The organism is Marinobacter bryozoorum (genome assembly GCF_023156245.1).
Classification (GTDB): Bacteria; Pseudomonadota; Gammaproteobacteria; order Pseudomonadales; family Oleiphilaceae; genus Marinobacter; species Marinobacter bryozoorum.
On record NZ_JAKZAH010000012.1, the window covers coordinates 32,467 to 90,137 of the forward strand.

Sequence of the window (57,671 nt, forward strand, 5' to 3'; positions counted from 1 at the left end):
GCATAGAAATGTGCACGTACGGTTCGGTGGGGGGGCAACGGCTAACCTCTTTGTGAGGCGCACGTGCCCTACCCAACGTGCGCCGTTTTGCTAAGTAAATCAAGCACTTACGGCATTCGTGCTACAAGTATAGGCTGTTGGTAGGCCTATTGCAAACCTGACTTATCCTCGCTCAGCAATGAGCTTGAACCTCGAAAGAGGGAGGGGAGTGCAGCATGTCAGGAAAAGGCGGGTGGCGGTGAAAGAGTCTAACTTGCGCCCGTCATTGCAAGTCCCATACGGTTAAGCCTGATTGGTTGAACCATAGTCCTTTGTGGGTTTCGGGATATCAATGACCTATGACTCTTGAGAGGTCATTTCACGTGTAGTCGGGGAGATCTTTAGAACACCCGGCTAACCAACCGCGTGACACGCGCTCGGTGAGAGTGTTAAGAGGACGTAAGTGGAACCTAAGTGGGACGCACCTTGACTACTTAGAAATGCGGGATTGCCTAAACAGGTCTCAACTATGGACCTGCACGGCAACGGAGACTTCGTAGTACCCAATGTTGACCTGTAATGGGTCTAGCAGTCAGTAACCAATCTGACCTGAAAGCTGGATATAAGTTTCTAGCAATAGCAATGAAAGTCCAACCGTAAGGGGGAAGGAAGTCAGACAAGAAAATGCCAATAGAGCGAGGTTCGATAGTCAGTGCTATCACAAAGAACACTCAATGCACTAAGTGGTATAGGCAACGCGAGTAAAAGTGGAGCCAAGGTAAGGAAGCTGCACAAGATCATGTGTAGCAACAGGGACCTGTGGACTCAAGCGTATGCGAACATTTACGCCAATAAAGGGGCTTTGACCCGAGGGGTAAATGGAAACACGCTGGATGGATTCGGGGAAGATCGGGTGACTCACCTAATCTACTTGATCCAGACCGGAGTTTACAAACCAAGTCCTTGCCGCAGAGTGGAGATACCGAAAGACCCGAGGAACCCAAAAGGCAAAACCAGACCTCTGGGGGTACCAAATGGTGAGGACAAACTCGTCCAAGAAGTAATGCGGATGTTGTTGGAGGAGATCTATGAACCGGTCTTCTCAGATTGGAGCTTTGGCTTTCGGCCAAACCGATCGTGTCATACCGCCCTCAATGAGATAAGGGATAGCTGGAAGGGGACCAAATGGGTCTGTGACGTAGACATCAAAGGGTATTTCGGCAATATCGACCATGATCGCTTGCTGCATTTTATGAGCAAACGTGTTGATGACCGAAAGTTTCTGAACCTGGTTCGGAGATTTCTAAAGGCCGGATACATGGAAGATTGGCGATACTACGGCACGCACAGCGGGACACCTCAAGGAGGGATTATCTCTCCAATTCTGGCCAACATTTACCTGCACGAACTCGATGAGTTCATGGTGAGTAAGGTCAAGGAGTTCAGCACGGGCAGCCGGAGAAGGCCCAACCCTGAATACCGAAAACTTCTGTGCAATCGGAGTAATCGGATAAAATGGCTCAAAGAGCGAAACGACATACCTGAAGAGAAGGCTGCTATATGGCGGCGTGAGATTCAGGAATGGGGGGAGAGACTCGGCAACATGAGCAGTGTGCTGATGGACGACCCCGGCTTCAAGCGTTTGAGGTATGTCAGATATGCGGACGACTTTTTGATTGGTGTCATTGGCACTAAGCAGGAGGCGAAAGCAATCATGGCAGACGTCACCCGCTTCGTGGAAACGGAGCTGAGACTGGAAATCTCGCAAGAGAAATCTGGTATCGTGGACCCAAAACAAGGACTTACCTTTCTAGGCTATTCCGTCGTCTGTCGGCGGGAAAGCAAGAGGGTGAAGTGCGTAGTCAGTCATAAGGCTGATGGAAGCAAGGTGCATGGAACTAAACGTACCATTACCGAGCACGTACATCTTGGGGTTCCTCGGGAAAAAGCGCAGAAGTTCGTGGAGCTTAAGGGCTACGGTCTCTATGACTCAGGAAAGGCGTTGGCCAAGAAGTCGCTCCTATTCCACAGCGACACCGAGATTGTTGGTCAGTACAACGCAGAGCTGAGAGGCTTTGCGAACTACTACAATCTCGCGCCGCAATTCTACCTGAATAAGGTGGAGTGGATATGGCAGAACAGTCTCTTCAAAACGCTTGCTGCAAAGCACAAGACGAGCAGGACCAAAATCGCCAGTCAACTCAAAAGAGGGGACGGCTCCTTTGTTCTCAAGGAGTGGCGAGGGGATAAAGTCTTCGAAACAACGGTGTTTAAGCTGAAAAACCGGGCTGCACCTCGGCCAGGTCAGGTGGATATCCTCCCCAACCCCTATAAATACTCGGGGCGAACGGAGCTACTTGACCGGTTGAATGCTAGTGTCTGTGAATACTGCACCCAACCCTCGGGTCGTCTGGAAGTGCACCATGTGCGCAAACTGAAGGACATCGCGAAGGGTACGGAGCCATGGAAAAGGCTCATGATGGCAAGACGCAGAAAGACCTTGGTCTTATGCTTTGACTGCCACCGTGATTTGCACAGGGGGACACTACCCGACCTACGCGCTTTCCGGAAAAAGCTTGTTGGAGAGCCGTATGCATAGAAATGTGCACGTACGGTTCGGTGGGGGGGCAACGGCTAACCTCTTTGTGAGGCGCACGTGCCCTACCCAACATCTGGCGACTTCTGCGCCGTTTAAATGACGGAATCAGGTATGCGTACATAAAGCCTCCATATCTGGGGGCTTTTTTGTAACCGAAACGCAAAAGCCTGTGAAATAATGCAGTAAGTCATATTTTTACAAGGGTTTCTTTAACTAGAATGTTTCCACGATCGAGACGATTCCTGACAATGACCAAGCAGGTTTGACGTGCCACTGGCTGACCGACTCCGAACATTTTTCAGCAATTCCGGAAAAAGGCAGCGGGTTTCCCTGGAAATCCGCCCCGACGGTATTGCCTGGAGCCTGGCGGGCAAGGCTCCGGCCATGGGGTTCGCCGAATGCACACCTGCCCGTCGCCAGTCAGTGCTCGAAAGCCTGGTTTCTGAGAACCATCTCGGCGGTGCTGACGCCACCATTGTGTTACCGATGGACCAGTACCAGGTATTCCAGCTGGAGCGCCCGGAGGGAGTAGACGATGCCGAGCTGGCCGACGCCCTGAAATGGAAACTCAAGGACTTCCTGGATTTCAGCCCCTCGGAGGCGGTCAGCGATGTATTTCCCTTCCCTGCCGATGCAGCCCGGGGGCGCGGAGACCTGGTCAACGTGGTTGCCGTGCGCCGCACCGTCATCAGCGAACTGGTAACCCTGGCCGATGACGCCGGGCTGAAACTGCAACAGATTGATATCGCCGAACTGGCCCTGCGCAACTTCCTGGGCCGCCTGGATGACACCGGTCGCGGAGCGACCCTGGTGCAGCTGAAAGAGCACTACGGCCACATGGTTATCGGTAAGGGGGGTACGCTCTACCTTTCCCGCCGGCTGGACGTGACCGCCCGCGAGCTGCGGGAAGCGAGCAGCCAGGAATCTGCCGTGCAGTCCCTGGCCCTGGAAATGCAGCGGTCGCTGGATTACTACGAGAGCCAGCTGGGCCAGGTGCCACCCCCGGTGATCAACCTGGTGGCCCGGGACAGCCTGTTGCCGCTGACCTCCATGCTGGGGTCCTGGCTGGCGGCTGGCACCCGCACCGTCGACTGGGACCAGTTCGGCCTGGACGCCGAGCCTGACAGCCGTTGCCTGGTGGCCTGGAGCTCCGCCCTGGGCCTGCCGGAGGTCACCGAATGATCCAGCAGGTCAACCTCTACAAGGCCGAGTTCCGGCCACAGCGACAGTGGCTGACGGCCGTCAACGGGCTGGTCGCTGCCCTGGTGGTGCTGGCCCTGGTGCTCGCCACCGGTGGCTGGTTCCGGTACCAGGCTGCCGGGCTGGAACAGTCCGTGGCCGGTGAGCGGGCAACCAATGACCGCCTGCGTCAGTCCATTGAAGCCCTGGCCGAGGACATACAGTCACGCCGCCCGGACCCGGAGCTGGAGAGTGCCATTACCCGTGTCACCGATACCCTGACCCGGCGGCAGCGGTTGCTTGGTCGGGTAGAGCGCCTGGCGAACAACCCGTCAGGCGGCTTCTCTGTGCCCATGACAGCCCTGGCCCGGCAAATACCCGACGGGCTCTGGCTGACCGGCCTGAACCTGCAGCGGGACAACGTGACCCTGATGGGCCGCACCAGCTCCGGTAACCTGGTGCCGGTATACCTGGAGCGCCTGGGGGAGGAGCCGGCGTTTACGGGGCAGGCCTTCAGTGGCTTCACGCTGGGTCGTTCCGATGACCACCCCTGGATTGAATTCCGGGTCGCCACCACCCGTGACGGGGAGGGCGAGCAATGAGCCGCTGGCAGCAATGGTACGATGAACGCCCGGTCAGGGAACGTGGCCTGATCCTGGTGACGCTGCTGGTGCTGATCCTGCTCGCCGGTTTCGAATTCTGGATTGCGCCGGAAATGGACCGGGCCGCGCGGGCCAGTACCGAGCTCCGGGACACCCGTGCCGAGCGCGATACCCTGCTGGCACAGCAGGCCGAACTCCAGCAGCAGCTCCGGGAAGACCCGTCGGCAGAACTGCAGCGCACACTGGAGGCAAGGCAGCGTCGCCTGGAACGTATAGACCAACAAATAGCCGACACCACCGGGCAGCTGATTCCACCCCGTGACATGGTGGTCATGCTCCAGGACATGCTCGCCACCGAGCAGTCGCTGACCCTTGAGAGTGTTGAGCTGCTGGCGCCACAGCCAATTTATGGCGAAGCCGCGCCCGCCGACGATGACCAGGAAGCGACCCGTGAGCCGCTGCTGTATGCCCATGAGGTGGACATCACGGTCGGTGGCGGTTACCTCGACGTGCTGGCCTACCTTGAACGGCTCGAAGCGCTGGATGAGCGGCTCGGCTGGGTGATGGTGGACTATGATGCGGGTCAATGGCCCGATGGCACCGCCCGCATCCGGGTTCGCACCCTGAGCCTTGAGCCGGCCTGGCTGGGAGTCTGATATGGCACGTTGGCTGATAGCGTTGGTAATTATGGTGGCCGGGCAGCAGGCCATGGCCCTGGAAGACCCGACCCGACCCCAGGGGCAACAGAGCGCCCCGGTGGAGGCAGCTCAGCAGCGCGCCTTCGGGCTGGGCTCCATAGTTTATGGCCCCGGGCGGCGGGTCGCGATTATTGACGGTGTGCCAAGGAGAGAAGGCGAAACATTCGACGGGGTGCGCCTGCGGCGTATCCACCCAGGCCGGATTGAACTGGTGGTGAACGGACAGGTGCAGCAAGTGCACCTGGCAGCGCCGCCGGCCATCCGGACCTCCCGATAAGCGGTGAACGAGTGGTTATGACACTGACAAGAAACTTTACCCTGGCGTTGCTGGCCCTGAGCCTGGCCGCCTGCGCAAACAACCCGCTTATGCGAACGGGGCAGGCGACGTCCACCGACTCGGCACAGGCCATCGACGAGGCCATGGCGGAAGCCGGGGAGCAGGGAAAGGCCACGCAGCCCGAAGCCCGCTCGCCAACCCTGCCGGCGGATGTTACGGCAGCGCTGCTGCCGCCCCTTGAGCAGGAACCGGACTCTGACGAGCGCTTTGACCTGAATGCACGGGATGTGGATGCCCGGGCCTTCTTCGAGGCCCTGGTGGAGGGCACCGCCTACAACGTCGTGGTGCATCCCGGGGTTGACGCCACCATCAGTTTCCGGCTTAACGACGTCACCGTGCCCGAGGTTATGGAGATCGCCCGGGACGTCTACGGCCTGTCCATCCAGCGGCGCGGCCGCCTTTACCAGGTCGACACCGACCGGGTACAGACCCGGCTGTTCCCGATCAATTACCTGCATTTCAAACGCAGCGGTGGCTCTGAAACCCGGGTAAGCTCCGGCCAGGTCAGCAGCAGCCGGAGCAACGACCGCAGCAGCCAGGGCAGCACTGGCAGTGACGATGACGGCAGCACCCGGAACGTCATTGGCACACGCATTTCCACCAGCACAGAGTCGGATTTCTGGCGCGACCTGCAGCAGGCCCTGGCCATGATGGTGGGCAATGAAGGTGGGCACCAGGTGATTACCAACCCCGGCGCCGGCCTGGTCATGGTCAAGGCCAATGGGGAAACCCTGCGCCAGGTGCAGGATTACCTTGAACGCACAGAACTGATCATCCAGCGCCAGGTCGTGCTGGAAGCCAAGATCCTGGAAGTTGCCCTCAATGAAGGTTACCAGCAGGGCATTAACTGGTCGGACCTGCAGACCAACTCCGGGGGCGACCCGGTACTGCTGCAGCAGCTGGTGGGCCAGACCATACGCAGCGGCGATATCGGCGGGCTGTTCTCGGCCACCATCACCGAGGGCGATTTCACCGCGGTCATCGAACTGCTGGGGCAGCAGGGCAACGTGCAAATCCTGTCCAGCCCGCGGGTGTCCACCATCAATAACCAGAAAGCGGTGATCAAGGTGGGGACCGACGAGTTCTTCGTGACCGATATTGATTTCGACGACAACAACACCGCCACCACGGCAACCGATCGCACCTCCACCTCCGTGGAACTGACCCCGTTCTTCTCGGGTATCTCCCTGGATGTCACCCCGCAGATTGCCGAAAACGGCGCGGTGACCCTGCACGTCCACCCGTCCGTCAGCGAAGTCAATGACCAGGAGAAGGTGATCACGGTAGGTGAGCGTGACGTGACCCTGCCCCTGGCCCGCAGCACCGTCCGCGAGACCGACAGTGTTATCCGGGCCGACAGCGGGCAGATCGTGGTGATCGGTGGCCTGATGCAGAACACCAGCGAAGACAACAACGCCAATGTGCCGTTTTTCAGTGAGCTTCCCTGGGTTGGCGAGCTCTTCAAGCAACGCAACTTCCAGGCCCGCAAGAGCGAGCTGGTCATCCTGCTGCGCCCGGTGGTTGTCGGTGCAGAAACCATGAATGCTGACATAGCTGCCAGCCGCGAACGCATGCAGGTACTGCGTGAGCTGCTGCAGTCCCCGGAGTCTGTCACGCCCGAGCCGGAGGGCGGCCCCCGCTGATATGTACGAAGCCCACTTCGGACTGCAGGAAGCACCGTTTGCATTGACGCCCAACACCCGCTACTTCCTGCGGGCCCCCAGCCATGGGGATGCCCTGGAGTTGCTGGTCATCGCCCTGCGTGAACGGGAAGGCTTTATCAAGATCACCGGCGAGGTAGGCACCGGCAAGACCCTGCTGTGCCGGCTGCTGCTGAATGAGCTGGAAGGTGCGGCCCATACTGCCTACCTGCCGAATCCGCACCTGCCGCCGGAGGCGCTGTATGAAGCCGTGGCAGAAGAGCTGGGCGTCGAAGTGCCCCCCGGGGCCAATACCCACCAGGTACTCAAGGCCCTGAACCAGAAGCTGATCGCCCTGGCCATGGACAAGACCCCGGCCATCCTGGTGATCGACGAAGCCCAGGCCATGCCCGAGGCCACCATCGAGGCCCTGCGCCTGCTGACCAACCTGGAAACCGAGAGCACCCGGCTGCTCCAGGTAGTGCTGTTTGGCCAGCCGGAGCTGGACCAGTTACTGAGTCGCGACAGTCTGCGCCAGCTCAAACAGCGCATTACCTTCCACTACCAGCTGGCCCCGCTGGACCGGGACTCGGTCGCCCATTACCTGCGCCATCGCCTGTCGCTGGCCGGCTACAACGGCGCCGACCTGTTTCGCCCCGGTGCCCTGAAGATCATTACCCGGGCCTCTGGTGGTATTCCCCGACTGGTTAATGTATTGGCCCACAAGTCGCTTTTGGCGGCCTGGGGCCAGGGTGACCGGCAAGTGGAACGGCGACATGCCCTCAGTGCCGTCAATGACACCGAGAGCGTCCGCTCCCCCGGCCTGCTGGCGAGGTGGTTATGAGCCTGCTCAACGATGCGCTCAAGGCCGCCGAGCAACGCCAGGGCAAGCCGGCGCCGACCGCCTATGTGGGCGGTGGCACGGCCACCCGGTCCACCCGGCGAGGCCCCGCCGTACTGTTGTTTGTACTGTGCCTGCTACTGATCCTTGCTACCGTAGCCTGGTTCTGGCCCTGGCCCATGGTGTCCGATGGTAACGAGCCAGCTGCGGTTGTTGGTGAACCGGCCCCGGTGCCAGCCCAGCGGGAAGTTGCAGAGCCTCAGCCGGAGGCACCGCAGCCTTTGGCCGCGGACAGCGAGCCCGCGCGGCCCTCGGCCCAGGACAATCCGGTAGTCGCCAGTGGCAATGCCACGAACCCAGCCGCAACCATGGCCGAACCCGATGTGGTTTCTGCCCCCGATACGATAGCACCACCACAGCAAGAGAAAACGATCGCGACCGCGCCTGCCGAGCCCCGCTCGCCAGAAAGCAGGCAACCAGAAGCAGAAGAAAAACCAGCAGAAGCGCCAGCAGCCGAAGCATCGCCAGCGCAGCCGGTCGCAGCCAGCGACATCAAGCAGGGGCGCCAGAGCCCGGAGCAAAGAGACCGGCAGCTGGCAAAGCGCATCAAGGCCCAACTGGCCCGGGGCGACACCATCGCCGCCGAGCAAACCCTGCGGGAAATCACCGCAAGCCAGGCTGCGCCGGCCAGCCGCTACACCTTCGCCAGGAGCATCCTCGCCCGTGGTGAGGTGGACCAGGCGCTGAACTGGGTACCGGCCGACCTGGCCGCCCGCCATCCGGAGCTACGCCTGGTCCGTGCCCGTGCACAGCTCGCCGGTGGCGACCTGGACCAGGCGGTTACCACACTGCAGCAGCAGGTTCCGCCGGTAGCGGACCAGGTGGAATACCGGGTCACCCTGGCAACGCTGTTACAACAGCAGGGGCACAGCGACCAGGCGGCCAACCACTGGGCAGAGCTGATCGCCTGGGACAGTGGTCGCGCCCCCTGGTGGGTCGGGCTGGCCATCGCGCTAGAAGGCCGGGGCGACACCACCGGAGCCGCCCGCGCCTATCAACAGGCAGCGGCACTGCCAGGGCTGGCGCCGTCGCTGGCGGACTACGTGCGGCAACGTCTACAGTCACTGGGAGCGGGGTAAGCCATGGCCGAACCGAAACGCAAAATCCGCATCGGTGACCTGCTGGTCCAGAACGAAGTCATCACCGAGCAACAGCTGCAAACCGCCCTTAAGGAACAGAAAAACACCGGGCGCAAGCTGGGTCGTACCCTCATAGACCTGGGTTATGTCGACGAAGACAGCCTGCTGGATATCCTGTCCCGGCAGCTGGACGTACCCTTCGTCCAGCTGCGCAATTACCAGTTCGACCAAAACCTGGTCAAAAAGCTGCCGGAGGCCATGGCCCGGCGCTTCCGCTCCATCGTGCTGGCGGAACAGCAGGGCGAACTGCTGGTGGGCATGGCCGACCCGCTGGACATCTTCGCCTACGACGAACTGGTGCGGGTACTCAAGCAGCCCGTCAAGCAGGCGGTAGTGCGGGAAAGTGAACTGCTCAGCACCCTCGACCTGGTCTACCGGCGCACCGAGGAAATCGCCTCCCTGGCGGAAGAGCTGGAAGACGAACTGGGCGACGACGCCTTTGACCTGGCCGACCTGTCCGCCGAGTCCGAGAGCGAAGAGGCCCCGGTGGTCAAGCTGCTCAAGACCCTGTTCGAAGACGCGGTACAGGCCCGCAGCTCTGATATCCATATCGAGCCGGATGAGACCGTGGTACGCATTCGCCAGCGGGTGGACGGTGTGCTGCAGGAACAGGTGATGAAAGAGAAGCGGGTCAACGCCGCCCTGGTCCTGCGCCTGAAGCTGATGGCCGGCCTCAATATTTCCGAGAAGCGCCTGCCCCAGGACGGCCGCTTCAACGTGCGGGTGAAGGGCCGCAGCATCGACGTGCGGGTATCCACCATGCCGGTGCAGTATGGCGAGTCCGTGGTCATGCGACTGCTGGACCAGTCCGGCGGCACGCTGGACCTGGAGTCCACCGGCATGCCGGATAACCTGCTGCAGAACTTCCGCCGCATGATCCACAAGCCCCACGGCATGATCCTGGTTACAGGCCCCACGGGTAGCGGCAAGACCACCACCCTGTATGGCGCACTCACCGAGCTCAACCGCCCGGAAGTGAAGATCATCACCGCCGAGGATCCGGTGGAATACCGCCTGCCCCGGATTACCCAGGTGCAGGTGAACCCCCGCATCGGGCTGCAGTTTGCCAACGTATTGCGGGCCGCCCTGCGCCAGGACCCGGATATCATCCTGGTGGGTGAGATGCGGGACCATGAAACCGTGGAAATCGGCCTGCGCGCCGCCATGACCGGCCACCTTGTGCTGTCCACCCTGCACACCAACGACTCCATCTCCAGCGCCATGCGCCTGATTGATATGGGCGCCGAACCCTTCCTGGTGGCCAGCTCCCTGATTGGCATCGTCGCCCAGCGGCTGGTGCGCAAGGTGTGTGACAACTGCCGGCAGTCCTACGAACCCACCCAGCAGGAGCGGGTCTGGCTGAAAAGCTTCGACCTGGATCCCCTGGACCTGGAAGCAGGCTTTGTCCACGGCAAGGGCTGCTACCAGTGCAGCAACACCGGCTACAAGGGTCGTATCGGCGTCTACGAGATGCTGGAAATGGACGAGCCCATGCTCGACGCCCTGCGCCGCCGTGACGTCTCCGGCTTTACTCGCGCGGCCCGGCAAAGCAGCCTGTACCGGCCCCTGGGAGCCTGTGCCATGGACTACGCCCTGCGCGGTATCACCAGCCTGGCGGAAGTCGCCCGGGTGGCGGCCACCTCCGAAGCCGATATGTCCCTGGACGCCACTGACCTGGAGCAGGCCGCTGACGACGCCGTCGCAGAAGCCGCCGCCGGAGCGGAGGACAACTGATGCAGTTCAGTTACCGGGGCAAGGACAGCAAGGGCATATTGCAGCGGGGCAGCCTGGCCGCCACCAACGCGGATGCCGCTGCCAGCGAACTGCTGCGACAGGGCATCACGCCACTGGCCATTGAAGAGCAGCAGCAAACTGTCTCCCTCAGTGACCGCTTTGAGCGAATCCCCCTGTTCCGCCGCAAGGTCACCCTGGACGAGAAAATCGTCTTCTGCCGGCAGATGTACGCCCTGACCAAGGCAGGCATCCCCCTGATCCGCACCATGCGAGGTCTGGCAGAAACCACCCGCTCGAAGGAGCTGGGCGAAGTACTGGAAGACGTCACCGACCGGCTGGAGTCCGGGGCCAACATGGCCACCGCCTTCCAGGCCCATCCCGGGGTATTTTCCGACCTGTTCGTGGCCATGATCCACGTCGGGGAGAACACCGGTATGCTGGACGACGCCTTCAAGCGCCTGTCCGAGATCCTGGAACTGGAGCGGGACACCAAGCGCCGGCTCAAGCAGGCCATGCGTTACCCCATGTTCGTGGTCGTCGCCCTGTTTGCCGCACTGATGGTGGTGAACTTCCTGGTCATACCGAAATTCTCCGCGGTTTTCGACAAGCTCGGCGCAGACCTTCCGTTCCTGACCCAGGTGCTGGTGGGTACCTCGAACTTCCTGATCAATTACTGGTACGTGATGTTGTTTGCCGTGGCTATCACGATCGTATTGCTGCGCCAGTGGGTACAAACCGACCAGGGCCGCCTGACCTGGGACCGCTACAAACTGAAAATCCCCATCATCGGACCGCTGCTGGAGCTGATTACCCTGAGCCGCTTTTCCAGGAACTTCGCCAGTATGCTGTCCGCCGGCATGCCGGTTACCCACGCTTTATCGGTAGTCTCCGACGCCACCGACAACGCCTGGATTGCACAGCATATCCGGGAAATGCGCCACGGCATCGAGCGCGGCGAAAGCCTGCTCAGAACCGCCCGTAACAGCGGCATGTTCACCCCGCTGATCCTGCAGATGATCGCTGTGGGGGAAGAAACCGGTTCCGTCGACGACATGCTCAACAACGTCGCGGACTTCTACGACGAAGACGTGGACTTCGGCCTCAAGCGACTGGCGGAATCCATCGAACCGATCCTGATTGTAGCCATGGGCATACTGGTCCTGATCCTGGCCCTGGGCGTATTCCTGCCCATCTGGGACCTGGGCGCAGCCGCCATGGGGCGGGGGTGAGGCTTGGCCGCACCGCAGGGCCGCATCACGGCAGACAGTCGCCGGCGGTTCCGGGGGCTGGTGGCGTTCAGCGTACTGGGTATTGCGGCCTGGTTTTTGCTGGATGCCGTAGAGCAAACGCAATACCGGGCCGAGCAGCAAATGGCCCGGCTGATGCTCAACCAGGTGCGCAGCGCACTGGTGGTGCGGGGTGCGGAGGCCATGCTGGCACGCCAGGGGTCGCTGAAAGAGCTTGAAGGCCTGAATCCGTTACCCTTGCTGGACGTGGGTGAAGGTCAAAGTTTTGACAACGAATGTGAAACGTCAGCCACCGACAAGCGGGGCTGGTGCTTCAACCAGGACAGGGGATGGCTGGTCTACCGGCCCGGCCAGCCACTGACCCTGGAAGGCCGCCAGAGGGAACAGGGCGAGCCGTTTATCTGGCAGGTGCAGGTGAACTACGCCGGAACTGTCAAACAAGGCAAAAACAACAAGAAACGGGCAACCGGTCTCAAACTGACCGAGATTGATGCCCATCAAGTAAGCGAAACTCAGTAGAGTTCAGTAAAGTCAGTGTATGAGACAATTATTTAAATGTCGCAATAAACGGGGAACGACAGAATGAACAGCAAGCAAAAACAGAAGGGGTTCACCCTCATCGAACTGGTGGTGGTCATCGCCATCCTGGCCATCCTGGCAGCCTTCGCTCTGCCGCGGTTTGCGCAGCTTTCGGAGCAGGCGCACCGGTCCAGTATTCAGGGCACTGCTGGCGCCTTGAGTGCTGGTGTTGCCTTGGTTAAGGCCCAGTGGGTGACCAATGGTTCAACAGCAGCGGTAGCGTCAGTAGAGGGGTTTGGTGATTTTGCAGATGGGACGGGCGTCGCAGCTACAGATGACGGGTGGCCGGATCCTACCCAAGGTGATGGTTGCACTGCTTTATGGGACAAATTGCTCCAGTCAAATGCCCCATCCGTTGCTCCCGCAGCGAATGCCGACGATTCTGCTGACTACTGGGCAACCGCAGATGGTACCGAATGCGAATATGAGTACCAGCTGGATGGTGAAGGAAGCACGATTACTTATGATTCGGCTGATGGCTCTGTAACCACCAACATCAATTAAACCCACGACAATCTTTATGAATATGATGAGTAGGAGTAGCACCATGCAAAATATGATTCCGAACAGAAAGGAAAAAGGCTTCACCCTGATCGAACTGGTCATGGTGATCGTGATTCTGGGCATCCTGGCGGCGTTTGCGTTGCCGCGGTTTGCGGATTTTGGGACTGATGCACGTGTGGCCTCTATTAGTGGGGCCGCGGGCTCTGTTAAATCAGCCTCGGCAATTGCACACAGCCGGTGGATCGCAGATGGAAGCGTCGCGAGCCAGAATGTTGATTTGGATGGCACTACGGTAACGATGTCAGCGACGGGCTACCCCACAGCTGATGACGCTGGCATCGGTGAGGCTGCACAGTTAGACATTGCGGACTATACCATTACTCCAGGCAGTGGCTCTGCGACCATTACGATTAAAGGATTTACCGCCGATCCAGCGAACGAGTGCCAGTTTAGCTATGATCCTTCTGATGGCTCAGTAAGCGGCTTAGAAACAGACGGTTGCTGATCAAATTAAGACTTGATCACTGAGTGATAAGTACTTGGAGCGGCCTTTGGGAGAAAATATGGCCATTCAGGCTCGATCAGGGGTTGATGGCTTTACCTTGATTGAACTGGTAACCGTCATTGTTCTGGTTGGTGCATTATCCTTACTTGGAATAGGCCTCTTCGCAAGAGAGTCCTCCTTTTCACCCCTGCTGGCCGCCCAGCAACTGGAGTCCGCCACGCTGCTTGCTCAACAAGCAGCGTTGGCGGGAAATCCTGATCGATTCCTGAGCATTGATCAGGATGCGCCAGAAGACCTCTTTATCTTTCGGGTCCACGATAACGATCCGAACACGAATACAGTCAGTGAATTCTCTCTGCGCCGTGGAGGCGCAACCGTAACCATAACAGTTAATGGCACCCCGATACCGCTTCCGGCCGCTATTGAGTTCAATAAAATGGGTGCGCCTGCGCCTTCTGTAGACAGAACTATTGATATTTCTGGTGACAGCAGTATTCGTCTATGTCTGAACAGGCTAGGGGCTCTGTATCGGGTCAGCACCAGCGAGAGTTGCCAATGAACTTCCGCTCTGGCCAGCATAGAGGCGCCACCCTGGTGGAATTGGTCATGACCATCGTCATAATCAGCATCGCCATTTCCGGCGTAGTGGGTGCCTTTTCGTTGATTGCTGCTCGCAGCGCCGATCCCCTCAACCAGACCCGCGCGATTGCCCTGTCACAGCTTTACTTCGATGAAATCCTGTCCCGCAAGTATGAGCAAAATACTCCGGACGGTGGTGTGCCCAGGGAAGAAGGGTGTTCCATAGGCCCTGAAATTGGTGAATCGGATCGGGAAGACTTCAATGATGTGGACGACTACGACGGGTTGGATGAATCCCCGCCGTTGGATGCCGATGGCAACCCGGTCGATCCGGCCTACCAGAACTTCCGTGTGCAGGTGGCGGTGGCCTGTGCGGGCGATAATGTCGGTCTTCCTGCCGATGATGCCAAGCGCATCACTATTACTGTCACTGACCCCTCGGATAACGAGTATGTCTTCGCCGGCTACCGGGGGAACTTCTGATGCGCAGGGCGCGTGGATTTACGCTGGTGGAACTGGTGATGGTTATTGTGCTGTTGTCCATCGTCGCCACCATTTCAGTGCAGTTCGTGGCCATGTCTACCCGTGGTGCCCTGGAGCTGAGTGCGCGGCAGAAGCGGGCGCTGCAGGGCGTCGTGGTCAGCGAACAACTGAGCCGGGATTTGCGCTCGGCCTTCGCGTTTTCGGTGCGTGCCAACGGTAACTGTATTGAATGGCTGCCGATCGCGGGCGCGACCTTATACCGAAGTCTTACCCGTCCACCGGACCAGGACGACATCGACATCGTACCTGTAGCTACTCTGTCACCGGTGGTCTCGCCCCTGAGGGCCATTGTTTATGGTTACGGTACCGGACAGAGTGCGCTATATGGCTCGTCAGATCCGGGCCCCGTATCCCCACCTGTGGATGGCAGCTTTGGTGCTGGCGATGACACCGTGCCACTGACCGCTGGGCACCGCTTCGCACAGCGCTCACCAGAGCGTCGCCTGTACCTGATTGGTCAACCGGTCAGCGTGTGCCAGCAGGGCGACCGCCTGATTCGTTACGAGGACTATGGCCGAAACCTATCCCAGCCGGCGCCACCAGTCGGCGGGGATTCCGCAGTGCTCGCGGCAAACCTGGAGCTCAGCTCAGCAAACTTTACAGTGGAACAGGCCACGTTTCAGCGGGCGGCCGTGGTCAAGTTTTCCTTTACCCTGGAAGACGGTGACGGCGGCACAGGCGAAACCACCACGTTCAGCCAGGAGGTCCAGATCCGCAATGCGCCCTGATCGATTCCTCCAGAAGCAGCAAGGCGCCGGCTTGCCGGTGGCTCTGTTCATCATTACCGTACTCGCCCTGCTGGTGGTTGCCATGGCGCAGCTCCAGCAGCGCAGCGGTGACGCTCTGGATTTACAGATTCTGTCCCAGAGAGCCTTTATGGCAGCGGAAAGCGGGGCGCAGGTTGCTGTCACCGATGTGCTTCATGAGGGCCGCAGTTGCGACGCAACCTGGGAGATAACCTATTCAGGCCCAGGTCTCACTGGCTGCCGGGCAGTGCTGAGTTGTGGAACCACGGATGTATCCGATGTAGGGGGAGGTGGGGGAAATACGCTCTATCAATTTGTTAGTACCGGTATTTGTGGAGGTGGAGCGGAGCAGGCAAGTCGGAAAGTTGAGGTGCGAGTGCGATGAAAGGCTGTAGTCTTCTATTAAAACGGTTAGCCGGTGTGGTTACCTTGCTCGCGCTCTCGACAACCATAGGCCAGGCAGGGGAGTTGGTTCTGGGAGATCCAGGATCAGGTATCTTTACCGTCCCCGTCGGAGTAGAAGAGATAACCGTTGAAGTGTGGGGCGCAGGCGGCAGCGGCCGCGGCGGTGCACGTGGCGGAGGCGGCGGAGGTGCCTACGCCCGGGGCACCTTCACGGTTTCGCCGGGCGCCACTCTCGATTATTACGTGGGCGCGGGGGCTGAGCCAGATAGTGTTCTTGCCGGGGAGTCCAGTTGGTTTCGTTCACCCAGTGATCTGCTCGCCTCGGGAGGACGAAGCGCTGCCAGTATGAATGGACGTCAGGGGGCTCCAGGCGGATCGACCGGTTTATACACCGGGGGCGCCGGCGCTGAGGGCGTGGATTATTGGTGGGTATCCCGCGGTGGGGGCGGAGGTTCGTCTGCCGGAAGCCAGCAAAACGGCACGTCGGCCTTTGACCGCGATGGCGCCATCGCGCCTTTTGACGGTGGTAATGGCGGGGATGCGGGAACAACCCTGCTCTGGTTTTTTGGAAGTAACGGGGGCCCGGGTTCCCAGCCAGGTGGCGGCGGTGGTGGCGGACGAGATGGCGGGCTCGGCGGTCGGGGCGCTGACGGCCAGATCAGATTTACGTGGACGCCAGATGAGGATGAAGGCGGCGGTATCGGGTGCGACGCTTCTTTTCCGGATGGAATCTCAAGCTACAACGGTGGTCAAATCCATTTTGGCTACAATGCCCAGCTTATAGGCAGCCCGGATGGCCAGCTGGAGGCCGGCACCTTGACAAAGAACGGCGGCTCAAACCTTGGTACATGCGGTGGTGCCGACTGTACTGCCAACAATGGATCTGCCCAGCCCCTGAAACTTCCGCCCTTCCCGGATATCAATGCTCCCGGCGGCACAAATCTTTATCTTGGATACCAGGAAGCGCGAACCGTTGGCGCTAACGGCAACCGGTTCTCGTCGATCGGCACCAACACCGAAGCGCAACTCACCTTTTCAGCCAATCAGGACACTTACTATATCGGTGCCTTGAATCTGGGCTATAACACGACCGTATTCCTTCATCCCGGCGACTACTACCTGGGCAGCATTTCAATCAACTCGGAAGTAGACGTTCAGGTGCTGGGTTCAGGTACGGCGAGGTTGTTTGTTAATGGCGATGTTAACCTGGGCTCTCCTTCCTACTTTAACTCTCCGGGTATCGATCAGGCGGGTAACGTATCGCAACTGCTTGTGGCCTCTTACGGCAACGTTTCGCTCAATAATAATGCCACCCTCAGTGGTGCCGTATTCGCCATGGGGAATATTACTCTGGGGTCCGCATCCTACGTGTATGGTGGGGCAACAGCAGCGAATATTACTCTGGACACGAATTCCAGGCTCTACTTCCAAAGTCAGGGTATGGCCAATGTGGACTTTGGCGGAGTCTGCGAAGGGTCAGAGGGTGAAACCTATGACCATCTACGAATCGTGCACCCAGACATCGGCCTGACCTGCCGGGCATCGCAAGTGTCCATCCTGGCCTGTGCTGACGCCGCATGTAATACCTTGTACACAGACCCGGTAGACGTGGTGATGGGCCCGGCAGGCTGGGCGCCCTCAGCGGCTTTTTCAATCGTGGGGGGGGCGGCTACCCGCGCCTTCCAGAGATCATCAGAGGGCAGCGTAACGCTCGATGTCCTTGACGCTTATCCACTCCCGGAAAACAACAGGGTGTGCGCGTCAGCAGGCGGCACCAGCAGTTGCGAGATCGAGTTCCTGGATACGGCCTTCTTCCTCAACCTGCCGGAGCTTCGTGCTGGTGTGGAGGACACGTTCACCATGGCGGCACTTGAGAAAGACACGCAATCTGGCCAGTGCGTAGCCCTGTTTGAAGGACAAACCGTCAATGTCGGATTTCACTCAAACTACCTTATCCCGGACGAATCGAATCTGTCGGCCACTCCTCGGGTCGTGCTCAATAACGTTGAAATTCACAACGACGAGTCCACCTGGACACAGGTTCCCGTCAGCTTTAACGCCAACGGCGAAGCCACGCCTACGATCCGGTATGACGACGCTGGGGAACTTGGATTATCCGCGCTCTATGAGCAGGCCGGACAGCCTGACGGTGGCGAACTCACAATTGAAACCATCGCGGGTACCAACGTATTTACCTCCACCCCGTTCGGGTTCTGCCTGGAGGCAACGTCGCAGAACTGGTCGTGCACGGAGCCATTTTCTGAATGCTCCGTGTTGGCTGCTGCTGGCGATCCCTTTGACCTTCGGGTGGCCGCGGTGGCCAGTGAGCCCGGCGGGAATGACAATCTCTGCGTCGACAATTCCATCACACAAAATTTCCGGGCAACGCTTGATATTGACCACTCCCTGATAGCGCCATCAGTGTCGGAAGATGAACAGGATGAGGCAAAGGGTGACCTGGGAGTGAGCGAGGTAACTTTCACCCAGGGCGATGCGGGCGAGGTGACGTTATCGCAGACGGTTAGCGAAGTGGGTGTCTTCGATTTCGGGATTCCGGCAGGCCAGGAGTACCTGACGGACAGAACCCTGCCGGGTGCCGAACTGGAAGCTGATGAGGGTGAATACGTCGGGCGCCTGACCCCTGCGCGCTTCGAGGTGGTTCAGACCACTGCCGACCATGGCACATTGCAGGCCGGCTGCGCTGTCACAGATGCCGACGATATCCACTTTGTTGACCAGCCAATGTTCTGGGAGCTGCCGCCGTCGTTTGAAATCAACGCGCTTAACCGCCAGGGAGGCCTCACCAGGAACTACACCCGGGGAGGCTTCCGTAAACTGGATGCGCCCGATGTTGAGAGGGTATTCCCCTCTGAAGATGAGGTTCCGCCTTTAAGTCCCCCGACCAACACGATCAAAGCCGCCTTTGACGACAGAGACGGATCGTTGGATATAGACAACGAAGGAAGCCCCGGTGTCATGGTTTATAACTTCTCTGCAGACGATGCGATCTGGTACGAAAAGGTGCCCGAGAGCAGGGTGCCCCCCTTCTTCCCAACGCTTGACTTCGAGCTGACCTCAGTTAAAGACAGCGATGGTGTCGAGGACCCATCATTACCCTACTCGTTTACCGCCGGGCTGGCGGAAGACCCTGAAACTGGGAGTGAATTCCAGGTCCGCTATGGCCGGTTGGCGGTGGACAATGTCTATGGCCCGGAAAACCTGGAAGAGTTGCTGATGCCGGTGCGCCTGGAAGAATGGAGCGGCAGTAGCTGGCAGGCCCGTGACGCTGGAACCTGTTTGCCCGCGGATCTGATGAAAATAGCCGACGCAGAGGAAACCACCGCCAACCACCACACCCTCGATACTTCGGCCCTGCAGCCAGGCTCCGGGCCAGGGGAATACGATTTACGGTTGGTACCGGATGGCTCCCAGGGCACAGATACCGTCCATTGGTCACTGTCATCCGGCGCGGACCTGGGCAGTGGCGACGTACCTGGCAAGCATGACTGGCTGATGGACTTCTGGGGCCGCGACCCGAACCCTGATGAGCGGCAAAGCCCGGAAGGCATTGCCACCTTCGGCGTCTACCGCGGCCACGACCGCATCATCTACTGGCGCGAAGTGACCGACTAGCCCGGGGCCACGGGAGAGCAGTGGACAAGCTCAATGCTCCTCCACCTCCGGATGGTCCATCCCCAGCTCATTGATCTTCCGGGTCAGGGTATTACGCCCCCAGCCCAGCAGGATCGATGCATCCCGCCGGCGGCCGCCGGTGTGCTTGAGGGCGGTTTCGATCATGATTTTCTCGAATTCCGGTACCGCCGTGTCCAGGATGCCCTTCTTGCCCCGGCGCAGTTCGGTCTCCGCCCAGTTGCGCAGGCCTTCCTGCCAGGTCGCGCCGGTGGCCGGGGTGTCGGCCTGCTGCACCAGTTCCGGGGGCAGGTCATCAATGTGAACCTCCCGCCCGCTGGCCATCACCGTCAGCCAGCGGCAGGTGTTCTCCAGCTGGCGGACGTTGCCGGGCCAGGGCAGGGTGGTGAGGTATTCCTCGGCTTCCGGGCGCAGCAGCTTGGGCTCCACAGACAGCTCTTCCGCTGCCCGTTTGAGGAAGTGCTGCATCAACCGCGGGATATCTTCCCGGCGCTCGGCCAGCTTGGGCAGGTGCACGCGGATCACGTTCAGGCGGTGAAACAGGTCTTCCCGAAAGCTGCCTGCCTCCACCAGTTTTTCCAGGTCCTGGTGAGTGGCGGCGATGATACGCACATCCACCTTGATGGGGGTGGTGCCGCCCACCCGGTAAAACTCCCCGTCGGCCAGCACCCGCAACAACCGGGTCTGGGTGTCGGCGGGCATATCGCCAATCTCATCCAGGAACAGGGTGCCGCCGTTGGCCTGTTCAAAACGGCCCTGGCGGCCAGCACTGGCACCGGTGAAGGCACCCTTCTCGTGGCCAAACAGCTCCGACTCGATCAGGTCCTTGGGAATGGCGGCCATGTTCAGGGCAATAAACGGATGACTGGCCCGGGGGCTGTGATTGTGAAGGGCCTGGGCCACCAGCTCCTTGCCGGTACCGCTCTCACCGTTGATCAGAACGGTGATGTTGGAATGGGACAGCCGGCCTATGGCCCGGAAAACTTCCTGCATGGCCGGGGCTTCGCCGATGATCTCCGCGTTACGGTGAGGCGACTCGGTGCTGGGCTCTGAGGTGGCGCGGCGCTCGTGGCTGTGGGCGACCGCCCGCTTGGCCAGCGCCACGGCGTCATCCACATCGAAGGGCTTGGGCAGGTACTCGAAGGCACCGCTCTGGTAACTGGTAACCGCGCTCTCCAGGTCCGAGTGGGCGGTCATGATAATCACCGGAACGTCCGGGTGCTGCTCGACGATCCGGGTGAGCAGGGCGATGCCGTCAATGCCGGGCATACGGATATCGCTGATGATGGCGTCCGGCTCTTCGTGTTCCAGGCGCAACATTACATTGTCGCCGTTCTCGAATACCCGGGGCGCCATCCCGGCCTGGGTCAGGGCGCGTTCCAGCACCCAGCGAATGCTGCGGTCATCATCGATAATCCAGACGTTTGCCGGTTGACTCATCATGGGGTCTCCTCCAGCGGCAGAAAGATAATAAAGTCGGTCTCGCCGGGCTCGCTCTCACACTCCACCAGCCCGCGGTGCTGCCCGATGATGCTCTGGGTAATGGACAGCCCCAGACCGGTGCCGTTCGCCCGGCCGCTGATCATGGGGTAGAAAATGTTCTGCAACAGGTCCGGGGGTATCCCGGGCCCGTTATCGATAATGTCCACACGGCACACCAGTCGGTGACGCTTCTGGCCGATGGTGAACTGGCGCAGTACCCGTGTGCGGAAGGTAATCGTGGGTGGCTCGTCGCTGCAGGGACCGTCCCGGTATTCGAAGGCCGCTTCCATGGCATTGCGGGCAATATTGAGGAACGCCTGAATCAGCTGTTCCTTGTCACCGGGGAACTCCGGCACGCTCACATCGTAGTCGCGGCGGAAACTGAGCCGGCCCCGGCTTTCCGCCTCCAGCAGGGTGCGCACCCGCTCAAGCACCTCGTGGATATTGGTGGGTGCCAGCCGCAGCGCCCGGTTCGGTCCCAGCATCCGGTCCACCAGGCTGCGCAGGCGATCTGCCTCGTCGATAATCACCTGGGTGTATTCTTTCTGGCCGGCATCCGACAACTCCCGGTCCAGCAGCTGTGCCGCACCGCGGATACCCCCCAGTGGGTTCTTGATCTCGTGGGCCATGCCCCGTACCAGGATGCGGGTGGCCTCTTGCTGGGTCAGCAGGTCTTCTTCCCGGCTGATGCGCAGCAAACGGTCCCGGGGCTGGATCTCCAGCAGCAACCGGTCGGGGCCTGCACCAAAAGGGGTCACAGAATAGTCCACGGTCAGCCGGTTACCGGCGGCCATCAGGAACTCGGCTTCACGGCGGGTGTAGGTTTGCCCGGTCCTTACCGCGGTTTGCAGGGTGTCCAGGGACTGGTCTGTTTCCAGCAGCAAACCCGCCAGGCGGAACCCTCGCACCCGCGAGAGACTGGTTTCCAGCATGCTTTCAGCGGCAGGGTTCAGGTAGTCAATCCGCAGCTTGCCGTCCACCACAATCACTGCGGTGGTCAGGTTATCAAGAATGCTTTTGTAGTCCGTAACCGCTGCCATGGAACTCCCTCGTTTGCTGCCCTGCACGCCCGTGGCGCGGGGCTTGTGGCATCCGTCCTGCAATGGATTGAAACGTGTAAATGCGGTGCCTACAGGTAGACTGCAAAAACCGATCCAGAATTTTGATGCCACCCAGGTTTGTTGTCGGTGAGTGCGCCATATACGGGCAAAGACGCTCAGGGCAGGGGGTCGAACCGGTGCGGCCTGGGTGTATTCATTTCCTGGCCACAGGCGGCGCGCCCCGTCCCGGATCAGAGTATGGACTCTAAATGGTGCGATCGCACTAAAATGGTGCATTCTCCGTTGATGGGGGCGCTGGAGAGCGGAGAGAGGGCGACAGAAGGGGGAGAGCGAAGGACAAGCCGGGCAGGTGACCCGGCGACAAGCGCGTCAGTTGTTGACGGAGGGGCGATGGATGGTAAAGCGGATGGGCTCGCCGGTAAAAACCCGCTCGCCATCGGCATTGATCACATTCACCCCGGCCTTATGGGTGCCCCGGAAAACGTTATTCACCATTACCGTACCGGAGGTCGTCTGGCCAACCGGCTGGCCATCCAGGGTGATCTCGAAGCGGTGGCCCCGTTGCAGGGCCGGGTCGCTGGCCACCTGGAACTGCACGTTGCCGCTACCGCTGTGAAAGGCCTCATCGTCGTTGGGCGCGAGGAAGGTCACCGAGTCATAGGCGTCCTGGTCGCCAATTTCGCCATCGTCCTCACTGATCTGCTTCCTCACCGTTGCCGGCTTGGGCATGGTAATGGTGGTCACCGGCTTGACGTCCAACCGCTCAGCCTTGCCCTGGGGATCATCAGTGAAGGTAACATTGCCGTCCTTGTCCACCTGGCGGTAGACCTCCGCCTGGGCGGGCAGGGAAAGAAACGCCGATGCAACGGCGGCGATCAGGAGCTGTGCTTTCATATCCGGGACCTTTCTGTGGACCATGGCGGGATTATCGGCAGTGCCGCTGTGCAATGCAATGGAGCATCCGTCGGGTTCGTTTACGGTGAGGTAAAAATCACAAAAAAGCCCCGCACGGGGCGGGGCTTTCAGGCGCTGCGCTACCGACGGTCGCGGTAGCAGCCAAGGCTGTTAGCAGGAGTAGTACAGCTCGAACTCCACCGGGTGGGTGGTCATGTTCAGCTTTTCCACTTCGCCACGCTTCAGGTCAATGTAGCCGGCAATCATGTCCTCAGTGAACACGCCGCCACGAGTCAGGAACTCGTGATCGTCTGCCAGGCAGTCCAGGGCTTCCTGGAAGGTCTCGGCCACGGTGGGAATCTCCAGGGCCTCTTCCTTCGGCAGGTCGTACAGGTCCTTGTCCATGGCATCGCCAGGGTGGATCTTGTTCTGGATGCCGTCCAGGCCGGCCATCATCAGGGCTGCGAAGGCCAGGTACGGGTTGGCGGACGCATCCGGGAAGCGCACCTCGATACGACGGGCCTTCGGGCTGCTCACGTACGGAATCCGGATAGATGCGGAACGGTTACGGGCCGAGTAGGCCAGCATCACCGGCGCCTCAAAGCCCGGCACCAGGCGCTTGTAGCTGTTGGTGGAGCTGTTGGTGAAGGCGTTGATGGCCTTGGCGTGCTTGATGATACCGCCGATGTAATACAGGGCCATTTCGCTCAGGCCGGCATAGCCGTCACCGGCGAACAGGTTCTTGCCGTCCTTGTTCAGGGACATGTGTACGTGCATGCCGGAACCGTTATCACCAACCACCGGCTTGGGCATAAAGGTAGCGGTCTTACCGTAGGCGTGGGCCACGTTGTGCACGCAGTATTTCAGGACCTGTACTTCGTCTGCCTTGCGGGTCAGGGTGTTGGCACCAACGCCGATTTCACACTGGCCGGCGGTGCCCACTTCGTGGTGATGCACCTCGATGACCAGGCCCATGGACTCCATGGCGGCGCACATGGCACCACGCAGGTCGTGCAGGCTGTCAACCGGGGGCACCGGGAAATAACCGCCTTTGACGCCCGGACGGTGGCCAATGTTGTTGCGCTCGAAGTCGTCGCCGGATACCCAGGCGGCTTCCTCCGAGTACAGCTCGTACATGGCGCCTTTCATGTCCACGCTCCACTTGGCGGAGTCGAACACAAAGAACTCGGGCTCGGGGCCGAACAGGGCGCCCTCAGCGATGCCGGTAGACTTCAGGTATTCCTCGGCACGCTTGGCAACGGAGCGGGGATCGCGCTCGTAACCCTGCATGGTGGAGGGCTCCACGATGTCACAGGTGATGTTGACCGTGGTTTCCTCGGTGAACGGGTCCAGCACGGAGGTTTCGTCGTCCGGCATCAGGATCATGTCGGATTCGTTGATGCCCTTCCAGCCGGCAATTGAGGAGCCATCGAACATCTTGCCCTCGGTGAAGAAATCCTCGTCGACCTCGCTGGCCGGCAGCGTCACATGCTGCTCTTTACCGCGGCTGTCAGTGAATCGCATGTCGACCCATTTGACTTCGTGTTCCTTGATCAGATCAATCGTCTTGGACATTGTGCTTACTCCGTAAGTTAACCCGTGCTGCGGGTGATTTTCGGGATTCGATCGTTAAGACTGCAAGGCGCTTGCCACATTTTGGTTAACGCGCCAGAACAGCGCAACCACGGCCTTTTTCGGGCATTTCGCCGCTCTCATGCGGGGCGGGCCCGACCAGCAAGCCGACGAAGCGCACCAATTCGGTGCATAAAAGTGCTTCTCTGGGCCTTTGTGGTGCAGCTACTATGCGCCTCGTTCATCAGGGCATGCCCCACGCCTGTGCCCTATAAACCCGCTGCAAAAGGCCATTCTGGCATAAAATCCCCGAAAGCGTCATAACTCACACTTCAGGTCAGGCAGATGTGCTGATAACCTCGATCCAATAAGAGGAAATAACCCTATGAGCATGCCTGCAGTCACCACGCCGGTCGTTGGTATAGGCGCGTCCGCCGGCGGCCTTGAAGCCGTATCACAGTTACTCCATAAACTGGGCCCGGACCTGCCTTTTGCCTGGGTGGTGCTGCAGCATGTTTCGCCGACCCACAAGAGCCTGCTGCCCGAGATCCTCGCCCGCGAAACCCGTCTGCAGGTTCGCTCCATGCAAGACAACGACGTGCCTGAGGCAGGGGTTGTCTATGTGGTGCCACCCAACAGCAATGCCGCGGTGAAGGAAGGGCGTTTCAACCTGTTTCCGGCCCGGCCCGAGGTGTTTCCCAAGCCGTCCATCAATGATTTTTTCATCTCCCTGGCGTCGGAATATGGCGAGCACGCCGTCGGCGTTGTCGTCTCCGGCACCGGGTCTGATGGCACCGCCGGGCTGCGGGCGATCATGGCTGCTGGCGGCGTTACCCTGGTGCAGGACCCTGAAAGCGCCAAGTACGATGGCATGCCCCGTTCCGCCATTGGCGCGGAGGTCGCCGATTTCGTGCTGGCTCCCGAAGCCATGGCGGAGAAGCTGGGGAAACTGGCGCGCTTGCAGTCCCAGGTTACCTATCAGGGCACAGACACGGAATTGCCCGACGAACTGCTCGAAATGCTGGCCGACCGGCGCAACGTTGACTTTTCCGGATACAAGGCCGGCACCATTTCACGCCGGCTGCGCCGAAGAATGGTGGCCACGGGCATGACCTCGGTCGAGGGCTATCTCGAGCACGCAAAGCAGGCCCCTGAGGAGCTGGATAACCTGGCGCGGGATATCCTGATCTCGGTGACGGCGTTCTTTCGGGATAACTCAGCCTTCGAGGCACTCCAGCCCTATATCGAAAGCCTCTGTCGTAAGGCCATTGAAAGGGGCGACGACATCCGCGTATGGGTCGCCGGCTGCGCCACGGGTGAAGAAGCCTACAGCATCGCCATGCTGTTTGACGAAGCCCTGCAACACCTTGGTGCATCGGTGCCGGTGCAGGTTTTTGCGACCGACATTGACGACGACGCCCTCGCCGTTGCACGCCGGGGCCTTTACCCTGCGGCCGCGCTGGAAATACTCTCCGGGCAGCGGCTGCAGCGTTACTTCGTCGCCAAGGACACCACCTATGAAGTGGGCAAGCGCCTGCGGGACATGATCGTCTTTGCCCGCCACAACCTGATCAGTGACCCGCCGTTCCTGAGAATTGACCTGGCCACCTGTCGTAACGTGCTGATCTACTTCGACAGCAGCCTCCAGCAGCAGGTTCTCAAGCGGTTCCACTTTGCCCTGGCCCCGGGCGGGGTGCTGTTCCTGGGGCGCAGTGAAAGCGCCGGCAATGCCGACAGCCTGTTCAGCCCCCTTGATCGCCGTGAGCGTGTCTTCGCCAAGCAAAAGGGCACACCGGTTGTTGCCGGCAAGGGCACCAATGACTCCTCACTCTCACTGATCCGGGCTCGCCGGCAACAGGACGTGGAGCTACAGCACCTGCTCGATGTGGTCGTCGTGCATACCGGCATTACCCTGGCCCTGTGCGACTCGGCGGGCAATATCCTGCGCACCGCGGGTGAAGTTGACCGGTTCTTCCAGATTCCGCGGGGCCGTGCCCGCAGCCACATCAGTGAGCTCGTAACCGGCGTGTTCCGGGGCGAACTCATGTCCCTGATGCACCAGTTAAACCGCAACAGCCAGGTTTACCTGGGGCGCCCGCGGATTTTCGATGGCGAAACCTGGCGGCTATCCGTTCGGCCAGTCACCGCGACCCACGACCCGCAGTTGCTGGTGGTTTTTGAGCGATATGCCCCGGCTCACACAGCGACAGATGCCACAGCTGACAAAAACAGGGAGGGCGAAGGTGCCGAAGAAGAGCTCATCGCCACCCGCGAGCACCTTCAGTCGCTGATTGAGGAGCTGGCCACCGCCAATGAGGAGATGCAGTCCCTCAATGAGGAAGCCCAAGCCTCCAACGAAGAACTCCAGGCCACCAACGAGGAAATGGAAGCCGCCAACGAGGAGTTGCAGGCCACCAATGAAGAGCTGATGAGCCTGAACGAAGAGCTCAACGTGAAAACCGCCGAGCTCCAGGCCCTCAACGACGAATATACCTACGTCTACGACGCACTGGACTTTGCCGTACTGGTGTTCGACAGAGACCAGCAGTTGAGGCGGTTCAACGCCGCTGCGGCACGCCTGTTCGGGCTCAAGCCGACCTCCACCCACCAGCACATTGATCGGCTGAGGTTGCCCGATCAGTTCCAGGTGATCGCAGGCAGCCTGCAACAGGCAGGCGATACGGCCGATCAGCAGGAAAGCCTGATTGACTACCAAAGCAGGCAATTCCACCTGCAGGTCACCCCGGGTATCGACTCGGAGCAACGGGTCGAACTACTGGTAGCCAGCCTGGTGGATGTGACCGACGTGCGGCAGATTGAATCCGACCTGCGCAGTTCCAGGGCGCAGCTTGATGCCCTGATGGACAACACCATCGTGTTGCTGTCCATGAAAGACCTGACCGGAGCCTTCACCTTTGCCAATCCGGCCTTCCTGGAAGCCTTTGGTCTTGCTGCAGAAGATGTGGAAGGCAAGAACGATTTTGAGCTGTTCCCGGAATCCTTCGCTGCCAACAGCTGGGCCCGCGACCTGGAAGCGCTGCGTGAGGGCCGGGCGATCGTCGCCGAGCACGTGTTGCCCGGCAACCCGGAGCGGGTCTTCCGCATTGCACACCAGGTATTAAGGGACGAGAACAATCGCCCCAATATGATCATCAACGAGGCGGAAGACATCACCGCCTACAAGGAATCCGAGCGCCAGCTGCGAATTTCCGCCAAGGTGTTCGAGCAGGCGGGCGAGGCCATCGTGGTCACCGACAGCAACACCGTGATCCTTTCCGTTAACGCCGCCTTCTCACGCATAACCGGGTTCCCCGCCACGGAAGCGGTCGGCCACAAGATCGGCTCCTTGCTGAACTCCGGCGAAAATTCCTCCGAGCTCTACCAGTCCATGTGGACCGGTCTCAGCAACGACGGCTTCTGGCAGGGCGAACTGAAAAACCGGCGCAGGGATGGCACCCACTTCACCGAGTGGCTCACCATCAACCGGATACAGGAAGAAGGCGGCGACCATTTCGTCGCGGTGTTCTCCGATATCACCCGCCTGAAGGAAAGCCAGGAGAAGGCCGAGTACCTGGCCACCCACGATTCCCTCACCGGCATGCCCAACCGCTCACTGTTCCACGACCGGCTCGACCTGGCCATCGCCCAGGCAAGGCGCAGCGGTGGCATAACCGCGCTCATGTTTATGGACCTGGATAACTTCAAGACCATCAACGATACCCTGGGCCATGACATGGGGGATGAGCTGCTGGTGGAGGTCTCCCGGCGCCTGAGCGGGCTGATGAGGGAGATGGACACGGTGGCCAGACTCGGCGGTGACGAGTTCACCATTGTCCTGTCCGATATCGACTTCCTGGGGGCAGAAAGGGTGGCTGATCGTATCATCGCTGCCATGCGTGAGCCGATCAGGCTGAACGACCGCAACCTGTTCATTTCCGCCAGTATCGGCCTGGCCTTCTACCCGGACGACGGCGAAACCAGCGGGCTGATCAAGGAGGTCGACCGCAAGGTGGTCCAGCTGGCCCTGCAGGCGCTGTCGGTCTGGCAGGGTCAGAACCTTGACCCGGTGCCGAGGGCGTGGAAACGCAAGGGCAGCTGCAATGGCTGGCCGACAACGGCTGCGACTATATTCAGGGCTATGTGTGTTCCCGGCCACTGGAATACCGAGATTTCACCGAGAAACTCAAAGACGGGAACCGAACATGTCTGTAACCGGTGGCTTTATCGACCAGTGCGAGCAGGAGCCGCTGCACCTGTCTGGCGCAATCCAGCCCCACGGCGCCTTGCTGGTGGCTGACGCGCAAGGGCAGGTAACCCACGCCTCCGAAAACCTGGACCAGTGGCTGGCGCCCCCGGAGCAGCTTATCGGCAAGCCCCTGCCAGACCCCCTGGCCACCCTGTCCGCAGAGCTCGATGACCAGCCTGGCAGCCGTATCACCCGCATCAACGCGGAGCTAGCCGGCCACAGCGCCTCAGTGGTTCTTACCCGGTCCAGCAACGGCGCCGTTGTCATCGAGCTTTTACCCACCAGCACCGACACTTCTACCGGTGCCCCCATGCCGGTGCTGCCGTTTACCGAGCTGAACCACCCGCTGCAGATCGATGACGCCCGTCAGCGGCTGGTTGAACATATCCAGGCGCACACCGGCTTCGACCGGGTGCTGTACTACCTGTTCCGTCACGATGAAACCGGTGAAGTGGTTGCCGAGGCATGCGGTACGGAAACCACCGGCACCTACCACGGCTTGCGCTTTCCGGCCAGCGACATCCCCAGGATCGCCCGGGACCTGTATATGAAGTCCCCCTGGCGCACCATTCCCGACGCCCAGGCGGCCAGCATCAACATTCTCGGGCGTGGCGAAACCCCGCCAGACCTGTCCCATGCTGACCTGCGCAGCGTATCCCCCGTTCACCAGAGCTACATGGCGAACATGGGCGTCGCCGGCGCTGTCTCCATACCCGTCAAAACCGCCACCCGCCTCAAGGCGCTGATATCCTGCCACTCCGCTGCGCCCCGCAACCTGACGCTGCCGGAGCTCAAGGCGCTGGCGGACCAGGTGTTCACCTTCAACCTGCGGCTGCGCGAACTGCTGACCAGCCGGCGAATGAGCCTGCTGGACCGGATGGAGAAACGCTTTCAAAGCTGGCACAACCAGGTCGTGCAGGCGGGCAGTCTCGACGACGCCTGGCCGGAGCTGGCGCAGCAGCTGTGTGAGGAATTCCAGGCTGACGGCGTCTGGCTGGCTGTCGAAAACCGGGCCTACCAGTTCGGCACCGTGCCAGACACCGAAGCGATGGAGCTGATCGAAGACTGGCTGTCCACACGGCAGGATCCCAACGACATCGTGCTGAGCCAGGGCGTCACCCATGACTGCCCGCACCCGGTGTTGTCACCCATGACTGCCCGCACCCGGTGTTAACGGAGGCCGCCGGCCTGGCCGGACTGTCAGTGCCACGACGCAACGCCACCGCAATTCGCTGTTATTTTTTCCGGCAGGAGGAAGTGCAACAGGTCGCCTGGGGTGGCAACCCCAACAAACCCACCGAGCAACAGGCAGGCTCGCTGGCAATAACGCCCCGGCGATCGTTCGAGCGCTGGGTGGAAACCCGCCTTGGCTACTGCCAGGAATGGCCGGAAGACACCCGCATCAAACTGCTGAACCTTCGCGGCTTCCTGATCGGCCTGGTACCGTAGGCGTTTTTCGTCATATAAACGCCACCGACTTTGCTATATACTGCGCCCGCATTGTCTCCCCCTGCCACAGTTCCACGGTGGGGAACCGGCCATAGCGCCGGCAAACGATTCATTTTCAGATTTGAGATGGCATGTCGGCGACCGCATTCGCGGCCCGTACGCGCGACCCTCTCAGGTCACCCGACATGCCACAGGAATTTTTTTGTGATTGATAAGTTAAGAAACGTTGCCATTATCGCCCACGTTGACCACGGTAAGACCACCCTGGTAGACCAGTTGCTGCGCCAGTCCGGCACCCTCGACCGCAAAGAGCTCGAAAGCGAGCGGGTGATGGACTCCAACGACCAGGAAAAGGAACGTGGTATCACCATCCTGGCCAAGAACACGGCCCTGAAATGGCACGACTACGACATCAACATCGTCGACACCCCTGGCCACGCCGACTTCGGTGGTGAGGTAGAGCGGGTGATGAGCATGGTAGACAGTGTGCTGCTGGTGGTGGATTCCATCGACGGCCCCATGCCCCAGACCCGCTTCGTGACCCAGAAGGCGTTTGCCGCCGGCCTGCGCCCCATCGTCGTGGTCAACAAGATTGACCGCCCTGGTGCACGCCCGGACTGGGTCGTCGACCAGGTGTTCGACCTGTTTGACAACCTGGGCGCCACCGACGAGCAGCTGGACTTTCCCATTGTCTACGCCAGTGCCCTCAACGGCATCGCCGGCATGGAGCACGAAGCGCTGGACGACAACATGGACGCCGTGTTCCAGGCTATCGTCGACCACGTACCGGCCCCCGACGTAGACCCGGAAGGCACCTTCCAGATGCAGATCTCCCAGCTGGACTACAACAGCTTCCTGGGTGTCATCGGCATCGGCCGCATCATGCGTGGCCAGGTAAAGACCAACACCCCCGTGGTGGCGGTCGGCACCGACGGCAACAAGCGCAATGGCCGTATCCTGAAGATCATGGGCCACTCCGGCCTGCAGCGCGTTGAAGTGGACAGCGCCCAGGCGGGCGATATCATCTGTATCAGCGGTCTCGACCCGCTGTACATCTCCGATACCCTGTGCGACCCCAACGCCGTCGAGGCACTGCCGCCGCTGACCGTAGACGAGCCCACCGTGTCCATGACCTTCCAGGTCAATGACTCGCCGTTTGCCGGCAAGGAAGGCAAGTACGTCACCAGCCGCAACATCAAGGAGCGCCTGGAAAAAGAGCTGCTGCACAACGTCGCCCTGCGTGTCGAGGAAGGCGAGTCTGCCGACAAGTTCAAGGTCTCCGGCCGGGGCGAACTGCACCTGTCCGTACTGATCGAGAACATGCGCCGTGAAAACTTCGAGCTGGCCGTAGGCCGCCCGGAAGTGGTGATCCGCGAAATCGACGGCAAGAAGCAGGAGCCCTACGAGAACGTCATCGTCGACATTGAGGAGCAGCACCAGGGTCCGGTGATGGAACAGCTGGGTCTGCGCAAGGGCGACATGACCAACATGATCCCGGACGGCAAGGGCCGCATCCGCCTGGAATACACCATTCCGGCCCGCGGCCTGATCGGGTTCCGTAACACCTTCCTGACCATGACCTCAGGCACCGGTATCCTGACCTCCACCTTCAGCCACTATGGCCCGGTAAAAGAAGGCGCCATGGGCAGCCGCCAGAACGGCGTACTGATCTCCATGGCCAAGGGCACAGCCATGACCTACTCCCTGGAAACCCTCCAGAGCCGCGGCAAGCTGTTCCTCGAACCCGGCCAGGAAATCTACGAAGGCCAGCTGTGCGGCATCCACAGCCGCGACAACGACATCGTCATCAACCCCACCAAGGCCAAGAAGCTCGACAACATGCGCGCCTCTGGCAAAGACGAAGTCATCGGCCTGGTACCGCCCATCAAGTACACCCTTGAACAGGCCCTGGAATTCATCGACGACGACGAACTGGTAGAAGTAACCCCCAAATCCATCCGCCTGCGCAAAAAACTCCTCACCGAGAACGAGCGCAAGCGAGCTGGCAAGAAGTAAGGATTTTTTCGGCCACGAAATCCACAAAATCCACGGAAAGAAAAGCATTACACACTGTAACTGTTGTTTTTTCCGTGGATTTCGTGGCCCTGAGCTTGTCGAAGGGCGTGGCAAAAAAGTCTTTATCTTTAGCTTTTCATACTGTTTCGCGGCGAACATTCCGTGCGCCCCGCAACCCTCAGCCGCCAAATTTACACCCCGTAACAAAACCCGCGGCACGAGTACCACCTACTCCCCCTGTCAAGCCTTGTTTGTTCCCCTCAGTTCCGTAGAATTTACCCGCTATAAGGTAAGTTAACGAAAGAATATGCGAAGCGTGTCGCGACACGTTCGTCTCGCACGTGGGTCAAGTCACTCACAGACAAGGTGGTTCTATGTCCTCAAAGCACTGGATGTTGGTCGGTGGGGCGGTAGCGTGCCTGATCGGCAACCCCGCACATAATGCAGCGCAGGCCGCGCCCTGGGCTGAAACCGGCAACGTCCACGACCGCGTCATGCTCCAGCGCCAGGCTGACCGGGGGCAGATCGACCGCACCGTAACCACCTGGCCCATGATGCGCCCGGCCAATGCAGGTGAAGGCCTCTCCGGTCATTTTTCCGTGTCGGGTGCGACCGAGCCTGCATTCCTGCGGGGCTTTGGCCAGCAGCCGCGGGAGTCCGGCGAGCTGAGCGCTGGCGCCGAGTGGCAGTCTGACCACGTGATCGCCCGCCTGCAGGCCACCGCGGTGGCCGACCCGGAAGACGACCAGCCGGTGCGGGGCGACGGTTCCTACCTGGCGGGCATGGCCGGTAACTGGATGCTGGGGGCAGGGTACATCGACCGCTGGTGGGGGCCTGGCTGGCAGTCCAGCCTGATCCTGTCCAACAACGCCCGCCCGGTGCCCGCGGTGTGGTTCAACCGCCGTGACCCGAAAGCCTTCGAGACGCCCTGGCTCAGCTGGATCGGTCCCTGGCAGATAACGGCCTTTGTCGGCCAGCTGGAAGAAGAGCGTGCCGTACCAGACCCCTACCTGGCCGGCATGCGTCTGACCTTCCGGCCCCTGGATGGCCTGGATATCGGCTTTTCCCGCACCTTTGTGATCGGTGGCGAAGGCCGCTCCTCCAGCCCCGGTACCTTCTGGGACGCCTTTATCGGCGACGACAATACCGACGACCCGGATGACGACCCCAGCAACCAGCTTGGTGCCATCGACATTCGCTACGGCTTTGCCATCGGCGACCATACCGCCTCGGTCTATACCCAGATGATGGGTGAAGACGAAGCCGGTGCCCTGCCGTCCCGCAAATCCTGGATGTTCGGTGTCGACTGGACCACCGCAATGGCTGGCATGGACCAGCAGTGGTACCTGGAAGCCACCGACACCTTGGCGGACAACCTCACCGGCAGCGGCATGCCCGATATCACCTACGAACACCGGGTCTACCTGACCGGTTATCGCTACCGGGGCCGCAATCTGGCCACCAGTATCGAGGCAGATTCCCAGGCCGTTACCCTCGGCATGTACAACTTCAGCCAGCAGGGCCAGCAACTGGGCCTGGCACTCACCTGGCTCGATCTCACCGGAAAAGATGACACCCGGGTCATTAACCCGGACCCGGATATCCGGTACAGTGTGCCCGGTCGGGACCAGGAACGCCTGGTGCTGTCCGCCTCGTTCCAGCAACCGCTGCCCGTTGGCACCCTGGGCCTTTACACCGAGTTGATGGACGACGAAATTGAATTGATCGACGGCGAACGTGACCAGTGGTCCGCCGCCGCCAGCTGGACCCTGAGCTTCTGAACCGGGCCCGATACCAACAACGAACACAGACGGCAACTTCCCAGATGTTTGACAGACAATGGACGAACAGCGGCAAGGGCGTAGTCCTCGCCATTGCCCTGGCCTCACTGGCAGGCTGTGCAACAACCTTTCCCGGCGGCGTCAGCCCCACCAATGACCAGCAAGCCTGGTCCTACCACGGCTCCCGCGTGACCTTTCTTCCCGAAGAAGCTTCAGCGGCGATGGCAGACGCCACGGCAGGTGCCGTGGTCAAGGTCGGTCAGACCCCCTGGGGCGAGAACACCAGTGTCACCGTCATCCACCGCTTCTTCGCAGCCTCCGGCCGGGAGTGCATGAAAGCAAGGGTCAGCGGCACCAGCGCCAACCAGCTGGTGAATCTGTGCCATTACGAGTCCGGCGCCTGGGGCGCCACCAAAGCCCTGGCCGCGGAAACCGCGGAGGTAACGCCATGATGACCATCACCCAGCGCCTGCTGGCTGCACTCACCTTGCTTCTCGTTGCGGTTAACCTCCAGGCCCAGAGCTTCGGCGACATCCCCGAAAGCCAGCGCCAGCGCATGACCCCGGAAATGCAGCAAATGCTCCAGGGCCAGTCCGGTGGACCCGGGGCAGGGGGGCAGCAGGCCAGCGAGGCGCCTTCCAACACCAACTGGCAGAGCGGCACCTACGGCCCCATCCTGACAGAGGAACAGAAAGCCGATATCCAGCCCTTTGGCGCCGAGCTGTTCAACGGCGGCTTCCGTGGCATGCGGGCTGATGGCCTCAACGAAGACTACCGTGTACTGCCCGGCGACCAGATCACCCTGCGTATCTGGGGTGCCGTGGAAGTTGAACGGGTGATGCCGGTAGACGCCCAGGGCAATATCTTTATCCCCAGCGTCGGGCCGGTCCAGGTGCAGGGCGTTACCCATTCCCAGCTGGACGCCGTGGTGCGCCGGGCCGTACAAAAGGTCTACCCGGACAACGTCAACGTCTACACCAACCTGCAGGGCGTGCAGCCTGTGGCGGTGTTTGTCACCGGCCACGTGGAAAAGCCCGGCCGCTATGCCGGTGTGCCCAGTGATTCCGTACTCTACCTGCTGGACCAGGCGTCCGGCATTGATGGTGACCTGGGCAGCTACCGCAAGGTGCGCCTGATCCGCAACGGCAAAACCCTCGCCACCATGGACCTGTATGACTTCCTGCTGACCGGCACCCTGGAGCACCCACAACTGCAGGACGGCGACACCGTGCTGGTAGAGCGCCGCGGACCCACTGTGACCGTGACCGGTGAAGTGGGCCGCCCCTACAACTACGAACTCACCGGAAGCGAGCTGACCGGCCGTGACCTGGTGCGCCTGGCGAAGCTGGATGCCGACGTCTCCCACGCCCTGCTGCGGGGCAGTCGCAACGCCGCCCCGTTCTTCAAATACGGCACCATGGCAGAGTTTCTCAAACAGGAACTGTCCGACGGCGACGACGTAGTCTTCCTGGCAGACCGCCACAAGAACGAAATCGTGGTGCAACTGGAAGGTGCCTACCTGGGGGCTTCCTACTTCGTCGTGCCCAAGGGCACCCACCTGATGGAGCTGCTTAACGGCATTGCTATCGATCCTGCAGAAACCGCCTTCGAAAGCATTTCCATCCGTCGCGAGAGTGTGCAGGAACAGCAGAAACAGGCCCTGGAAGACAGCCTCCGCCGCCTGGAAACCACCTACCTGGGGGCATCATCCTCCACCGCGGAAGAGTCGGCCATCCGCATCCAGGAAGCGGAACTCATCAGCCAGTTCGTCCAGGAGGCCCGCAAGGTAGAGCCCAACGGGCGCCTGGTAGTGGCCCACCAGGGTGACCTGGTAGACATCCGCCTGCAGGACCGGGACGTCATCACCCTGCCGCCGCGCACCGACGCCATCCTGGTCTCCGGCGAGGTCTATATCCCGCAGTCAGTGGTTTTCGTGCCCGGCAAGAACGCTCTGGACTACATCGAAGGCGCCGGTGGCTTCAGCCAGCACGCGAACGACGAGCACATCCTTATCGCCCGGCAGAACGGCGAAGTGCGCGACGCCGGCGACGTCCCCCTGCGCCCGGGTGACCAGATCCTGGTGATGCCGAAGGTGGAAACCAAGAACCTGCAAATCGCCTCCACCGTCACCCAGATCCTGTACCAGATTGCCGTGGCAACCAAGGTGGCGCTGGACATCTGATGGCCCAGGCAGCGGTTCGCAATCCCTGGCAGGTAACGCTGCATGTCTGGTATGCGCTGTTCCTGCGTGAACTCACCGCCCGGGTCACGGCTGACCGGGTGGCGTGGTTGTGGTTGCTGCTGGAGCCCATTGCACACGTGCTCATCATGGCCGGGTTGCGGACGCTGATTGGCCGCATCAGGCTCATCCCGGGTGCGGACTTTATCCCTTGGCTGATCGTGGGGATCACAACCTTCTTTCTGTTCAGGAACCTGATGACCCGGGGCATGTCTGCCATCGACGCCAACCGGGCGTTGTTCGCCTATCGCCAGGTGCGTCCAGCGGACACGGTACTCGTGCGTTGTGCCCTGGAGGGCATGCTGAGTACCACGGTTATCCTGATCATGGTGGTTCTGCTAAACCTGCTGAACTACGAAATCCTGCCCCACGATCCTTTATCTGTGATGGGTTACTGGATGTTGATGTGGGCTTTTGGCATTGGCATCGCGTTGATCTTCTCTGTGGTTGTGACCGTGTTTCCCGAGTCCAAGAAATTTATTTCGATGTTGACCATGCCGCTGTATCTTTTGTCAGGCGTGATGATACCAATTCAGTATTTCCCGACAGAAGTACGCTACTACCTGATGTTCAATCCACTGGTGCATATCCTGGAGTTTGTCAGGGCAGGCTTCTTTGAGGCCTACCGGACGGTAGACGGCATCAGCTTGCTTTACGCCACCTGGTGGTCCCTTGGTGCACTGGCCCTCGGGCTTCTGATGCATGTTCGCTACAAGTTCCGGTTGATGGCCCAATGATCGAGGTTAAAAACCTTTATAAGCGCTACCACGGGCCCTTCGGTGGCGGATGGGTGCTGCGGGATGTGGACTTCACCATTCCCCGCAACGTCAGTGTGGGCATACTTGGTCGTAACGGTGCCGGCAAGAGCACCCTGTTGCGACTGATTGGCGGCATGGATGTCCCGGACAAGGGCCGGGTCATCCACCACTGCAGGGTGTCCTGGCCCATGGGGCTCGGGGGCGGCCTGCAGGGCTCAATGACAGGCCGGCAGAACGTCAAGTTCGTTGCCCGCATACACGGTGGCGAAGACCGCATACCGGAGCTGATCCAGAAAGTGCAGGATTTCGCCGAGATCGGCAAGGCCTTCGACCAGCCCATCAAAACCTACTCTTCAGGCATGCGAAGCAGGCTCAACTTCGGCCTGTCCTTTGCGTTCGAGTTCGATGTCTACCTGTCCGACGAAGCCACGGCCGTAGGTGATGCGGCGTTCAAGCAAAAGGCCGTAAAAGCCTTCCGCGACCGGGTAGGCCGGGCCAGCATTATCATGGCTTCCCACCAGGAAGGCATGCTCAAGCAGCTTTGCCAGTCGGGCATCGTGCTTCAAAACGGCACCGCCACCTGGTACGACGATATCAACGACGCCCTGGACGCTTACAGACAAACCATAGGAAAACAATGACTCGCTTTCTGAAAAACAACCCCTTCTGGTTACTGGCGGCCCTCGCCATCCTGGTGGCTGCGCTGTACTGGGGCCTGCTGGCCACCGACCGATATGTGTCCAGGGCGCACATCGTGCTGCAGTCACCGGAAATCAACCCGGCCAGCCTGAACGTCTCCTCCCTGTTGTCAGGCACCAGCGGCTCTGGCGACTTGCTGCTGCTGAAGGATCACCTGGAATCCGTGGCCATGCTGCGCAGCCTGCAGGAGGACCTGGATCTGCGCAGTCACTACAGTAATAACGACATCGACTTCCTGGCACGGCTGGAGTCCGCCGACGTGCCTATCGAAACCTTTCACAAGTACATGCAGGGTCGCATCAACATCGTCTTTGACGACTACGCCAGCCTGCTGAAAGTGGAAGTACAGGCCTACACCCCGGAAATGGCCCAACAGATCACCCAGGCCCTGCTGGAAGAGGGCGAGCGCCACATGAACCTTATGGGTCAGCGCCTGGCAGAGGAGCAGGTGGACTTCATTGACGAGCAGGCGCAGATCCTCGAGAAACGCCTGTACAACGCTCGCGACAGGATGCTGGAGTTCCAGAACGAAAAAGGCCTGGTCGCACCGGCCCAGACCATCGAGGCCATCTTCGGAACCGTATCGCGCCTGCAGGCGGAACTGGCCCTGCTGAACGCCCGCATCAAGGCCCTGTCCAGCTACCAGAGCGCCAGCTCGCCGGAAATCCGCCGCCTGCGGGAAGAAGCCTCCGCCATGGAAGAGCAGATCCGCATCGAGCAGGACAAACTGGCCCGCCAGAGCGGCGATTCCCTGAACAAGGTATCGGCCGAATACAAGACCCTGGAAATGCGCGCCGACTTTGCCCTTGAGCTCTACTCCAACACACTGACCGCGCTGGAAAGCACTCGCATCGAGGCCGCCCGCAAACTCAAGCAGGTCTCGATACTGGAATACCCCACGCTGCCGGAATACCCCATCAAGCCCGAGCGGCTGTACAACATCACGGTATTTGCGCTGATCACCCTGTTGATCACCGCCATACTGCAACTCATCGTAACGGTTGTGCGTGACCACAGAGACTGACCCCCACCAGCCGGCCACCTGGGTCAGCTGGTGTGAACATCGCGGTATTAGCCCCGGCCCGGTAGATGCGATAGGTTTCAAACCCCACTGGCGCCGCACCCTGGCCCGGTTCGTCCAGGGTGTGCCCATACGCCACGTGAGCCGTGCCAGCGAGGTCAAGCCGGGCCATCTCGCACTGATCTGGGGCAACCCAACCGAATACGAAGGCCGCCTCGAAGGCCTGCCACCTCAAAGCCACCTGGTGCGGGTAGAGGACGGCTTTTTACGGTCCGTCGGCCTGGGCGCCCACTTCGCACCGCCCCTGTCCTGGGTATTCGACAGTCGTGGTCTGTATTTCGATGCTACCCGGCCATCCGACCTGGAGCATATCCTTCAAAACCAGGCGTTCAGCGACGTCGGCCTGCAGCGGGCACAACAACTGATCCATACCCTGAGCCGGTCAGACATCAGCAAGTACAATGTTGGTGGCGAGCCCTGGCAACGGCCGGATACCGACCGCCAGGTTATCCTGGTTCCCGGCCAGGTAGAAAGTGACGCCTCCATCGCCTGGGGCAGCCGCGACATCCGCAGCAACCTGGGCCTGCTGCAGGCGGTCAGGGCACAGAACCCGCAAGCCTGGATTATCTACAAACCGCACCCGGATGTACTCAGCGGCGCCCGGGCCCGGGGCCAGGACGAACACCAGGCGCAACAGGTGTGCGACCAGGTCATTGGCAACGCCAGTATTACCCGCGTCATTGCCGGGGTAGACAGCGTACACACCCTCACATCCCTGGCAGGGTTTGAAGCGCTGCTGCGGGGCAGGCCCGTCCATTGCTACGGCATGCCTTTCTACGCCGGCTGGGGGCTCACCCAGGACCAGTACCATTGCGAGCGCCGCCAGCGCCGCCTGAACCTGCAGCAACTGGTGGCCGGCGCGCTGATTCATTACCCCTTGTACACGTCCCGCACGGGGCAGGGCATGGGCGAACACTACGCCACCCCAGAGCAGACCCTGGCCACCCTCGAACAATGGCGCACTGCACCCAAAACCCCGGCCAGCCGGCTGGGGGAAATCACCCGCCGGGCTGCCCGGCGCAGCATCAACCGGCTTTTCGGTACCCGATGACAGCACCACAGTCAGCCACTAAACACAGCAAACAGCGCATTGCCGTGGTCGGCAACCTCACCGAGACCATGCTGGGTTTCCGGGGTGAGCTGATCCGCGACATGGTGGCAGCCGGGCACGAAGTGTTCGCCTTCGCACCGGATTACGACGACCAAAGCCGCAAGGCCGTACGGGCGCTGGGCGCCCACCCGGTGAGCTACCCCATTCGCCAGCTGGGCACCAACCCGCTGGCAGACCTGTACACCCTGTGGCGCCTGTACCGCTTGTTCCGCAAGCACCGTATTACCATGACCTTCTGCTACTTCATCAAGCCGTCCATCTACGGCACCCTGGCAGCCTGGCTGGCAGGCGTACCCCGGCGGGTGGTGAAAATCGAAGGCCTGGGTCGCATGTTCACCCATACCCCGGGCAAAGACCCCCTCAAACAACGCCTGACCCGGGCCATCATGGTCAACCTGTTCCGCCTTAGCCTGCCCAGGGCCCACAAAGTGTTTGTGCTCAACCGGGGCGACTGCGCCGACCTGCTGCGCTTCGGTATCCCAAAGCCGGAAATCCTCGGCGGCATCGGCGTCTGCCTGGAGCGCTACCACTTCCACGCCCCGGTGGCAGACCCGGTACAGTTCATCTTCGCCGGCCGCCTGCTGACCGAGAAAGGCATCCACTACTTCCTGGAAGCCGCAAAGAACCTGCAGGTCCGCTACACCAACGCCCGCTTCCTGGTTGTCGGCGGCCTTGACACCAAGCCCGGCTCCGTCACCCGCCGGCAACTCAACCAACTGCAGAAACAGGGCGTCATCCACTACGCCGGCCCGGTACCCGACATCGTCCCCTGGCTGGGCAAAAGCAGCGTATTCGTACTGCCCACCTACTACCGCGAAGGCGTCCCCCGCAGCACCCAGGAAGCCCTCGCCATGGCCCGCCCGGTCATAACCACCAACATGCCCGGCTGCCGCAAAACCGTAAACAACGGCATCAACGGCTACCTAGTAGAACCCCATAACCAACAAGCCCTCGAAGCCGCCATGACCCGCTTCCTGGAACACCCGGAACTCATAAAAACCATGGGCGAAGCCAGCCACCAACTCGCCGTAGAACGCTTCGACGTAAGAAAAATCAACCAACACATCCTGACCCAACTAAACCTGCAGCCCCCCACAGCCGCAGAAATAATCCCCCTGGCCCCGAGACAAACCACCCGTCTCCCAACCCAGGAACAACGCCCAAACACCCAAAGATAGAAATTGGCCACGAAAACCACGCCCTTCGACAGGCTCAGGGCGAGCGGGAGGGCAAGGGAAGAAAAGATAAAAATCCTTCTCTGTTCTTCTGTATATTTCCGAGATCCCCGCTCGCCCTGAGCCTGTCGAAGGGCGTGGACTCATATTTACGAGTTCCCCCGCTCGCCCTGAGCCTGTCGAAGGGCGTGGATTGATATTTCCGAGTTCCCCCGATCGCCCTGAGCCTGTCGAAGGGCGTGGATTCATATTTCCGAGTTCCCCCGCTCGCCCTGAGCCTGTCGAAGGGCGTGGATTCCGTGGCAACAAAGTCTTCAAACCAAATTCCAGGGACACCACCAACCAATGTCAAAAACATTCCTGATAACCGGCGGCGCAGGCTTCATCGGCTCCGCCGTAATCCGCGAGCTGATCAACAACACCAACCACCAGGTAGTAAACGTCGACAAGCTCACCTACGCCGGCAACCTGGAATCCCTGGCCACCGTAGCAGACAGCCCCCGCTACACCTTCATCCAGGCCGACATCTGCGACGCCGCCGCCATGGCCCGGGCCTTTGAAGACCACCAGCCAGACATCGTCATGCACCTGGCCGCCGAAAGCCACGTCGACCGCTCCATCGACGGCCCTGCCGCGTTCATGGAAACCAACATCATCGGCACCTACACCCTGCTGGAAGCCACCCGGGGCTACTGGAAAGCACTGCAAACCAGCCACCCGGCAAAGGCCGAAGCCTTCCGCTTCCACCACATCAGCACCGACGAAGTCTACGGCGACCTGCCACACCCGGAAGAGCAGGCAAACGCCACCGACCAACTGTTCACCGAAACCACCAGCTACGCCCCCAGCAGCCCCTACAGTGCCAGCAAAGCCAGCTCAGACCACCTGGTCCGCGCCTGGCAACGCACCTACGGCCTGCCCACCCTGGTCACCAACTGCAGCAACAACTACGGCCCGTACCACTTCCCGGAAAAACTCATCCCCCTGGTCATCCTCAACGCCCTGGCCGGCAAACCCCTCCCGGTCTACGGCAACGGCAGCCAGATCCGCGACTGGCTCTACGTAGAAGACCACGCCCGCGCCCTGATCCTGGTCGCCCAACAAGGCAAAGTGGGAGACACCTACAACATCGGCGGCCACAACGAAAAACAGAACATCGAAGTCGTACAAACCATCTGCGACATCCTGCAAGACCTGGCCCCCAGACAAACCAGCTACCGCGACCAGATAACCTACGTACAAGACCGCCCAGGCCACGACCGCCGCTACGCCATAGACGCCACCAAAATCGAACAAGACCTGGGCTGGAAACCAAAAGAAACCTTCGAAACCGGCCTACGCAAAACCGTACAATGGTACCTGGACAACAAAACCTGGTGGCAAAGAGTCCAAAACGGCACCTACCAGGGCCAACGCCTCGGAGTTAACGCCTAAAGCGCTTTCTTTGCCACGGAAGAACACAGAAAAACACGGAAGAATATTGGGATGATCAGGGACGAAGATCTTACTTATCGAGTCAGGGGCTGTGTGTATGAAGTGTATCGCCACCTGGGTCATGGATTCCTGGAAAGCATATACCAACGTGCATTGCTGCAGGAGCTGGAGCGGAAAGGGTTAGGGGTTGAGTCGGAGGTGCCCATTTCAGTCCGTTATAAAGGACAGGTGATCGGGGACTGTCGGGTGGATCTGCTCGTGGAGAACCGCATCATCATCGAGCTCAAAGCCCAGCAAAAGTTACCACTGGGGGCCAAGGCCCAGCTCCTGAACTACCTGAAAGCGACAGGCTTGAATCTCGGCTTGCTAGTGAACTTCACATTTCCAAAAGCAACCATCGAACGAATTGTGTTGTAAAGAGAATTTTTAGCCACGGAATCCACGGCCCTTCGACAGGCTCAGGGCGAGCGGGAGGGCACAGGAAAAAAAGGTAAAAATCCTTCTCTGTTTTTCTTTATTTTTTCCGTGTCTTTCCGTGGATTCCGTGGCAAAAAAAGGTATTAAAATGAAAATCCTACTCCTCGGCAAAACCGGCCAAGCAGGCTTCGAACTCCACCGAACCCTGTCCCCCATGGCCCCCATAACCGCCCCCACAAGGGCAGACCTCGACCTGACCAACCACCAGGCCGTCGAAGAGTACCTGGAACAAACCCAGCCAGACACCATAGTAAACGCCGCCGCCTGGACCGCCGTAGACGCCGCCGAAGAACACCCGGAAGAGGCCCACCGCCTCAACGCCGACCTGCCCGCCCAGCTGGCCAGGTACTGCGCCAACCGCGGCAGCGTATTGGTCCACTACAGCAGCGACTACGTTTACCCCGGCCACGGCACCGAACCCTGGCAGGAAACCAGCGCCACCGGCCCGCTGAGTGTCTACGGCCAGACCAAGCTGGAAGGCGACCAGGCCATCATCAACAGCGGCGCGGAACACCTCATCTTCCGCACCAGCTGGGTCTACAGCGCCCGGGGCAACAATTTCATGAAAACCATGCTCCGCCTGGCCCAAAGCAAACCCGAACTCAACATCGTGGCAGACCAGGTCGGCGCGCCCACACCCGCGCGACTGATCGCCGCCGTCACCGCCCTGGCATTCCAAAGTAACATCCCCGGCGGCCTGTACCACCTGGCACCCAGGGGCGAAACCACCTGGCACCAGTTCGCCCAACAAATCTTCCGCCAGGCCATAAACCAGGGCCAAAAACTAACCACAGGCCCAGACCAGGCCCACCCCATCCCAACCAGCGCCTACCCAACCCCGGCCAAACGCCCGCTGAACTCAAGGATGAACCTGACAAAACTGGAAAAAGCCCTCAACATAGAGCTACCAAACTGGCAAACCCAACTAACCCTGACCCTGACCGAATACCTGGACCATCAGTAAGGCCTGGATAAACGACATTACTTGGCCACGGAATCCACGGAAAAACACGGAAAAATAAAGAAAATTAGAAAGCATTTTTTATCCTTTTTGTTTTTTCCGTGTTTTTCCGTGGATTCCGTGGCTAAACAAGCCTTTAAATAACGGAGCATCCAAAAGCATGACCACCACCACCGGCACCACGCCCCACAGCAACTGGCAAACCATCGCCCCCCTGCTGCAAGCCCTGGGCTGTGCCCCCACTGACCCGGCCAACCCCGCCACCTGGCAACACCAGGGCGAAGGGCACACCCTGCTGGTCTATGGCAGCCCCCAGCAGGCCATCGCCAACGCCATGGACCAGGACGTAGCGCCCAGCCGGGCCGTGCAGCAGTGGCTGGAAAGTGCCCGCGCCATGGCAGACCACTTCCGCCGTAACCGCAAAAAAACCCTGGTCATCGCCCTGGACACGCTGCTACAAGAACCCCAGCGCAGCATCGAACGCATCAGCGCAGCCTGGGGCCAGCAGCCCCCGGCCAACCTCCCGGCCCCGGCGCAGCCAGAAGCCGAAAGCGAACCCCTGCACCAGCTGCTGGCCGCGCACATCGTCGCCACCAGCCCGGAATTGACCGAAGCCGCCCAGCGCCTGGAAGCCTGTGCCCTGCCAGCCGAACAGCCCGCCCCGGCCAGTGGTTTCAATCCAGACGAGTACTACGGCCACATAGCCAATGCAAAGCAGCAACCAGCTCTGGAAGCCACCGTCACCCGGCTGGAGTCCGAAAAAGCTACCCTGGAAGGCCAGTTAAAAGCCCTCAAAGCCAACACCCAGGCCCAGGCAAAGGAACTCAGCCAGCAACAGCAAAGCCACAAAAACCTGGAAGAAGAAAACCAGCTGCTGCTGGAACAGCTCCACCTGGTGCAAGAAGAACTGGAAAGCCGCCACCACCAGCACCAGCAAGAACTCAGCAATCAGCAGCAGAAACATCAACAGGATCAGTCTCAGCTGCAACAACGCATCCAGCAGCTGCTAGGCGAAGTGGAAAACCTGCGCCAGAACCTGGCCGCCACCAACAAGGCCCAGAAAGAGCTGCAAGAGCAAAGTGAAGTCGCCAACCGCGACAATACCCTGGCCCTGGCCGCGGCCAATCGCCAGGTGGCCGAGCTGCAGGCCGAGCTGAAGCGCATCTCCGCCAACAAGGCCTGGAAAGCCAGTCGCAGGGTCACCGGCTATGGCCGCAAGTCGCGCCAGGCTCGTCAGCGTGTGCTGGAGCAAAATCGCAAAACCATCGAAGAGTCCGGCCTGTTTGACACCGAGTGGTACCTGGAAACCTACCCGGATGTGGCCGAATCCGGCATGCAGCCCATCGAGCACTACCTGAAAAGCGGTGCCATCGAAGGCCGGAATCCCGGCAAGGTCTTTGATACACTCTGGTACCTCATGCATTACCGGGATGTGGCGGAAAGCGGCCTGAACCCGCTGATTCACTACATCCGCTTCGGCCGCCAGGAAGACCGTTCCCCCAGGCCGGGTGCCGTCGTCTCTCTGCCGGCACCGCAGCAGCCGCAACCAACCCAGCATTGATAGCACTTGCGCCCCAGGTTTAACGTCAGGACAGCCTCAACCATGGCAACCAAAATACAGATACAACCCGCCCGGGCCCTGGTCACCACAGATACCGATGGCAATGCCCAGACCAGAACCCTGGAGCTGGCCATCACCCCAAACCCGGCCAACAACCAGTTGCACGAATACAACCTGCCGGAAGCCACCAGCCTGCACCCGGCCACCGGACTGAAGGAACTGTTCCCCGGCCTGCAGCAGCGCTCAGTGCGTGAGGTCGAAACCCAGCACCCGGCCGAATTTTTGAAACAGAACCGCCCGGAACCCCAGCCTGGTGATGAGCTGAGCATCATAAGCCCGGGCGAAGAGCACCATATCCTGCAGGCCCTTGCCGAATCGGGCCTGCTGACCACCTTCACCCGCCTGAGCCTGGTGGCCCAAGAGGAACCCCTCTACGAAAACGCCCAATCTTACAGGGCGACAGTCGACTGGTTGCAGAAGCAAGGATTTGAGCTAAAGCAAACCAATGCCGAAGACCCGGACTGGCCGGTTTGGGAGCTGGTTCGGAATCCATTGCAGGATACGGTGGATGTTCAGACGCAAGCCATTGAGGAATTGGCTAAAAAACTGGAGCAGTCCGAGCAGAGTCGGAAGCAGGCGGAAGACGCGTTAGCCAGTCAGCGTGAAGCGGCCAGAAAAGCCAACGACGATAACCAGCGCTTGCAGCAACGCCTGGAGGAGCTGGAAGCGTCATCGAACCAGGCCAATGAATCCGTTCGTCAGGCTGAGGACGCCCGGGCTGAGGCCCAGGAACGCCAGAAAGCCCTTGAAGCGGAGCTGGATCAGCTACGCAGTACCTTGACCGCCCAGAAGGAGCAGCACGCTAACGCCAAGTCGGCTTTGCAGGAGAAGCAGCAAGAACTGGAGCAGCTACGCAGTACCTTGACCGCCCAGAAGGAACAGCACGCTAACGCCGAGTCGGCCTTGCAGGAAAGGCAGCAACAACTGGAGCAGTCCGAGCAGGGTCGGAAGCAGGCGGAAGAGGCGTTAGCCAGTCAGCGTGAAGCGGCCAGGAAAGCCAATGGCGATAACCAGCGCTTGCAGCAACGGCTGGAAGAGCTGAAAGCGTCATCGAACCAGGCCAATGAATCCGTTCGTCAGGCTGAGGACGCCCGGGCTGAGGCCCAGGAACGCCAGAAAGCCCTTGAAGCGGAGCTGGATCAGCTACGCAGTACCTTGACCGCCCAGAAGGAGCAGCACGCTAACGCCAAGTCGGCTTTGCAGGAAAAGCAGCAAGAACTGGAGCAGCTACGCAGTACCTTGACCGCCCAGAAGGAGCAACAGGCTAACGCCAAGTCGGCTTTGCAGGAGAAGCAGCAAGAACTGGAAGCCGCCAACCAGTCCCTGGAAGACCATAAAACCTGGTTCCGTAACCGCAAAGAGCAAGCGGTTACCCTCGAAAAAGAAACCGCGGAATATAAACAGCTTATCAATAAGTTACAGACAGAAAACGACACCCTGACCAGGGAATTGCAATCACTGAAGCAGGAAAAACAGCAGCTCCTTGAAACCCAGGGCATGCAGGACAAGGCCTTCGCCCAGCTGGAACAGAAGATGGAAACCCTGTTCACCCAGCAGGCCAGCCAGCTGACACAGGCTGCCAATGCGCTAGGCCAGCATGTAACCCGGTCCTTTGCCGATCAACGCCAACAGTTCCAGAGCATCACCGGTTTGAACCAATACCTGGAAAGTGGCGAAACACCGTTGGAGTACGGTGGCTGGGCCATCGGTGCGGACCTGGCTGGTCACCTGGTCCGGGCCATCGAGCAGACCCCCTACGACCTGGTGATCGAGTTTGGTAGTGGCACGTCCACCGTGCTGATGGCCAGGGCGATAGCCAATACCATGCGCGGCCAGGGACTCGACACCAATACCAGGGCGCTGGAAAGCGACAGCCAGACCGGCCTCCAGGCCCCCGGGCGAGGCTATGACCTGCCCAGGCGTATCCTCAGCTTCGAGCAGGACAAGGCCTATCAGCAGAAAACCCGTTCCGCCCTGCAGCAGAATAGCCTGCAACCATTGGTAGAGCTGGTACTGGCCCCGTTGGTACCAACGAACCTCCCCAGCCAGTCTGGCCACGACAACGCACTGTTCTATACGTGCGATCAAAAGCTTGCTAACGTAGCCGGTCTTTTTGAAGACCGGGAAGCGCATATCCTGGTACTGGTAGATGGTCCCTTCAGCCCCAAGGACGATCCGCTGGTGCGAGAGCCTGCGTTGGCTTGTGTGTTACAGCACTTGTCGTCACATAAACTGGATATTGTGCTGGATGATGCTGGCCGGCAAGGCGAGCGGCAGGTACTCGAATACTGGCAGCAGCTTTGTGAGGAGCGGGGGCTGAGCTGCGAACAAACCACACTGAATACCGAAAAGGGAGCAGCATGGCTAAGCATCGCACCCTGAGGGCCGTCCGATGGCCCCGTAAGTTCAAAAAGCAGGAGGCTGAATGAGTACCCGCAACCAATCGATCGTCCAACAGGCAGCTACACATTTCCGAAGCGGCCAGTATGCCCAGGCTAAAGACCTGTACCAGCAGGCAGCGCGCCAGTTTGGCGAGGCTGCCTTCAAGCACAATATCCGTCTGTGCGAGCGCCGCCTTGGCTCACCGCTGAAAGATAGCCACACGCAAGCCCCAGACGTTAAGGAAACCCCAAAGCCAGTGCCGGTTGAAGCCATTTCGGTACCAAAGCAACCGACCCCCACCGCTGAACAACAACTGGCAGAAACCCAGAAACTCCTGGAACACTATTACACCCGTTGTCAGGAACTTGAGTATCAATTGCAGGACAGGAACTAATCCGCGACATGAATATCCTCACCGTATTCGGCACCAGGCCAGAAGCCATCAAAATGGCCCCACTGGCCCTGCAACTGGCTGAAGACTCCCGCTTTAATGCCAAAGTATGCGTAACCGCCCAACACCGCGAAATGCTCGACCAGGTACTGGGCCTGTTCGAGCTCGCCCCGGACTACGACCTCAACCTCATGAAGCCGGGGCAGGACCTCACGGATGTCACCACGGGTATCCTTCAAGGTATGAAAAGTGTGCTGGCGGACTTCAAACCCGACATGGTGCTCGTTCACGGCGACACTGCCACCACCTTCGCCACCACACTGGCCTGCTACTACCAGCAAATTGCCGTAGGCCACGTAGAAGCCGGGCTGCGAACCGGCAACATTTACTCGCCCTGGCCGGAAGAAGCCAACCGAAAGCTTACCGGTGCTATCGCCACCAAACACTTCGCTCCTACGACGCTCTCCCAGCAAAACCTGCTTAACGAGGGCGTACCGGCAAACAACATCGTCGTCACCGGCAATACCGTCATCGACGCCTTGCTGGAGGTGGTCAAGAAGCTTGACACCAATCAGGCGCTGGCTGGAGAACTGTCCAGCAAGTTTGACTTCCTGGACAGCAACAAAAAGCTCATCCTGGTAACCGGCCACCGACGGGAAAGCTTTGGTGGCGGCTTCGAACGCATATGCCAGGCCCTTGGGAATATAGCCCAGGCCCACCCGGACGCCCAGATCGTGTACCCGGTACACCTCAACCCCAACGTACAGGAACCGGTCAATCGCCTGTTGGGCAACAACCCCAACATCCACCTGATCGAACCCCAGGACTACCTGCCGTTCGTGTACCTGATGAACCGCGCCCACATCATCCTGACCGACTCCGGCGGCATCCAGGAAGAAGCCCCCAGCCTGGGCAAACCGGTACTGGTCATGCGAGACACCACCGAACGCCCGGAAGCCGTAGAAGCCGGCACGGTAAAACTGGTAGGCACCAACGTAGACGTCATCACCGCAGAACTCACCACCCTGCTAACCAACGACACCGCCTACAACACCATGAGCCGAGCCCACAACCCCTACGGCGACGGCAAAGCCTGCCAAAGAATCCGCGACGCCCTGGCAGGCTAAAACCTCTTTCGCCACGGAATCCACGGAAAAACACGGAAGAAAAGATAAGACATTTTTATACTTTGTTTTTTTTATTTGTCCCCTTTCTTTTTCCGTGTCCTTCCGTGGATTCCGTGGCAAAAATCTTTATCTTTAAAAGGACTTCCCGAATGAATTACGAAACCATCTCCGTAATAGGCCTGGGCTACATCGGCCTCCCCACAGCCGCCGTATTCGCCTCCCGCAAGAAAAAAGTCATCGGCGTAGACGTCAACCAACACGCCGTAGACACCATCAACCGGGGCGAAATCCACATCGTAGAACCCGAGCTGGATATGATCGTCCACGCCGCCGTTCACGAGGACTACCTGAAAGCCGTCACAAAGCCAGAACCGGCAGACGCCTTCCTGATGGCCGTGCCCACCCCCTTTATCCACGATCCGGATGGCAACAGCCACAAAGCCGACCTGAAGTACATCGAAGCCGCCAGCAAAGCCCTGGCCCCGGTGCTTCAAAAAGGCAACCTGGTGGTGCTGGAATCCACCAGCCCCGTAGGCGCCACCGAACAAATGGCCGCCTGGCTCGCCGAAGCCCGGCCGGATCTCACCTTCCCCCAAACCCACGGGGAAGACAGCGACATCCGCATTGCACACTGCCCGGAACGGGTACTGCCTGGCCATGTCATCCGTGAACTGGTCGAAAACGACCGCGTAATCGGCGGCATGACCCGCAAATGTTCCGCCGCCGCCGTAGAAGTCTACAAAACCTTCGTACAGGGTGAATGCGTTGTCACAAACGCCCGCACCGCCGAAATGGCGAAACTCACGGAAAACAGCTTCCGTGATGTAAACATCGCCTTTGCCAATGAGCTGTCCACCATCTGCCACAAGCTGGACATCAATGTGTGGGAGCTGATCGCCCTGGCCAACCGCCACCCCCGGGTTAACATCCTTCAGCCAGGCGCCGGGGTAGGGGGCCACTGCATCGCCGTAGACCCCTGGTTCATCGTCGACAGCTGCCCGGAAGAAGCCCGCATTATCCGCACCGCCCGCGAGGTCAACGACGGCAAACCGGTATGGGTTCTGGAGCGGGTCAAAGACCAGCTGGAGAAACACCACCAGGCGAATCCGCAAAGTACACGGGCAGACATCAAAGTGGCCTGCCTGGGTGTAGCCTTCAAGCCGGATATTGATGACCTGCGGGAAAGCCCGGCCCTGGGCATCGCCAGGCAGGTAGCTGAGCTGGGCGCCCAGGTGCAGATTATAGAACCCAATATCCACGATTTGCCCGAAAGCCTGCAACACAACAACGTAACCCTGGCGAGCCTGGAAGAGGCCCTGGCGCAGGCCGATGTGGTTTGTGTTCTGGTAAAGCACAAACCGTTCATCGAGGGTGCCGAAAAGATCAAAGCGAAAGCCAACCTGGTCGATGCCGTAGGTTTGCTGGATTAAGCCAGCAATCCTTAGACGTAAACGCTAACCCTCCATCAGAACAGCAGTAGATAACGGACGATCATGGACCCGGTTCTAGAGCGAGCAAAAACGTTGGCAGCGCAAACCCAACAGGCCATTCTCCCTGTAACGGGCCGCATAGCCTATGCGGTCAGCCATGGCCAGAGCTATGCCAGTCATGGCTACGCAGTGCGCACCCAGTGCATTGCCCGGGCGCTGAACGACCACGGCCTGGAAATCCTGTGCATGGTAAGGCCAGGGCGCCCCTGGGACCTGGGCGAGGCCAAGGTGAGTTTGGCCCCTGAAACAACGGTAAACGGCGTACGTTATATCCATAGCCGCTGGCTGGGTGCGGAACCAGCGAATGAACTGGACCGCTTGGAGCGCGCCGCTCAGCAGTATGAAGAATGGTTCCGCATTTACCGCCCGTCAGCCGTACTGGCTGCCTCCAACTGGATTGTCGGACTGCCCGCCTGGGTTGCAGCGACACGGCTTGGTTTGCCGTTTCATTATGAAGTGAGGGGGTTCTGGGAGCTGTCCCGCCAGGCTCGGGAGCCGAGTTATGAAAACCACCCAAAATACCGAGAAGAAGTGGTGCGGGACTCCTTTGTAGCTTGCCAGGCAACCAGCGTATTTACGCTGAACCAGCCCATGAAAGGCGAGCTGACAAAAAGAGGCGTCAACCCGTCCAACATCCAGATCGTGCCCAATGGTGTAACTCAGGCGTCTGAATTAAAGCCCGCCGACGGCCAGCTTCGCCAAAGGCTTGGCATTGCGCCAGATGAAAAAGTGATCGGGTATGTGGGCAGCTTCAGCCCCTATGAAGGTCTGGATCAGCTGCTCGAAGCCTGCACCGAACTGGTGCAAAACGGCGAAAAGCTCAAGCTTTTGCTGGTCGGTGATAGCCAGCCCCTCATAGAGTCTTTAGCTGCCCACATAGCCGATAGCGGGCTCAAGGAAACCCCACCCTGGCTGATTCAGGTCGGGCGGGTACCCCATGAGCACGTCGCGGACTACTACGCCCTGCTGGATGCCGTGGTGATCCCCCGCAAGCCCCTGGGGGTGTGTCAGCTTGTGCCGCCGATGAAGGCCGCCGAGGCCCTGGCCTACGGCAAGCGTCTAGTGGTCTCCGACGTGGCCCCTCTGGCTGAGTACGTCGATAAGTACGACGGTGTGGTGAGTTTTGAGGCCGGCAGTGCCACAAGCCTGGCCACAGCCCTTCAGAGGTCACTGAAGTTGCCGGTGCCGAAGCCGAGTGCCGAGCTGCTGTTCTCCGCGCATACCGAGCCGATGGTACGGGCGCTGCGGGGGGAAGTAGCCGACTCTGTTGCCAGTGCTTCCCAGCAACTCGAACAACTCGACGTCAGCCAAGTGGACTACGCCACCGCCAGCCAGTGGTTCTACCGCAAAGGCAAGCTCACTGACACCCTGCGCGCTCTGGAGAGCCTGCAGGCCCGCAGCGTGAAATTCGACAAGCCCAAGCGTGACTTCCAGACCTTTGTGGCCGGTATGGCCAGGTTAAAGGGCGGCTGGCCGCTGCCCCCTCGCCAGCCCAATGCCGGGCTGATGAGCCGCCGCCAGCATGTACTTTACTGTCTGCATCAATCAATGCCGCATGCCACCAATGGATATTCCACAAGATCACATGGAATAGCGGTTGGGTTGGAGCAAGCAGGTTTTAAAGTTCGTGCCACTACCCGACCTGGTTTTCCCTGGGATGCAGGAACCAAAGGCCTTAAACGGGGTTATCACGAGAGTGAAGTTGATGGCATTACCTACGCGGCCTGCGCGGGCTGGAACCTCAACAAGACCCCGCTGGACTACTACCTGGCCGAAGCCGCCGATCACTACCTACGCGAAGCCCAGACCAGCGGGGCGGAGGTTATCGCCGCTGCCTCTAACTACATCACCGCGCTGCCGGCGCTGATGGCGGCACGCCGCCTGGGCCTGCCGTTCGTTTATGAAGTGCGCGGCCTCTGGGAAGTCACCCAGGCCTCCACCCAGCCGGAGTGGGCCGGTTCCGAACGCTACCAGCTGATGCGCGAACTGGAGCAGCAGGCGGCGCTGGAAGCGGACCTGGTGATTACGCTTACCGAAGAGCTGGCCGACGAGCTGGCCAGCTGGGGCGTGCCCCGCGAGCGCATCGAGGTGGTGCCCAACGCGGTCAACGCCGAGCGCTTCCAGCCCATGGCCGCGGATGCCGCCATTGCCAAGGAACTCAAGCTCAAGCCCGGCGTGCCGGTGATCGGCTATGCGGGCAGCGCTGTGGCCTACGAGGGCCTGGAGCTGCTGATGGAGGCCATGGCCACCCTCAAGAAAAACGGCCAGGCCTTTACTTTCGTGCTGGTGGGCGACGGCAAGGTGATCGACACCGTCAAGGCCAAGGCCAAGGAACTGGGTATCGAAAAGGAGTGCCGCTTTACCGGCCGCGTGCCGTTCGAAGAAGTGCCGCGCTATCTCTCCTGCATGGATATCCTGCCCATCCCAAGGCTCTCGTCGGCGGTCACCGAAATGGTCTCTGCCCTCAAGCCCCTGGAAGCCATGGCCATGGGCAAGGCTCTGGTGCTCTCGGATGTCTCCCCGCACACCACCATGGCCGGGCCGAACGGCGAGCGGGCCCGCCTGTTCACCAAGGACAGCGCCCAGGCCCTGAGTGAGGCCCTGCAGGCGCTGATCGACAGCCCCGAAGAGCGTGCACGCCTGGGCCAGGCCGCCCGCGCCTGGATCGAGCAGGAGCGCACCTGGAACCACGTGACCCGCCGCTACGCCGATGCCCTGCAGCACGTGCGCCGGAGCAGGGCCGCGGAAGTGGCCAAGGTTGCTCTTGCATCTGGCAAGGACAAGAGCAACGCCAAGCGCCTGGAGCAGATCACCCTGGGACTGATTGCCGATCAGTTCACCACCGACACCCTGGCCAGCGCCGTCAAGGTGGTACCGCTCTCGCCGGAGAACTGGCGCGAAGAGCTGGCCCAACAGCCCATCGACGCCATGTTTGTGGAATCCGCCTGGAAGGGTAACGACTGGCAGTGGCACAAGAAGGTGGGCTACTACAGCGACGAGGAGTTCGCGCCGTTAAGCGAACTGCTGGCCCACTGCCGAGAGCAGGGCATCCCCTCGCTGTTCTGGAACAAGGAAGACCCGGTCCACTTCGACCGCTTCCGCAAGGCCGCCGCCCTGTGCGATCACGTCTTCACCACCGACAGCCGGCGGATCATTCCCTACCTGGCCACCCCGGGCGCCCTCAGCCAGACCGCCAGCAGCGGCCCCTTCTACGCCTCACCGAAGATCCACAACCTGCTGCCCTCGACTCGCGAATGGCAAGCCACCGCGGCCTACGGGGGCACCTACTATGGCAAGCGCTACCCCGAGCGCACCGAGTACATGGACAAGATCATGAGTGCCGCCGCACCGCTGGGCCTCACGATCTACGACCGCCAGCACGATGACCCGGAATCCCCCTACAAGTACCCGGGGCCGCTGGGGGGCTATGTGGCGGGCAGCCTCAGCTACGAGGAGATGATTCAGGCCTACAAGGCTCACCCGGTGCAGATCAACGTCAACTCGGTGCTGGACTCCCCCACCATGTTCTCGCGCCGCGTGGTGGAGACCGCCGCTTGCGGCTCGCCGCTGATCTCCGGCCCGGCCATGGGCATGAACCGCTATATGGAAGGCGCCGGGCATATCGTGCGCACCGAGAGCGAAGCGGCCCAGGCCCTGGAGAACCTGCTGTACCACCCGGCCTACCGCTGGCGGGTCGCCCTGAAAGGCGCACGGGCCATCATGCGCGCCCACACCACCCAGCACCGCCTGGTGCAGATGCTGCGCACCGCCGGCGTGGTGATGCTGGCCCCCGAGCCGCCGGCCATCACGCTGCTGACCGAAGAGCTCAGCAAGGCGGCGGCAGAGCGGCTCCTGGCTCAGACCCTGCGCCCCCAGCGCATTCTGGCCAACCAGTGGCAGGCAGATAGCAAGGCCAAGCTCGAAGCCGCCGGCATTGCCTGCGACAGCCCCCAGGCCCAGAGCGCCGAGGCCGGAAGCCTCTGGCTGCTGGCAGACCCTCGCGCCCTGGCGGACCTGGAGCCGGAAGACCTGGAAGACCTCGCCTGGCCCACGGTTTACGCCCCGCAAGCGCGCATTGGCTTTAACCGCAGCCCGGAGCTGGCCGAAGGCGAGTGGCCCGGCGTGGCGCTGGACAATCACCCCATCGATGCCGGGCTGCAGCTGCTGCGCCCCACTACCGGGATGCCGGCCAGCGACCTTACCGGCTGGGCCGCTCAGCAGCCCGCCCTGGCCCTGCGCAAACCGCCGCGGGTCCACGAGCAAGCGCCCAACGTCGCGCCCAAGAAGACCGTGGTCATCGCCGGCCACGACCTCAAGTTCATCAAGCCGTTCTACCCCTACTTCACCCAGGCGGGCATTCGCCTGCTGCTGGACTTCTGGACCGGCCACAACCAGCACAATGAGATCGCCAGCAAGCGCCTGGTGCGCCAGGCCGATACGGTGTTCTGCGAATGGACCCTGGGCAACGCCATCTGGTATGGCAAGCACAAGCGGGAAGGGCAGAAGTTGGTAGGCAGGCTGCACCTGCAGGAGATCGATCACGCCCTGTTCCCGAAGATCCCCTTCGAGGCCTTCGATACGGTGATGTTTGTTGGGCCGCATATTCTGCGCCAAGGGGTCGCCAAGAACCCGGTGCTCAAGAAAAACGGCGTGGTGGTCTATAACGGCGTGGATGTGGAAGGCCTGCAGTCGGTACCGCGCAAGCCTACCAACGGCAAGGTGCTGGGCTTTGTGGGCATCGTGCCCCAGCGCAAGCGCTTCGACCTGGCCCTGGATATCCTGCGTGAGCTACGCAAGGAAGACGACGGCTACCTCCTGAGGGTCAAGGGCAAGCGGCCCGAAGAGTACCCCTGGATGGCCAACCGCCCCGAGGAAATGGCCTGGTACGAAACCCAGTACCGTCGTCTGGAAGAAGACCCGCTGCTGAAAGGGGCGGTGATCTTTGACCCCCATGGCAACGATATGCCCGAGTGGTATGCGGGTATCGACTTCGCACTCTCCACCAGTGACTTTGAAAGCTTCCACTTCACCATTGCCGATGGTGCCGCATCAGGCTGCACGCCGATCATTCTGCCGTGGGAAGGCGCGGATGAGATCTATCCGAAGGAGTGGGTGTACCGCGATGCCAAGGCGGCGGCTGGGGGCATAAAGGCTGGACCGGGAGATCAGGCCAGCTTGAAAGGTTTTGCAAAAGAAAAGTTTAGCATTATCTCAATTTCGTATGAGATGGTTGACTTTTTGAATTAAGATATCTTTTAAGGTGTTTTATGGGCTTGCCAATAAAAGTCTTTATCTTAGGCAGCTGTGTCTCAAGAGACCCGTTTGAGATAGCTGACAATAGAGATTTTGATGTTGTGGGTTACTATGCAAGGTCAAGCTTTGCATCTTTAGGTTCTACGCCTTTTGTAGATGAAAAAATATTGTCCGGGGTGAAGTCTAATTGGCAGCGCAGAATGGTGCGCGCTGATATGGGGAAATCAGTTTTTTCTGACTTGGAAAAGACTGATTTTGATGTGTTGCTTATAGATTTAATAGATGAAAGATTCAGCCTCTCTGTGAAAGGCTCGTCAGTTCACACTATTTCGACAGAGTATAAAAAGGCGCTATACAAACCAAACTCATACGGCTTTATTAAAGCAGGGTCTGAAGAAAAGCTGACACTGTGGCGGGAAGGTTTAGAGAGAATAAGTCGATACCTTGTTAAGCATGGGTTAGATGATAAAGTTTTTGTCAATCAAGTCTATTGGTCTTTACGCTGCCAACATCCTGAAAAACTGCTTGATAGATACTCTGAAGACCAGATTAAACAAGCCAACGAACAGTTAGGTTGGATGTATGAAGAAATAAAAAAAACTTTGCCATTGGCAAGATTTATTAAGTATAGCGATGAAGACTTAGAGCTCGATGAGCAGCATAAATGGGGAATGGACCCTTTTCATTACTCAAGGCGCGCTTTTTTAAAGCAGCTTAGTTCGATTTACAGTTTGTCACTAAAAAACATAAAGTTTGCTATGAATCACAGCTTGGGGAGTAAATCAGTTACTTTTCCGATAGACTGGAGGGCTGACCCATTCAAAAGCCGCTCATGGATGCATCACTTTTCAAGTTTGAGGTGGATAAACAACAGTTATTCATATCTCTTTACTCTCAGTATTTTGACTAGTTTCTATAAATTCCACTGCGAAAAAAAAATCAAGAACCCCTACTATAATGAAGTGCGGGGTGATCATACGGCCGCAGTTCGGCTAGGTGTTTTGATAAACATTGAAAAAGAATATAGCGAGCATGAAGATTCCTCTATTAAAAATATCGTGCGCAGGCTTATCGTTCAAGAAATTAAAAACTTGCAAAGCGATAAAATGTACCGTGCTGGCCATAATCATGGCCTGATGGTTGACTTGGCTTTGCTCAATTTGGTGCTAGGTTGTCCGGAATATAAGCCTAGGGTTAATTTGGAGCTAGTGCTAGAACGAAGCGCAAAGACATTGGATGCAATGTGGCATGCTTCTGGGTTAACCAAAGAACACTCTGTTTCATACCAAGAATACAACCTGCCTTTGACAGTTGAGTATTTTGAGCTTCTAGAAAAGCTTAATGTAGAGCCGTTGGCAAGCGTCAGCTTGGAAAATGTTTTCCATGAATCCAGAAGATTTCTCG

General features: G+C 59.9%; 44 protein-coding genes and 1 pseudogene (1 of these 45 running past the window's edge). 41 read left to right on the forward strand and 4 right to left on the reverse strand.

What is annotated here, in order from left to right; translation table 11 throughout:
* Window positions 1–892: 892 nt before the first annotated feature.
* The 18 genes from MLC59_RS08850 (at window position 893) to MLC59_RS19920 (ending at window position 19,549) form a co-directional block, all read left to right on the forward strand.
* Entirely contained in the window at window positions 893–2,578 is a 1,686-nt protein-coding gene (locus MLC59_RS08850) for a reverse transcriptase domain-containing protein (RefSeq protein WP_248233484.1), read from the forward strand.
* A gap of 267 nt (window positions 2,579–2,845) precedes the next feature.
* Window positions 2,846–3,760 carry a biogenesis protein MshI gene (locus tag MLC59_RS08855; protein WP_248233486.1) on the forward strand — a complete coding sequence of 305 codons (915 nt, stop codon included), beginning with the start codon at window positions 2,846–2,848 and terminating at the stop codon, window positions 3,758–3,760.
* Window positions 3,757–4,359 (forward strand): PilN domain-containing protein, encoded by a 603-nt coding sequence (locus MLC59_RS08860; RefSeq protein WP_248233487.1) that lies wholly within the window; start codon window positions 3,757–3,759, stop codon window positions 4,357–4,359. The genes MLC59_RS08855 and MLC59_RS08860 overlap by 4 nt, the downstream gene beginning before the upstream one ends.
* Window positions 4,356–5,015 carry an MSHA biogenesis protein MshJ gene (locus MLC59_RS08865; protein WP_248233489.1) on the forward strand — a complete coding sequence of 220 codons (660 nt, stop codon included), beginning with the start codon at window positions 4,356–4,358 and terminating at the stop codon, window positions 5,013–5,015. Before MLC59_RS08860 ends, MLC59_RS08865 begins: the two co-directional genes overlap by 4 nt.
* 1 nt (window position 5,016) lies before the next feature.
* A complete protein-coding gene (locus MLC59_RS08870) occupies window positions 5,017–5,334 on the forward strand; it encodes a general secretion pathway protein GspB (protein ID WP_248233491.1) in 318 nt (105 codons plus the stop codon).
* Between the two features lie 17 nt (window positions 5,335–5,351).
* A complete protein-coding gene (mshL, locus tag MLC59_RS08875) occupies window positions 5,352–7,037 on the forward strand; it encodes a pilus (MSHA type) biogenesis protein MshL (RefSeq protein ID WP_248233493.1) in 1,686 nt (561 codons plus the stop codon).
* Window position 7,038: 1 nt separating this feature from the next.
* The gene (locus tag MLC59_RS08880) at window positions 7,039–7,878 is read left to right on the forward strand and encodes an ExeA family protein (RefSeq protein WP_248233495.1); all 840 of its coding nucleotides are present in this window, start codon (window positions 7,039–7,041) and stop codon (window positions 7,876–7,878) included.
* Entirely contained in the window at window positions 7,875–9,014 is a 1,140-nt protein-coding gene (locus MLC59_RS08885) for a tetratricopeptide repeat protein (RefSeq protein ID WP_248233498.1), read from the forward strand. The genes MLC59_RS08880 and MLC59_RS08885 overlap by 4 nt, the downstream gene beginning before the upstream one ends.
* A 3-nt stretch (window positions 9,015–9,017) precedes the next feature.
* A complete protein-coding gene (locus tag MLC59_RS08890; protein WP_248233501.1) occupies window positions 9,018–10,808 on the forward strand; it encodes a GspE/PulE family protein in 1,791 nt (596 codons plus the stop codon).
* Window positions 10,808–12,037, forward strand: coding sequence for a type II secretion system F family protein (locus tag MLC59_RS08895; protein ID WP_248233502.1), 1,230 nt, complete (start codon window positions 10,808–10,810; stop codon window positions 12,035–12,037). The genes MLC59_RS08890 and MLC59_RS08895 overlap by 1 nt, the downstream gene beginning before the upstream one ends.
* Window positions 12,038–12,040: 3 nt before the next feature.
* Window positions 12,041–12,574: a hypothetical protein gene (locus tag MLC59_RS08900; protein ID WP_248233505.1), complete on the forward strand. Its 534-nt coding sequence runs from the start codon at window positions 12,041–12,043 to the stop codon at window positions 12,572–12,574.
* Window positions 12,575–12,637: 63 nt separating this feature from the next.
* On the forward strand, window positions 12,638–13,138 hold the full coding sequence (locus MLC59_RS08905; protein WP_248233507.1) for a prepilin-type N-terminal cleavage/methylation domain-containing protein: 501 nt from the start codon (window positions 12,638–12,640) through the stop codon (window positions 13,136–13,138).
* A gap of 43 nt (window positions 13,139–13,181) precedes the next feature.
* Window positions 13,182–13,643, forward strand: coding sequence for a type II secretion system protein (locus tag MLC59_RS08910; protein ID WP_248233509.1), 462 nt, complete (start codon window positions 13,182–13,184; stop codon window positions 13,641–13,643).
* Window positions 13,644–13,701: 58 nt separating this feature from the next.
* Window positions 13,702–14,202 carry a GspH/FimT family protein gene (locus MLC59_RS08915; RefSeq protein WP_248233511.1) on the forward strand — a complete coding sequence of 167 codons (501 nt, stop codon included), beginning with the start codon at window positions 13,702–13,704 and terminating at the stop codon, window positions 14,200–14,202.
* A 47-nt stretch (window positions 14,203–14,249) separates the two neighbouring features.
* Entirely contained in the window at window positions 14,250–14,705 is a 456-nt protein-coding gene (locus MLC59_RS08920) for a type II secretion system protein (protein WP_248233512.1), read from the forward strand.
* Window positions 14,705–15,493 carry a PulJ/GspJ family protein gene (locus tag MLC59_RS08925; RefSeq protein ID WP_248233514.1) on the forward strand — a complete coding sequence of 263 codons (789 nt, stop codon included), beginning with the start codon at window positions 14,705–14,707 and terminating at the stop codon, window positions 15,491–15,493. Before MLC59_RS08920 ends, MLC59_RS08925 begins: the two co-directional genes overlap by 1 nt.
* Window positions 15,483–15,896, forward strand: a complete 414-nt coding sequence (locus MLC59_RS08930; protein WP_248233516.1) for a pilus assembly PilX family protein — start codon at window positions 15,483–15,485, stop codon at window positions 15,894–15,896. The genes MLC59_RS08925 and MLC59_RS08930 overlap by 11 nt, the downstream gene beginning before the upstream one ends.
* The gene (locus MLC59_RS19920) at window positions 15,893–19,549 is read left to right on the forward strand and encodes a DUF6701 domain-containing protein (protein WP_486629861.1); all 3,657 of its coding nucleotides are present in this window, start codon (window positions 15,893–15,895) and stop codon (window positions 19,547–19,549) included. The genes MLC59_RS08930 and MLC59_RS19920 overlap by 4 nt, the downstream gene beginning before the upstream one ends.
* A gap of 30 nt (window positions 19,550–19,579) precedes the next feature.
* Here the strand turns inward: MLC59_RS19920 and ntrC are convergent, their stop codons facing one another.
* The 4 genes from ntrC to glnA all read right to left on the reverse strand — a co-directional run bounded on the left by ntrC (window position 19,580) and on the right by glnA (window position 24,579).
* Entirely contained in the window at window positions 19,580–21,007 is a 1,428-nt protein-coding gene (gene ntrC / locus MLC59_RS08940) for a nitrogen regulation protein NR(I) (RefSeq protein WP_248233581.1), read from the reverse strand.
* Window positions 21,007–22,089 carry a nitrogen regulation protein NR(II) gene (glnL, locus tag MLC59_RS08945; RefSeq protein WP_248233518.1) on the reverse strand — a complete coding sequence of 361 codons (1,083 nt, stop codon included), beginning with the start codon at window positions 22,087–22,089 and terminating at the stop codon, window positions 21,007–21,009. Before glnL ends, ntrC begins: the two co-directional genes overlap by 1 nt.
* A 390-nt stretch (window positions 22,090–22,479) precedes the next feature.
* Window positions 22,480–23,004: a DUF4124 domain-containing protein gene (locus MLC59_RS08950; RefSeq protein WP_248233521.1), complete on the reverse strand. Its 525-nt coding sequence runs from the start codon at window positions 23,002–23,004 to the stop codon at window positions 22,480–22,482.
* A gap of 171 nt (window positions 23,005–23,175) precedes the next feature.
* Complete coding sequence (gene glnA / locus MLC59_RS08955; protein ID WP_248233522.1) at window positions 23,176–24,579, reverse strand: glutamate--ammonia ligase; 1,404 nt, start codon at window positions 24,577–24,579, stop codon at window positions 23,176–23,178.
* Window positions 24,580–24,967: 388 nt separating this feature from the next.
* Here glnA and MLC59_RS08960 point away from each other — a divergent pair.
* The 23 genes and pseudogenes from MLC59_RS08960 to MLC59_RS09065 all read left to right on the forward strand — a co-directional run.
* Window positions 24,968–28,582, forward strand: a pseudogene (locus MLC59_RS08960) (chemotaxis protein CheB); the annotation flags it as partial.
* A gap of 71 nt (window positions 28,583–28,653) precedes the next feature.
* Entirely contained in the window at window positions 28,654–28,788 is a 135-nt protein-coding gene (locus tag MLC59_RS08965; protein WP_248233582.1) for a hypothetical protein, read from the forward strand.
* Window positions 28,779–29,996 carry a GAF domain-containing protein gene (locus tag MLC59_RS08970; protein ID WP_282450913.1) on the forward strand — a complete coding sequence of 406 codons (1,218 nt, stop codon included), beginning with the start codon at window positions 28,779–28,781 and terminating at the stop codon, window positions 29,994–29,996. The genes MLC59_RS08965 and MLC59_RS08970 overlap by 10 nt, the downstream gene beginning before the upstream one ends.
* Complete coding sequence (locus MLC59_RS19925; RefSeq protein ID WP_345799761.1) at window positions 29,990–30,271, forward strand: GAF domain-containing protein; 282 nt, start codon at window positions 29,990–29,992, stop codon at window positions 30,269–30,271. Before MLC59_RS08970 ends, MLC59_RS19925 begins: the two co-directional genes overlap by 7 nt.
* Before the next feature lie 204 nt (window positions 30,272–30,475).
* Window positions 30,476–32,287: a translational GTPase TypA gene (gene typA, locus MLC59_RS08975; protein WP_248233524.1), complete on the forward strand. Its 1,812-nt coding sequence runs from the start codon at window positions 30,476–30,478 to the stop codon at window positions 32,285–32,287.
* A 374-nt stretch (window positions 32,288–32,661) separates the two neighbouring features.
* Window positions 32,662–34,068 carry a capsule assembly Wzi family protein gene (locus MLC59_RS08980; RefSeq protein WP_248233526.1) on the forward strand — a complete coding sequence of 469 codons (1,407 nt, stop codon included), beginning with the start codon at window positions 32,662–32,664 and terminating at the stop codon, window positions 34,066–34,068.
* Window positions 34,069–34,112: 44 nt separating this feature from the next.
* Window positions 34,113–34,520 carry a DVU3141 family protein gene (locus MLC59_RS08985; RefSeq protein ID WP_248233528.1) on the forward strand — a complete coding sequence of 136 codons (408 nt, stop codon included), beginning with the start codon at window positions 34,113–34,115 and terminating at the stop codon, window positions 34,518–34,520.
* The gene (locus MLC59_RS08990) at window positions 34,517–36,250 is read left to right on the forward strand and encodes a polysaccharide biosynthesis/export family protein (RefSeq protein WP_248233530.1); all 1,734 of its coding nucleotides are present in this window, start codon (window positions 34,517–34,519) and stop codon (window positions 36,248–36,250) included. Before MLC59_RS08985 ends, MLC59_RS08990 begins: the two co-directional genes overlap by 4 nt.
* The gene (locus tag MLC59_RS08995) at window positions 36,250–37,044 is read left to right on the forward strand and encodes an ABC transporter permease (protein WP_248233531.1); all 795 of its coding nucleotides are present in this window, start codon (window positions 36,250–36,252) and stop codon (window positions 37,042–37,044) included. Before MLC59_RS08990 ends, MLC59_RS08995 begins: the two co-directional genes overlap by 1 nt.
* The gene (locus tag MLC59_RS09000; RefSeq protein WP_248233533.1) at window positions 37,041–37,706 is read left to right on the forward strand and encodes an ABC transporter ATP-binding protein; all 666 of its coding nucleotides are present in this window, start codon (window positions 37,041–37,043) and stop codon (window positions 37,704–37,706) included. Before MLC59_RS08995 ends, MLC59_RS09000 begins: the two co-directional genes overlap by 4 nt.
* Window positions 37,703–38,788: a KpsE/RkpR family capsule polysaccharide export protein gene (locus MLC59_RS09005; RefSeq protein ID WP_248233535.1), complete on the forward strand. Its 1,086-nt coding sequence runs from the start codon at window positions 37,703–37,705 to the stop codon at window positions 38,786–38,788. Before MLC59_RS09000 ends, MLC59_RS09005 begins: the two co-directional genes overlap by 4 nt.
* Window positions 38,772–39,896: a capsular polysaccharide export protein, LipB/KpsS family gene (locus tag MLC59_RS09010; RefSeq protein WP_248233536.1), complete on the forward strand. Its 1,125-nt coding sequence runs from the start codon at window positions 38,772–38,774 to the stop codon at window positions 39,894–39,896. Before MLC59_RS09005 ends, MLC59_RS09010 begins: the two co-directional genes overlap by 17 nt.
* A complete protein-coding gene (locus MLC59_RS09015; protein ID WP_248233538.1) occupies window positions 39,893–41,134 on the forward strand; it encodes a glycosyltransferase family 4 protein in 1,242 nt (413 codons plus the stop codon). The genes MLC59_RS09010 and MLC59_RS09015 overlap by 4 nt, the downstream gene beginning before the upstream one ends.
* 342 nt (window positions 41,135–41,476) lie before the next feature.
* The gene (rfbB, locus tag MLC59_RS09020; RefSeq protein ID WP_248233541.1) at window positions 41,477–42,565 is read left to right on the forward strand and encodes a dTDP-glucose 4,6-dehydratase; all 1,089 of its coding nucleotides are present in this window, start codon (window positions 41,477–41,479) and stop codon (window positions 42,563–42,565) included.
* A gap of 51 nt (window positions 42,566–42,616) precedes the next feature.
* Window positions 42,617–42,982 carry a GxxExxY protein gene (locus MLC59_RS09025; protein ID WP_248233543.1) on the forward strand — a complete coding sequence of 122 codons (366 nt, stop codon included), beginning with the start codon at window positions 42,617–42,619 and terminating at the stop codon, window positions 42,980–42,982.
* 148 nt (window positions 42,983–43,130) lie between these two features.
* Window positions 43,131–44,006: a dTDP-4-dehydrorhamnose reductase gene (gene rfbD, locus MLC59_RS09030; RefSeq protein WP_248233544.1), complete on the forward strand. Its 876-nt coding sequence runs from the start codon at window positions 43,131–43,133 to the stop codon at window positions 44,004–44,006.
* 157 nt (window positions 44,007–44,163) lie between these two features.
* Window positions 44,164–45,564: a hypothetical protein gene (locus MLC59_RS09035; protein WP_248233545.1), complete on the forward strand. Its 1,401-nt coding sequence runs from the start codon at window positions 44,164–44,166 to the stop codon at window positions 45,562–45,564.
* Between the two features lie 42 nt (window positions 45,565–45,606).
* Complete coding sequence (locus tag MLC59_RS09040; protein ID WP_248233547.1) at window positions 45,607–48,006, forward strand: coiled-coil domain-containing protein; 2,400 nt, start codon at window positions 45,607–45,609, stop codon at window positions 48,004–48,006.
* A gap of 43 nt (window positions 48,007–48,049) precedes the next feature.
* A complete protein-coding gene (locus MLC59_RS09045; RefSeq protein WP_248233549.1) occupies window positions 48,050–48,400 on the forward strand; it encodes a hypothetical protein in 351 nt (116 codons plus the stop codon).
* An 8-nt stretch (window positions 48,401–48,408) separates the two neighbouring features.
* Window positions 48,409–49,524 (forward strand): non-hydrolyzing UDP-N-acetylglucosamine 2-epimerase, encoded by a 1,116-nt coding sequence (gene wecB / locus MLC59_RS09050; protein WP_248233550.1) that lies wholly within the window; start codon window positions 48,409–48,411, stop codon window positions 49,522–49,524.
* Between the two features lie 149 nt (window positions 49,525–49,673).
* Window positions 49,674–50,954, forward strand: coding sequence for a UDP-N-acetyl-D-mannosamine dehydrogenase (wecC, locus tag MLC59_RS09055; RefSeq protein ID WP_248233552.1), 1,281 nt, complete (start codon window positions 49,674–49,676; stop codon window positions 50,952–50,954).
* A gap of 63 nt (window positions 50,955–51,017) precedes the next feature.
* The gene (locus tag MLC59_RS09060; RefSeq protein WP_248233554.1) at window positions 51,018–56,261 is read left to right on the forward strand and encodes a glycosyltransferase; all 5,244 of its coding nucleotides are present in this window, start codon (window positions 51,018–51,020) and stop codon (window positions 56,259–56,261) included.
* Window positions 56,262–56,281: 20 nt separating this feature from the next.
* Window positions 56,282–57,671, forward strand: partial view of a DUF6270 domain-containing protein gene (locus MLC59_RS09065; protein WP_248233556.1) — the 5' end (the start) only. Its footprint extends 1,631 nt past the window's final position; only the first 1,390 of its 3,021 coding nucleotides appear in the window; it begins with the start codon at window positions 56,282–56,284; its stop codon lies beyond the right edge, outside the window.

What these genes read in the sequence shown, in the direction of transcription:
- MLC59_RS08860 (WP_248233487.1), top strand. Translation starts at nt 3,757, where the DNA reads ATGATCCAGCAGGTCAACCTCTACAAGGCCGAGTTCCGGCCACAGCGA.
- MLC59_RS08865 (WP_248233489.1), top strand. Translation starts at nt 4,356, where the DNA reads ATGAGCCGCTGGCAGCAATGGTACGATGAACGCCCGGTCAGGGAACGT.
- MLC59_RS08870 (WP_248233491.1), top strand. Translation starts at nt 5,017, where the DNA reads ATGGCACGTTGGCTGATAGCGTTGGTAATTATGGTGGCCGGGCAGCAG.
- mshL (WP_248233493.1), top strand. Translation starts at nt 5,352, where the DNA reads ATGACACTGACAAGAAACTTTACCCTGGCGTTGCTGGCCCTGAGCCTG.
- MLC59_RS08880 (WP_248233495.1), top strand. Translation starts at nt 7,039, where the DNA reads ATGTACGAAGCCCACTTCGGACTGCAGGAAGCACCGTTTGCATTGACG.
- MLC59_RS08885 (WP_248233498.1), top strand. Translation starts at nt 7,875, where the DNA reads ATGAGCCTGCTCAACGATGCGCTCAAGGCCGCCGAGCAACGCCAGGGC.
- MLC59_RS08890 (WP_248233501.1), top strand. Translation starts at nt 9,018, where the DNA reads ATGGCCGAACCGAAACGCAAAATCCGCATCGGTGACCTGCTGGTCCAG.
- MLC59_RS08895 (WP_248233502.1), top strand. Translation starts at nt 10,808, where the DNA reads ATGCAGTTCAGTTACCGGGGCAAGGACAGCAAGGGCATATTGCAGCGG.
- MLC59_RS08905 (WP_248233507.1), top strand. Translation starts at nt 12,638, where the DNA reads ATGAACAGCAAGCAAAAACAGAAGGGGTTCACCCTCATCGAACTGGTG.
- MLC59_RS08910 (WP_248233509.1), top strand. Translation starts at nt 13,182, where the DNA reads ATGCAAAATATGATTCCGAACAGAAAGGAAAAAGGCTTCACCCTGATC.
- MLC59_RS08915 (WP_248233511.1), top strand. Translation starts at nt 13,702, where the DNA reads ATGGCCATTCAGGCTCGATCAGGGGTTGATGGCTTTACCTTGATTGAA.
- MLC59_RS08920 (WP_248233512.1), top strand. Translation starts at nt 14,250, where the DNA reads ATGACCATCGTCATAATCAGCATCGCCATTTCCGGCGTAGTGGGTGCC.
- MLC59_RS08925 (WP_248233514.1), top strand. Translation starts at nt 14,705, where the DNA reads ATGCGCAGGGCGCGTGGATTTACGCTGGTGGAACTGGTGATGGTTATT.
- MLC59_RS08930 (WP_248233516.1), top strand. Translation starts at nt 15,483, where the DNA reads ATGCGCCCTGATCGATTCCTCCAGAAGCAGCAAGGCGCCGGCTTGCCG.
- MLC59_RS19920 (WP_486629861.1), top strand. Translation starts at nt 15,893, where the DNA reads ATGAAAGGCTGTAGTCTTCTATTAAAACGGTTAGCCGGTGTGGTTACC.
- ntrC (WP_248233581.1), bottom strand. Translation starts at nt 21,007, where the DNA reads ATGAGTCAACCGGCAAACGTCTGGATTATCGATGATGACCGCAGCATT.
- glnL (WP_248233518.1), bottom strand. Translation starts at nt 22,089, where the DNA reads ATGGCAGCGGTTACGGACTACAAAAGCATTCTTGATAACCTGACCACC.
- MLC59_RS08950 (WP_248233521.1), bottom strand. Translation starts at nt 23,004, where the DNA reads ATGAAAGCACAGCTCCTGATCGCCGCCGTTGCATCGGCGTTTCTTTCC.
- glnA (WP_248233522.1), bottom strand. Translation starts at nt 24,579, where the DNA reads ATGTCCAAGACGATTGATCTGATCAAGGAACACGAAGTCAAATGGGTC.
- MLC59_RS08970 (WP_282450913.1), top strand. Translation starts at nt 28,779, where the DNA reads ATGTCTGTAACCGGTGGCTTTATCGACCAGTGCGAGCAGGAGCCGCTG.
- MLC59_RS08980 (WP_248233526.1), top strand. Translation starts at nt 32,662, where the DNA reads ATGTCCTCAAAGCACTGGATGTTGGTCGGTGGGGCGGTAGCGTGCCTG.
- MLC59_RS08985 (WP_248233528.1), top strand. Translation starts at nt 34,113, where the DNA reads ATGTTTGACAGACAATGGACGAACAGCGGCAAGGGCGTAGTCCTCGCC.
- MLC59_RS08990 (WP_248233530.1), top strand. Translation starts at nt 34,517, where the DNA reads ATGATGACCATCACCCAGCGCCTGCTGGCTGCACTCACCTTGCTTCTC.
- MLC59_RS08995 (WP_248233531.1), top strand. Translation starts at nt 36,250, where the DNA reads ATGGCCCAGGCAGCGGTTCGCAATCCCTGGCAGGTAACGCTGCATGTC.
- MLC59_RS09000 (WP_248233533.1), top strand. Translation starts at nt 37,041, where the DNA reads ATGATCGAGGTTAAAAACCTTTATAAGCGCTACCACGGGCCCTTCGGT.
- MLC59_RS09005 (WP_248233535.1), top strand. Translation starts at nt 37,703, where the DNA reads ATGACTCGCTTTCTGAAAAACAACCCCTTCTGGTTACTGGCGGCCCTC.
- MLC59_RS09015 (WP_248233538.1), top strand. Translation starts at nt 39,893, where the DNA reads ATGACAGCACCACAGTCAGCCACTAAACACAGCAAACAGCGCATTGCC.
- rfbB (WP_248233541.1), top strand. Translation starts at nt 41,477, where the DNA reads ATGTCAAAAACATTCCTGATAACCGGCGGCGCAGGCTTCATCGGCTCC.
- MLC59_RS09025 (WP_248233543.1), top strand. Translation starts at nt 42,617, where the DNA reads ATGATCAGGGACGAAGATCTTACTTATCGAGTCAGGGGCTGTGTGTAT.
- rfbD (WP_248233544.1), top strand. Translation starts at nt 43,131, where the DNA reads ATGAAAATCCTACTCCTCGGCAAAACCGGCCAAGCAGGCTTCGAACTC.
- MLC59_RS09035 (WP_248233545.1), top strand. Translation starts at nt 44,164, where the DNA reads ATGACCACCACCACCGGCACCACGCCCCACAGCAACTGGCAAACCATC.
- MLC59_RS09040 (WP_248233547.1), top strand. Translation starts at nt 45,607, where the DNA reads ATGGCAACCAAAATACAGATACAACCCGCCCGGGCCCTGGTCACCACA.
- MLC59_RS09045 (WP_248233549.1), top strand. Translation starts at nt 48,050, where the DNA reads ATGAGTACCCGCAACCAATCGATCGTCCAACAGGCAGCTACACATTTC.
- wecB (WP_248233550.1), top strand. Translation starts at nt 48,409, where the DNA reads ATGAATATCCTCACCGTATTCGGCACCAGGCCAGAAGCCATCAAAATG.
- wecC (WP_248233552.1), top strand. Translation starts at nt 49,674, where the DNA reads ATGAATTACGAAACCATCTCCGTAATAGGCCTGGGCTACATCGGCCTC.
- MLC59_RS09060 (WP_248233554.1), top strand. Translation starts at nt 51,018, where the DNA reads ATGGACCCGGTTCTAGAGCGAGCAAAAACGTTGGCAGCGCAAACCCAA.